The sequence below is a fragment of the Umezawaea sp. genome, assembly GCF_057122925.1.
In genome coordinates, this window is the sequence record NZ_DBNGPQ010000179.1 from 1 (window position 1) to 57,671 (window position 57,671).

The window sequence follows — 57,671 nt, forward strand, 5'->3', positions numbered from 1 at the left end:
CGGGCGACCGCCCGGCTGTGCGTCTGTTGTGGTTGTGCTGTTAGGCCTTGGTGGCTGCTCGGCGCCTGCGGGCTACTTCCGCCAGTACCACGCCCGCCGCCACCGAGGCGTTGAGGGACTCGACTCCTGCCGCCATGGGGATCGAGACCGTTTGGTCGCAGGTCTCCTTGACCAGGCGGGAGAGGCCTCGGCCCTCTGAGCCGACGACCACCACCAGCGGGCCCGTTGCCAGTTCCAGGCCGTCCACGTCCACGTCGCCGTCCGCGTCGAGGCCGACGATCATGAAGCCCTCGTCCGCCCAGTCGCGGAGGGTGCGGGTCAGGTTCGTCGCCATGGCGATCGGCACCTTGGCCGCCGTGCCCGCGCTGGAGCGCCAGGCGACCGCGGTGATGCTGGCCGAGCGCCGTTGCGGCAGCAGGACGCCCTGTGCGCCGAAGGCCGCCGCGGAGCGGACGACCGCGCCCAGGTTGCGGGGGTCCGTGACGCCGTCCAAGGCGACCAGCAGCGGCTGGTCGCGGGTTTGGCGGGTGAACTCCAGCAGGTCGTCCGGGTGGGCGTAGCTGAACGGCGGGACCTGGAGGCCCAGGCCCTGGTGGAGGGCGCCGCCGGTGATGCGGTCCAGTTCACCGCGGGTCACCTCCAGCACGGAGATGCCGCGGTCCGCCGCCAGGGCGACCGACTCGGCCACGCGGTCGTCGGAGTCGATGCCGATGGCGACGTACAGCGCCGTCGCGGGGATGCCCGCGCGCAGGCACTCCACGACCGGGTTGCGGCCCGCGACGGTTTCGGCCTGGCCCTCGTTCTTGCGGCGGGCCCTGGCCTTTTCGGTGTTCGCCGCCTTGGCCGCGTTCGTCGCCCGGCGGTAGGCCGGGTGGTTCGGGCGCTCTACGGCCTTCGGGGTCGGGCCACGACCCTGGAGGCCCTTGGACTTCTGCCCGCCGGAGCCGACGACGGCACCCTTCTTCGAACCGGGGTTGCGCATCGCGCCCTTGCGCTTGGAGTTACCAGCCACGAGCTCAGTCGTCCCTCAATGTCCACTGCGAACCGTCGGGGTTGTCCTCGACGGCGATCCCTGCGGCCTTCAAGCGGTCGCGCAACGCGTCCGCCCTGGCGAAGTCCCGGTCCTTGCGGGCCTGCAGGCGTTCTTCCAAGACGTGCGCCACCAGCGCCACGAGGGCCTGGCGGGCACCGGTGTCCGTGCTGGTGGCCTCGTTCCACTTGGGGGACAACGGGTCCAGCCCCAGGAGGTCGGCCATTCCGCGCACGCAGCCCGCGGCTTCCCGCGCGGCCTCGTCGTCACCCGCGTCCAGCGCCGAGTTGCCCTCGCGGACCTTGTTGTGCAGCGCGCCGACCGCGAGCGGGGTGCCGAGGTCGGAGTCCATCGCGGTGACGAACTCCGGGCACAGCTCCCCGCTGAGCGAGACGACGCCGGTCCGCTGGACGACGCGGCGCAGGAACGACTCGATGCGGCGGTACGCCGACACCGACTCCTCCAGCGCGCCCTCGGAGTACTCGATGGTCGACCGGTAGTGCGGCGTCACGAGGTAGTAGCGCAGCTCGGGCGCGCGCACCCGGTTCAGCATCTCCGGGATCGACACCACGTTGCCGAGAGACTTGGACATCTTCTCGCCGCTCATGGTGACCCAGGCGTTGTGCATCCAGTACCGGGCGAAGCCGTCGCCGACCGCCCGCGACTGCGCCTGCTCGTTCTCGTGGTGCGGGAAGACCAGGTCGATGCCGCCGCCGTGGATGTCGAACTCGCTGCCGAGGTACTCCGTCGCCATCGCCGAGCACTCGAGGTGCCAGCCGGGACGGCCCGCGCCCCACGGCGTCGGCCACGACGGCTCGCCGGGCTTCGCGCCCTTCCACAGGGTGAAGTCGCGGGGGTCGCGCTTGCCGCGCACCTCGCCCTCGCCCTGGAACACCTCGTCGAGCTTCTGCCCCGACAGCGCCCCGTACTCGGGGAACGAGCGCACCGCGAAGTAGACGTCGCCGCCCGCCGCGTACGCGTGCCCCCCGTCGATGAGCCGCCGCATCAGGTCGACCATCTGCGTCACGTGGCCGGTCGCGCGCGGCGCGTACGACGGCGGCAGGCAGCCGAGCGCGTCGTAGGCGTCCTCGAACGCGCGCTCGTGCGTGAGCGCCCACTCCCACCACGGCCTGCCGTGCTCGGCTGCCTTGGCGAGGATCTTGTCGTCGATGTCCGTGACGTTGCGCACCAGCCGCACGTCGGCGCCGCCGCGCGCGAGCCAGCGGCGCAGCACGTCGAAGTTCAGACCGCTGCGCACGTGGCCGATGTGGGGTACGCCCTGCACGGTCGCCCCACACACGTAGATCGACGCCGTACCGTTGACCAGCGGGTGGAACTCCCGCATGGACCGGGTCGCGGTGTCGTACAGGTGGAGGCTCACATCACGAATGGTACGGGCGAAGGCGTGAGCGGGGTGAATCGACCGCTCAAACGGGGATAATGCCGTGCTTCCGCAGCGAGTCGACCAGCGCGGTAGGCCGCTCGGCCGTCCGCAGCGGCTCGACGATCGCCACCCTGCTCCCCACCGCGGCGGCCCCGCCGTCGGCCTCCTCGCTGTCGCCGACCATCAGCACCTCGGACGGGTCGACCCGCAGCCGCTCGCACGCCAGCAGGAAGATCTTCGGGTCCGGTTTGATCAGCCCCTCCTCGTAGGAGAGGACGACCTCGTCGACCAGGTGGCTGACCCCGAAGCGGTCCAGCACGGCCCGGACGTTCCAGCCCGTGTTGCTCACCACGGCCACCCGCAGGCCTGCCTCGGACACCGTGCGCAGCGCCTCGACGGTGTCCGGGTACGCCCGCCAGTAGGCCGCGCTGACCAGCCGCTCGTAGAACGCGAGCGCCGCGCCCGGCTCGGTCAGCCCGGCGGCCCGGAGCGCGACGACGTGGACGTCCCGGTGCACCTCGGCGTCGAGGTCGCGCCGCAGCCAGAGCTCCTCCATCTCCGGCGTCAGCCCCTCGGCCACGCCGACCGGCGCGGTGAGCGCGCGCATCAGGTCGCCGTGCTCCTCCAGCGCGTCGTGTTCGAGGCGGAAGAGCGTGCCGGAGAAGTCGAAGAGCACCGCGCGGAGGGCCATGCCCCTCAACCTATGTTGGTCTGGACCATGTTGGGGAGCGTTTGTGACGGCTTCGGCAGGGCGACCTACGCGACGTGGCCGGTGACCTTCGTGGGCGTCAGGCGGAGGACGACGCGGACGTGGCCCTCGGGGGCCGGCTCGTGGTCCTGACCGGTGTACTTCCGGGACAGGGCGTGGCCGACGACCAGGCCCTCGTCCTCGGTGATGGTGACCGTGCCGCGGACCTCGGCGTACACCTCGGGGTCGGCGAGGTCGAAGACGCTGACGCTGGCCCTGGGGTCGCGGCGGAGGTTCCGCTCCTTGCGGCGGTCCTCGAGGGTGGAGAACAGCAGGTCGTCACCGTCGCGGATGACCCAGATCACGGACGACTGCGGGCTGCCGTCGGGGTTCGTGGTGCAGAGCACGGCGTAGTTCCGGGCGTCCAGGAGGGCGCGGACGGCGTCGTTGAGGATCACGCGACCACGACCAGCGCGGTCGCGATGGCGGCGATGCCCTCGCCGCGACCGGTGAGACCGAGGCCGTCGGTCGTGGTGCCGGACACCGAGACCGGGCCGCCGACGGCCTCCGAGAGGGTCGACTCGGCCTCGGCGCGCCGCTTGCCGATCTTCGGGTTGTTGCCGATGACCTGCACGGCGGCGTTGCCGACGCGGTAGCCGGACTCCTCGACGAGCCTGCGGACCTCCTTGAGGAGCGTCACACCGCGCGCGCCGGACCAGCGGGGGTCGCTGGTGCCGAACACGGCGCCCAGGTCGCCCAGCCCCGCGGCGGACAGGAGCGCGTCGCACAGGGCGTGCGCGGCCACGTCGCCGTCGGAGTGGCCCTCGCAGCCGTCGACGCCCTCCCAGAGCAGCCCCGCGACCCAGCAGTCGCGACCCGCCTCGACGGGGTGCACGTCGGTGCCGATGCCGACCCTCAAGTGGTTCCTCCGGTGAGCAGCGCCTCGGCGACAGCGAGGTCGAACGGTGTGGTGATCTTCATGGCGTTCGGGTGCCCCGCGACGGTGGTGACCGCCACACCGAGGCGTTCCACGAGGCCGGCGTCATCGGTGGCCCGCACGCCCGACGCGTGGGCGCGCAGCAGCACGTCGGCGGTGAAGCCCTGGGGGGTCTGCACGATCCGCAGCGCCGAGCGGTCCGGGGTGGCGACGACCACGCCGCCCGCGTCGACCTGCTTGACGGTGTCGGCCATCGGCAGCACCGGGATGACGGCGGGACGACCCGCCTCGACGGCCTCGACGACCCGCCGGACGACCTCGCCGGGCGTGAACGCGCGGGCGGCGTCGTGGACGAGCACGATCCGGGTGTCGGGGATCTCACGGAGTGCGTACTCCAACGCGAGACGAACGGAGTCGGTGCGCTCGGCACCCCCCGCAAGCACGTGCACCGCCCCGCCGGCCGAAGCCAGCGAGGCGGTCACGGTGCACATCGTGTCCACATCGGACGGTGGGGCAGCGACTACCACGTGTTGCACGCACCCCGCGTCGAGCAGGCCGCGCACGGCACGAACCAGAAGCGGAACCCCGTTGACCGGCACGAGCGCCTTGGCCATGCCGTAGCCGAGACGCTCACCCCGACCGGCCGCGGGCACGAGCGCGACAACACTCACGTCCGCGGTCCGAGTGGAGTTCGTGCGATCAGGACGCGGTAGCGAGGACCTCGTCGAGGAGGACCTCAGCCTTGTCCTCGTCGGTGCCCTCGGCCAGCGCCAGTTCGCTAACCAGTATCTGCCGAGCCTTCGCCAGCATCCGCTTCTCGCCCGCGGACAGACCGCGATCCTTCTCGCGCCGCCAGAGATCACGCACCACTTCGGCCACCTTGTTCACGTCGCCGGAGGCGAGCTTCTCAAGGTTTGCCTTGTACCGCCGCGACCAGTTGGTCGGCTCCTCGGTGTGGGGAGCACGCAAGACCTCGAAGACTTTGTCGAGACCCTCTTGGCCGACAACGTCGCGCACGCCTACGATCTCGGCGTTGTCAGCGGGCACGCGAACCGTGAGGTCGCCTTGTGCGACCTTCAGGACGAGGTACTTCTTCTCCTCGCCCTTGATCACACGGGTCTCGATCGCTTCGATGAGAGCGGCACCGTGGTGCGGGTAGACGACGGTCTCTCCGACCTTGAAAACCATGTGTCCTCTGCCCCTTTCGCTACCCCCATCCTAACACGCCGGGCAATCCCCTCACCGGCCTCCGGAGTTGGGTAATGGCTGGTCAGGGCCATGCGGGGGGTTGACAAACCACCTGTTGACGTGCCACACCTATGGTCGGACGCTCTCCGCTCACGTCCCAGGTGGGGCCGAACGCGCCCTCCGGGGCACCACGTTCGGCCCGTCCGACGCCACCCCGTTAGGCTCCTGCACCGGTGGTCGGCCCGGTTTCCAGGGCGGACCCTCTCGCCGTACACCAGGAAGGATCCTGCAGCCGTGGGTCGCGCAGAGCAGAAGTCCCGTCTCGCCGTCGTGGTCGCGCTCGCAACGGGCCTCGGGCTCGCGCTCGCCGGGTGCAGCGCGGGGCAGGTCACGCAGACCGACACCCAGGTCGCCACGGTCGACGGCGCCTCGGGCAACGTCGGCTCCATCGCGGTGCGCGACGCGCAGTTCGCCTTCCCGGTCTCGGGCCACGACTACCAGGCGGGCGACGAGGCCCCCGTCGTCGTGACGATCGTGAACAACGGCACCGACGCGGACAAGCTCCTCTCCGTCTCCGGCGAGGTCGGCACGGCCGAGCTGAGCGGCGACGTCGACCTGGAGCCGCAGACCTCCGTCGCGTCCCTGTTCGCCGACCTCGACCGCAGCGGCAGCGCCCACTCCACGCCCTCGGTGACCGCGACCTCCGCCCCCTCGGGCAGCTCGTCGGCTCCGTCCTCCTCGGCTCCGTCCTCCTCGTCCGACTCCTCGTCGACGACCGGGGCGCCGTCGACCACCGGATCGCCGTCCTCCGCCACCTCGTCGGTCACGGGCAGCAGCTCCCCGACCAGCGGCGTGTCGACCCCGGCCTCCAACCGGCCGACCTCCTCCGCCGAGCCCACGGTGCTCGGCAAGGTCCAGATCGTGGTCAAGCTGACCAAGGAACTCCGCCCCGGCCACACCGCGAAGGTGACGCTGCTGTTCGAGAAGGCCGGTCCGATCACCCTCGACCTGCCCATCGGCGCCGACCCCAAGCCCCGGCCCGAGGGCAAGACCGAGCACTGAGACTTGGCCGCGACTACGTCGCGGCGGCTCGGCCGCCATCAGTCGGCACGTCGGCCCCGATCTTTTTCGAGCAGGGCAGAGACTTCGTCCCTGCCCTGCTCGAAAAAAATGGGAACCGACCTACCGACGCGGCCTCGCGCTGGAGGGCCCCGTCCTCGTGGGCGGGGTTTTCGTGTCGGTGGGGTGTTCTACCGTCTCGGGTGTGCCAAACAAGGTTCGTGCCGCGCGTCCGCAGTACCGGTGTGCCGAGTGCGGGTTCGAGTTCGCCAAGTGGGTCGGTCGGTGCTCCGAGTGCCAGGCCTGGGGGAGCGTCGAGGAGCGCGGGTCGGCCACACCGCTGGCCCGGATCGTGGCCGGGGCGCCCACGTCCAGGGCGCGGCCCATCGGTGAGGTCGACATCGAGTCGGCGCGGGCCACGAAGACCGGCGTGGACGAGCTGGACCGGGTGCTCGGCGGGGGCATCGTGCCCGGCGCCGTCGTGCTCATGGCGGGCGAGCCGGGCGTCGGCAAGTCGACGCTGCTGCTGGAGGTCGCCTACCAGTGGTCGTCGAAGGTCGGCCGGAGCCTCTACCTGACCGGTGAGGAGTCCGCGGGCCAGGTGCGGCTGCGGGCCGAGCGGACCGGCAACCTGCACGGCGAGATGTACCTGGCCGCCGAGAGCGACCTGTCCGCCGTCCTCGGGCAGGTCGACGAGGTCAAACCCAGCCTGCTGATCATCGACTCGGTGCAGACCATGTCGTCGATGAACGTCGACGGCGTCGCGGGCGGCGTCAGCCAGGTGCGGACGGTGGCCGCGGGCCTGATCGCGCTCGCCAAGGAGCGCAACCTGCCGGTCGTGCTGGTCGGCCACGTCACCAAGGACGGCTCCGTGGCCGGGCCGAGGGTGCTGGAGCACCTGGTCGACGTGGTCCTCCAGTTCGAGGGCGACCGGCACTCCACGCTGCGGCTGCTGCGGGGCATCAAGAACCGCTACGGCGCGGCCGACGAGGTCGGCTGCTTCGAGCTGCGCGACGACGGCATCGTGGGCGTCCCCGACCCGTCAGGGCTGTTCCTGAGCCGCCGCGACCAGGCCGTGGAGGGCACGGCCGTGACGGTCATCGTGGAGGGCAAGCGGCCCATGCTCGGCGAGGTGCAGGCCCTCGTGGCGAAGACGAACCTCCCCGCGCCCCGCCGCGCGGTCAGCGGCCTGGACTCCGCCCGGATCGCGATGGCGCTGGCCGTGCTGGAGAAGCGCGGCAAGGTCAACCTGTTCCAGAAGGACGTGTTCACCGCGACCGTGGGCGGCATGAAGCTCACCGAACCCGCGGCCGACCTGGCCGTGGTCCTCGCCGTGGCGTCCGCGGAACGCGAGATCGCCCTGCCCGCCGACCTGGTGGTGCTGGGGGAGGTCGGCCTGGCGGGTGAGATCCGCCGCGTCAACGGCGTCGGCAAGCGGCTAGCGGAGGCGCTCAGGCTGGGCTTCACCAAGGCGCTGGTGCCGCCGGACGCCGGACCGCTGCCGGACGGGGTCCGGGCACTGGTGGCGCACGACCTCTTCACGGCGCTGGACGTGCTGGGGCTGAACAAGGGGAAGTGAGGCGGCCTACCGGCTGCTGGTGGCGTCCGGGCGGCCCTTGGGGGTCGTCGAGCGGCCCGTGGAGCGGCCCGTGGCCGAGCGGGAGGAGCGGCGGGCGCGGGTGGGGCGGAGCTGGTGGCCGTGGCGGTCGTCGTCCATCGCTGGTCCTCGCTTGCTCTCCGGCGTCGGGGTGGGCACCTCCCACACGGACCGGCGTCGAGAACGGTTCAACGGAAACGCCGAAGGCCCCCACGGCGTCGCCGTGAGGGCCTTCGGGACGAGCGGGTCCTACTCCGCCGACAGCAGCTGGGCGCAGCGGATCAGGCCCAGGTGGCTGTACGCCTGCGGGTGGTTGCCCAGCGAGCGCTCGGCGACCGGGTCGTACTCCTCGGGCAGCAGACCGGTGGGGCCCGCCGCGTCGACCATCTGCGCGAACAGCTCCTCGGCCTCAGTGCGCCTGCCGGTGAGCAGGTAGGCCTCGATCATCCAGGCCGCGCACAGGTGGAAGCCGCCCTCGTCGCCGGGGAGGCCGTCGTCGCGCCGGTAGCGGTAGACGGTCGAGCCGCTGCGCAGCTCGGCCTCGATCGCCGTCACGGTGGACTGGAAGCGCTCGTCCGCCGGGTCGATCAGACCCGACAGACCCACGTGCAACGACGCCGCGTCGAGGTCGTAGTCGTCGTACGCGGTGGTGAAGGACTGGGCCTCGTCCTTCCACCCGTTCTTCAGCACGTCGGTGGAGATCGTGTCCCGCAGGACCGGCCACGACGGGTCGACCGTGCGGCCGTAGGCCTCCGCCAGCTTCACCGCGCGGTCGATCGTGACCCAGCACATGACCTTGGAGTACACGTGGTGGCGCGGCGCGTGCCGCTCCTCCCAGATGCCGTGGTCGGGCTCGTGCCAGCGGCGGGCGACGGCCTCGGCCATGGCCTGCACCATCAGCCAGTCCTGGTCGGTCACCGAGCCGCGCGCCTCCGCCAGCGCCACGACGAGGTCGACCACGGGGCCGAACACGTCGAGCTGGACCTGCTGGTTCGCGAGGTTGCCCACGCGGACCGGGCGGGACCCGGCGTAGCCGGGGAGGGTGTCGATCACGGCTTCGGCACCGAGCATCGTGCCCTGCAACGTGTACAGCGGGTGCAGCCGCTCCGGACCGGGGAGCGTGGCGAGGACGCCGTGCACCCAGCCCAGGAACGCCTCGGCCTCGACCGTGGAGCCCACCGACACCAGCGCCTGGGCGGTCAGCGCCGCGTCCCGCAGCCAGCAGTAGCGGTAGTCCCAGTTGCGGATGCCGCCCAGCTCCTCGGGCAGCGACGTCGTCGCGGCCGCCATGATGGCGCCGGTGTCGGCGTGCACGAGGCCCTTGAGCGTCAGCGCCGAGCGCGACACCAGTTCGGTCTGCAACGGCGGGAGCTTGAGCGTCGCCGCCCAGTCCGACCAGTACGCGCCCGCGCGCTCCCGGCGGTCGGCCTCGCTGAGCGTGGCGTCGGACAGGTCGTCCGTGCCGCAGCGCAGTTCGAGGAGGACCGGGGCGCCCTCGCGCGGCCGGACGACCGCGCGAGCGGTCTCCTGGAGGCCGTCCGAGGTGATCTCCCAGTCGACGCCGGGGGACCGCAGCACCATCGGGTCGGACGTGCCGACCACGCGCAGGCCGTCGCGCTCGCGCAGCAGCCGCACGGGCACCTGGCCGAACTCCGGCCGCGGCGCGAACGTGATCACCGCGTTGGTGGAGCCGCTGATCCGCCGGACCAGGTCCGTGCGGTGCGAGGCGCTGAAGTGGTCCAGGTAGTCCGACACGAGCAGTCGGGACCACCGGGTCTCCACGATCATGGTTCCGGGCACGTAGCGCTGGCCCAGGGGCAGCGAGCCGTGCTCGGGCTTGATCGAGAAGTGGCCTGCCTCGGGGCCGCCGAGCAGGTCCGCGAAGACCGCGGCCGAGTCCGGCTCCGGGTGGCACAGCCAGTTGATCCGCGCGTCGGGCGTGACCAGCGCGACGGACCGCTCGTTGGCGAGCATCGTCAGCCGCTCGATCGGCACGGCCTGGTCGCCGTGCAGCCAGTTCCGCCGCTCCTCCAGGAGGAACGCCAGCACCGTGGCGACGTCGGTCGTGTCGTCGATCGTGTACTCGGCCAGGGACTCGCCCTCGCCGACCTTGATGCCGACGTCCGGCCCGGACAGCCGGGCGAACGCCTTCTCGTCGGTCACGTCGTCGCCGACGAAGACCGCGGCGGTCGCGCCGACCCGGTGGCGCAGCACGTCGAGGGCGTGGCCCTTGTCGGTCTGCACGACGGCCAGCTCGACGACGGCCTTGCCCTCGGTGACGTGGACGCCGTCCCACGTGCACGGCCCGGAGCGGACCGCGTCGAGCACGGACTGGCCGATCGAGGCCTCGGCGCGGCGGACGTGCACGGCGATGCTGGCGGGCTTGACCTCCAGGCCCACGCCCTCGTTGCCCGCTACCAGCTGCTCCAGCTCCGCTTCGAGCCTGCGGTGCAGCGCCTTGGCGTCGGCGTCGAGCGCGTGCACGAAGCCGACGTCGAACTCGGAGCCGTGGGATCCGACCAGGTGCACCTCGGACGGGAGCCGCGAGAGCGTCGCGAGGTCCCGCAGGGCGCGGCCGGAGATGACTGTCGTGGTGGTCTCGTGGAGCCCGGCCAGCGAGCGCAGCGCACCCACGGACTCGGGCAGCGGGCGGGCCTGTTCGGGATCGGCGACGATCGGTGCAAGTGTCCCGTCGTAGTCGCACGCCACCAGCAGTCGTGGGGTGCGAGCCAACTGCACGATCGCTCGGCGCAGGTCCGCGGGGAGGGCCTCGGCGGTCAACGCCCCTCCTCAGTCTCTTCGATGGGACAGGTCATGTGGTCTGAAGTGGTTCAGATCGCGGTCTGCGTGCCTAGAGCTTCGAGGAACGACCGCGCCCAACGGTCGACGTCATGGGTCAGAACTTGGCGTCGCAGGGCGCGCATCCTACGGCGGCCTTCGGCGGGGTCGATGGTGAGGGCGGACTCCAGGGCGTTCTTGACCCCGTCCAGGTCGTGGGGGTTGACCAGGTACGCGCTCGTCAGTTCCGCGGCTGCTCCGGCGAACTCGCTGAGCACCAGTGAACCACCGAGGTCGTACCTCGTCGCCACGTACTCCTTGCAGACGAGGTTCATGCCGTCGCGCACCGGGGTCACCACCATGACGTCGGCCGCGCTGAAGAACGCGGCCAGCTCCTCGCGGTCGACCGACTGGTGCAGGTAGTGCACGACCGGCCTCCCCACCCTGGCGAACTCCCCGTTGATCCTGCCCACGATCTGCTCGATGTCGCCCCGCATCTGCTTGTAGTGCTCGACGCGCTCGCGGCTCGGGGTGGCGAGCTGCACCATCGCCACGTCCTCCGGGTCGATCCGGCCGTTCTCCAGCAGCTCGTGCAGCGCCCGCAGCCGGACGTCGATGCCCTTGGTGTAGTCGAGGCGGTCCACCCCGAGCAAGATCTTCTTCGGGTTCCCGAGGTCGGACCGGATCTGCTTGGCCCTCGCCTGCACGTCCTTGCGGCGCGCCAGCGAGTCCAGCCCGGCCGAGTCGATCGAGATCGGGAACGCGCCCACCCGCACCGTGCGGTCGCCGACCTGCACGACACCGGGCCGGGTGCGCACGCCGACCGCGCCGCGGCTGGGCTCCAGGCCGACGAGGCGGCGGGCCAGCCAGAGGAAGTTCTGCGCGCCGCCGGGCCGGTGGAAGCCGACCAGGTCCGCGCCGAGGAGCCCGCGGATGATCTCCGTGCGCCACGGGAGCTGCATGAACAGCTCGACCGGGGGGAACGGGATGTGCAGGAAGAAGCCGATCTTCAGGTCGGGTCGCTGCTCGCGCAGCATCGCCGGGACGAGTTGCAGCTGGTAGTCCTGCACCCACACCGTCGCGCCCTGGGCGGCGACCTTCGCGGTCGCGTCGGCGAAGCGCTGGTTGACCCGCGTGTAGGCGTTCCACCAGTGCCGGTGGAACGCCGGGGGCGCGACCACGTCGTGGTAGAGGGGCCAGAGGGTGCCGTTGGAGAAACCCTCGTAGTAGTCCTGGACCTCGTCGGCGCTCAACCGCACCGGGTGGAGCTGGAGGCCTGCCTCCTCGAACGCCTCGACCTCGGCGTCCGCGACACCGGGCCAGCCGATCCACGCGCCGCTGTGCGTGCGCAGGAACGGTTCCAGCGCGCTGACCAGTCCGCCGGGGCTGTGCTTCCACCGCTCGGTGCCGTCGGGAAGCCGTTCGAGGTCGACCGGGAGGCGGTTCGCCACTACCAGGAAATCCGCCCCGTTCTCGCCAATGCCGCTCACCGGAAACGCGCCTCCTGTGCTCGATTCGCCCAGCCCGAGGGTAGAGGGCCGGTACCTCGGGGAATGCCCTCCCGTCGCGGCCGTCACACCGAGTTCACCCGACTCGACGCGGTGCGCGTCGTCACGAACCGCCGTTCGAGCAGGCTCAGCCCGCTGCGCACGGGCCGGGCGAGGTGCTCGCCGAGCACGACGCCACCCGCCAGGGCCAGTGCGACGCCGGTCGCCAGCACGAGCGTCGACAGGCCTTCGGAGTCACCTTCGGCCGTGAGCTGGTACAGCCCCCGGTAGACCGTCCAGCCGGGCAGCAGCGGCGTTATCCCCGCGACCGAGACGACCAGCGTCGGGATCCTCAGCCGCCGCGACAGGACCGCGCCGCCGAACCCGACGAGCGTGGCCGCGACCGCCGAGCTGGTGATCGCGTTGGTCCCCGTCACCGCCAGCAGGCCGAACGACGTCGTGCCCACCGCGCCCGCGACGGCCGCCACCAGCAGCGCCCTCGGCTGGGCGTAGCTCGCCATCGCGAAGAAGAACGACGTCGCCGAGCCCGCCGCGAACTGCACCGGCACGTCGGTGATCAGCGCGGGCAGCGGTTCGGCGATCGAGGTCCGCACGCCGAACTGGACGCCCGCCCGCAGCGCGAGCGCGACCCCGGAGATCAGGCCCGCGGTGAGCAGGACGATCTCCATCGTCCGGCCTGCCGCGGTGACGTTGTAGCCGCTGATCGCGTCCTGCACGGTGCTGACCAGCGACAGGCCGGACAGCAGCACCACGATGCCCACCGCCACCAGCAACGACGGCCGCACGGTCGGCAGCAGGTCCGTCGCGTACATCACCAGCGCCACCGCGGTCGCCAGCCCGCCGCCGACCACCTGCTGGAAGAAGAACGGCAGGTTCCGCCGGTTCAGCAGCCGCCCGACCCGGTCGATCACCGCGGTCACGACCGCGGCCAGCAGCGCCAGCAGCAGCCCGCCGCCCACGAGCACCGCGACCGCCGCCGCCATGCCCGCCCACGCCGCCGTGGCGACCCAGCGCGGGTACGGGTGCGGCGCGGTCGTGATCCGGTCAAGCTCGGCGTAGGCGTCGCGGGCCGTCGCCGAGCCCGCCTTCATCCGGCCGATCAGGTGCTCCAGCTCCGCGAGCCGGGTGAAGTCCAGGCTCCGCGAGCGCACCACCCGCAGGGTGGTGATCGGCGCGGCCTCGGTGCCCCGGTGGCAGCACACCGTGATCGCGGTGAAGGTCACATCCACCTCGGTGTGGGGAAGGCCATACGCGCCGGTCACGTCGATGATGGTGGCCGTGACGTCCGCCGCTCCGACGCCACTGGCCAGCTGCGCCTCACCGACCCGCAGCGCCAGGTCCAGCACCAGGTGCACCGTCGCCTCGTCCAACGGCTCGGGGCCGAACACCGCCGTGCGCTGTTCGTGCTGGTCAGTGCCGATTTTCCGAGTTCGGCGCAGCCAGGCGGGGCGTGCACTGCCGAGGCCCACCCGGAGCCACCTCCTCTGATTCGTCCCGTGGGGGATCGAGTCGCCACGCCCGACCGTTGCACATTTCGGTCTGTGTCGTCGGACACCCCTGAACGGATTACCCAGGCAGGGGGATCCGGTCACGCAGAGTTGATCATGGAGTGGTAGTGGTCAGGGGGTCTGTGCAGGGATTTCACGTTCTTCGGGAGACCTCCGAACGTGGCCCGTGACTCCATTCGGAGCAGTCGACACGCACCTGGTCCACGACGTTCGCCGCAGGTGACAGCCCCTGTGGGCGCTTAGGATGTCCCAGGCCTCATGGCCGCGCCGGTGTAGCTCAATTGGCAGAGCACTCGCCTTGTAAGCGAAAGGTTAGGGGTTCAAGTCCCCTCACCGGCTCCACCCCTGGCCAGCGTCCTCCGCGGGCCGTCCCGGACCGACGACCGGATCGGCCCCCTCCCACGCGGCCTGCGGCACGCGGGGCTTCGCGGGGGTGGTCGAACGCCTGGTCGTGGAGCCCGACGAGTCACGACCGCGGCCCTGCGCCGTGCCGGTGGACCGTCCGGGTGCGGGCAACCCCGCCCGGTCGCGAACCGCCTGGGCCGTCCCTCCCGCACGTCCCGCGGAGGAGCGGCACGTCCGCGTCAGCCCGAGGACTGCTCGTCCGCGGTGGACGTGACATCGTGGACGCATGGCCTACCTCCCGGAAGAGTCGCGCTACGACCGCATGTCCTACCGCAGGTCCGGACGCAGCGGACTGAAGCTGCCCGCCATCTCGCTCGGCCTGTGGCACAACTTCGGCGACGACCGGCCGTACGAGTCGGGGCGGGCGATCGTGCGGCGGGCGTTCGACCTCGGCATCACGCACTTCGACCTGGCGAACAACTACGGCCCGCCGTACGGGTCGGCCGAGACGAACTTCGGCAGGCTGCTGGTCGACGACCTGCGGCCCTACCGGGACGAGCTGGTGGTGTCCACGAAGGCCGGCTACGACATGTGGCCCGGTCCGTACGGCGACTTCGGCTCGCGGAAGTACCTGCTGTCCTCCCTGGACCAGTCGCTGGGGCGGATGGGGCTCGACCACGTCGACATCTTCTACTCGCACCGGTTCGACCCGGAGACGCCGCTGGAGGAGACCGTCGGCGCGCTGGTGAGCGCCGTCCAGCAGGGCAAGGCGCTCTACGTCGGCATCTCGTCCTACTCGGCGACGAAGACCCGCGAAGCCGCTGAACTGCTGCGGCAGGCCGGTGTGCCGCTGCTGATCCACCAGCCGTCGTACTCGATGCTGAACCGCTGGATCGAGCCGGAGCTGCTGGACGCGCTGGAGGAGATCGGCGCGGGCTGCATCGCGTTCTCGCCGCTCGGCCAGGGGATGCTGACCGACAAGTACCTCGGCGGCGTGCCGGAGGGGTCGCGGGCCACGCAGGGCAAGTCGCTGTCGACGGACCTGCTGTCGGACGAGAACCTGGCGCGGGTGCGGGCGCTGAACGAGATCGCGGCAGGCCGCGGGCAGTCGCTGGCTCAGCTCGCGCTCACGTGGGCGCTGCGGGACCAGCGGGTCACCTCGGCGCTGATCGGCGCCAGCTCGGTGGAGCAGCTGGAGGCCAACGTCGCGGCGCTGGACGCGCCGCCGCTGACCGACGACGAGATCACGGCGATCGACGAGCACGCCGTCGAGTCCGGGATCGACCTCTGGGCGCCCTCACACGCCGTCTAGTCGCACGGTGAACGCGGTGCGGCCGGGCTCGCCGCTCAGCTCGACGGTGCCGCCGTGCGCGGCGACCAGGGAGTGCACGACGGCGAGCCCGAGCCCGCTGCCGCCGCGCTGGCGGGTCCGGGAGTCGTCGACGCGGTAGAAGCGGTCGAAGATGCGGGACTGGTCGGCCTCGGGGATGCCGGGGCCGGAGTCGGCCACGACCACGCCGGTCCGGAACACCGCCAGCGACACGGCGGTGCCCGGCGGCGTGTGCACGGCGGCGTTGGTGAGCAGGTTGTCGAGCACCTGCCGCAGCCGCATCGGGTCGGCCCTCAGCCGGACCCGACCGGTGCCGAGGTCCGTGCTCAGCGGGTGGTCGGGGTACGCGGCGGTGAACGCGCTCGCGGCGTCCGACGCCAGCTCGGCCAGGTCCACGTCCTGGAGCCGCAGCGGCGTCTCGACCTCGGCGGAGTCCAGGCGCGCGAGCAGCAGCAGGTCGTCCAGCAGCAGGCTCATCCTGGACGCCTCGCCGCGCATCCTCTCCAGGTGCGCCTCGCGTTCCGCGGGCTCGTTGGCGGCGGCGTAGCGGAACAGGTCGGCGTAGCCGCGCAGCGACGTCAGCGGGGTGCGCAGCTCGTGCGAGGCGTCCGCGACGAACCGGCGCAGCCGCTGCTCGGCGGCCGTGCGGGCGGCCAGCGACGAGTCGATGTGGTCGAGCATCGTGTTGAACGCGGTCCGCAGCTCCTCGACCTCGACGCCGCCGCCCTCGCCGGAGGCGCGCACCGGCAGCCGCCCGGAGTCGGTGAGGTCGCGGGTCGAGATGGTGTGCGCGGTGTCGGCCATGTCGCTCAACGGCCGCAGCCCGCGCCGCAGCACGCCCCGACCGATCAGCACGAACGCGACCAGCGCCGCCAGGAAGACCACGGCCTCCAGGCTGATCAGCTCCCGCAGGATGCTGTCGCGGTCGCCGGTCGGCGCGGCGCTGACCAGCACCACGCCGTCGACGACCCCGCACGCCCGCACCCGGTACGTGCCTTCGCCGTAGAGGTGGACGGTGCGGTACACGTCGCCGCCCCTGGCCTCCTTGGCGACCTCGGTCAGCTCGTCGAGGTCGTTCGGCCGGTCACCGCTCTTGGGCTCGGCCTTCCCGTCCTGGACGGTGTAGACGATCGAGTACCAGCCCTGCGGGACCTTCTTCACCGTGCCGTAGTTCTTCACCGTCTCGGTCTCGGCGATCTGCGCGAGCCGCATCTGCTCGTCGAGCTTGCCGTCGAGGTAGCTCCGCATGCTGGTCCACATGACCGTGCCCACGGCCGCGAACACGACCAGGGCCAGCGCGCCGAGGCTCAGCACCAGCCGCGTGCCCAGGGTGAGCTTGCGCGGCCGGAGCCCCTTCCTCACGGAGACGCCTGTCGCAGCACGTAGCCGACGCCGCGGACGGTGTGGATCAACGGCTCCTCGCCGTCGTCGAGCTTGCGCCGCAGGTGCGACACGACCAGCTCGACCACGTTGGAGCGCCCGCCGAAGTCGTACTCCCACACGTGGTCGAGGATCTGGGCCTTGGTCAGCACGGCGGGGGAGCGGCGCATCAGGTAGCGCAGCAGCTCGTACTCGGTGGGGGTGAGCGTGACGACCCGGCCGCCGCGCCGCACCTCGCGGGTGTCCTCGTCCAGCGCCAGGTCCGCCACCTTCAGCACCGACCGCTGCCACGCCGGACCGGTGCTGCGGCGCAGGACGGCTCGCAGCCGCGCCATCAGCTCCTCGACGGAGAACGGCTTCACGAGGTAGTCGTCGCCACCCCTGGTGAGCCCCGCGACGCGGTCGGCCGTGCCGTCCCGCGCGGTGAGGAACACCACGGGCACCATCGTGCCGGACGCGCGCAGCCGGTCCAGGACGGAGAACCCGTCGATGTCCGGGAGCATCAGGTCGAGCACCACGATGTCGGGGTGGAAGTCCACGGCCCCCTTGACCGCCGCCTCGCCGCTACCCGCGGTGACGGCCTGCCAGCCCTCGTAGCGGGCCACCGTGGCGACCAGGTCTGCGATGTGCGGCTCGTCGTCGACGACGAGCAATCGAACCGAATCGGCCTTGTCCACGTGCACATGGTGAGGCACCGCCCTTCCGGGGGCGAGGCGATCGGACCCCTCCAGGCCGATCAACAGCTAGTCGACAGCATCCGCTCAGTCGGCGCTTAGCTGGGCCGACCAAGCTGCGAGGAGACAACGGCCAAGAGGAGCACGCCCGTGACCACCGTTCAGACACCGCCAGGCGCGACGCAGGTCCAGGCGGGCGGCACCACCAGCCCCGCGACCGTGGCCAGGACCGGCCTGTACGCACTGATGGGCGCCAACGTCGTCGCCGTGACCTACTTCTTCGCCCAGAGCGGGTTCGGCACGAACGCGCTCCTCCTGCTCGGCCGCGTCACGGGCCTGTACGCCGCGCTGACGATGGCGTTCCAGTTCCTGCTGATCGCCAGGCTGCCGTGGTTCGACCGCAGGATCGGGATGGACCGGCTGACGACGTGGCACCGCTGGACCGGCTTCACGCTGCTGTGGACGCTGGTCGCGCACGCCGTGTTCATCACCCTCGGCCTGGCCCAGCAGTCCGAGCTGTCGCCGGTCGACCAGTTCGTCGACCTGGCGACCACGGTCGAGGGCGTGCTGCGGGCCGTCGTCGCGCTGGTGCTGATCATCGTGATCGGCGGCGCGTCCGCCCGGTTCGCCCGGCGCCGGATGGCCTACGAGACCTGGCACTTCATCCACTTCTACGCCTACGTGGCCGTGGTGCTGGCGTTCACCCACCAGGTCGCGATCGGCTCGACGTTCATCTCGTCGCCCGCCGCCACGGCCTACTGGTGGGGGCTGTGGGCGTTCGCGCTGGGCTCCGTCGTGGTCGGCCGGTTCGGGCTGCCGCTGTGGCGCAACCTGCGCCACCGGCTGCGGGTCGCCGCCGTCGTGCCGGAGGCCCACAACGTGGTGTCGATCTACATCACGGGCAAGGACCTGGACAAGATCCCGGCCAGGGCGGGCCAGTTCTTCCTGTGGCGCTTCCTGACCCCCGACCGCTGGTACAAGGCCAACCCGTTCTCGCTGTCCGCCGCGCCGGACGGCCGTTCGCTGCGGCTCACGGCCAAGGCGCTCGGCGAGGGCAGCGCGAGCCTGCGCGGCATCCGGGTCGGCACCCGCGTGTTCGCCGAGGGCCCGTACGGCGCGTTCACGTCGATGCACCGCACGCGGCCGAACACCGTGCTCGTCGCGGGCGGCGTCGGGATCACCCCGATCCGGGCGCTGCTGGAGGAGATCCGCGGCCACGTGGTCGTGCTGTACCGGGTGAGCAACCCGAACGACGCCGTGCTGATGAACGAGCTGCGCAGCCTCGCCCACGCCCGCGGCGCGATCCTGCACCTGCTCACCGGGCCGTCCAGCGCGCCGACGCCCCGCGGTCCGATGCTCGGCCCGCACAGCCTGGTCGGGATGGTCCCCGACATCCGCGACCGCGACGTGTTCGTCTGCGGCCCGCCCGCGATGACCCGCGCGGTGGTGGACAGCCTCCGCGAGCTGAAGGTCCCCAAGCAGCAGGTGCACGCCGAACGCTTCAGCATGGCCGGTTGAGAGAGGACGACATGAAGATCCACAGGGCAATCCCCGTCGCCGTGCTGTCGGTGGCCGGACTCGTGCCGCTCTGGCAGTACGAGGCGCACACCGCGAGCACCACCGAGGTCGCCGCCGAGGCGGGTGTCGTGCCGGAGGCGCAGACCTCGTCCGAGGCGCCCTCGGCCACCGCGCCGGACGGCTCGGGCTACGGCACCGGGACGCCGCCCGCGACCACCACGACCAAGCCGCCCGCCACGGCCGCCGCGAAGACGGTCAACGGCAAGCTGGTCAAGACCGTCCACGGCGACGTCCAGGTGCAGGTCACCTTCACCGGCAACAAGATCACCGCGGTCAAGCTGCTCAAGCAGCCCAACACCGGACCGACGAAGTCGGCCGTCCCGACGCTGATCGAGGAGACCCTCCAGGCCGGGACCGCGGACGTCGACAGCGTGTCGGGCGCGACCCAGACCAGCGAGGCGTACGTCCAGTCCCTCCAGTCCGCCATCGACGCCAGGGGGAACTAGCCGTGCTGGCGGGGGTGCGCAGGGTCGAGCACATCATGGGGTTCCCCATCTCGGTGGACCTGCGCGACGGCGACGAGCGGTCGCACGACGCGGTGGAGGGGGCGTTCGCCTGGCTGCGCGAGGTGGACGCCCGCTTCAGCCCGTTCCGCGAGGACAGCGAGGTCGCCCGCCTCAGCCGGGCCGAGCTGGAGCCCGCCGACCTCAGCGACGAGCTGGCGCACGTGATCGACCTGTGCGACTTCTACGAGGAGAGCACCGGCGGCGCGTTCACGTCGTGGCTGCCCGGCCGGGGGTTCGACCCGTGCGCCATCGTCAAGGGCTGGGCGGTGCAGGGCGCGGCCGAGATGCTGCACGACGCGGGCGCGCGCCGGTTCTGCGTGAACGCGGGCGGCGACGTCGTCACGTTCGGCGAGTCCGAGCCCGGCGTGCCGTGGCGGGTCGGCGTTCGGCACCCGGAGCGCGCGGACCAGCTGTGCGTCGTGCTGGAGCTGCGCGACGGGGCCGCGGCCACGTCCGCGTCCTACGAGCGCGGCGACCACATCATCGACGGCCGGACCGGCGAGCCTGCCCGCGGCCTGCTCAGCATCACCGTCGTGGCGAAGGACCTGACCACGGCCGACGCGGCGGCCACGGCCGCGTACGCGATGGGCGTGGAGGGCATCGCCTGGGCGGCGGCCCAGCCGGGCTGCGAGGTGTTCGCGGTGGACTCGCAGCGCCGGGTGTTCCGCACGCCGGGCCTGCCGGTGGCGGCCTAGGCGCGGGGGCGCAGGCCGTCGAGCAGCAGGTCGAGCATCCGGCCCGCCTGCTCGCGCTGCTCCGGCTCGCCCGCCGCGAGCGACACCCCGCTCAGGCTGAGCAGCACGTCGCCCGCGTTCACCCCCGGCTTGGTCACACCCGCGGCCGCGGTGGCGGCGAGCAGCGTCGCGAGCGCGTCGTGGAGGCGCCGCCTGCTGTGCGCGAACGGGTTGCCGCCGGAGGAGATCACCGCGTGCAGGGCGTCCTTGAGCCCCCGCTTCGTGCTGATGTAGTCGAGGAACCGGTCCATCCACGTCCGGAGCGCCTCCTCGGGGGAGACCGTCGCCACGAGTTCCGCCGCCGCGTCGCACACCTCGTCCAACCGGGAGCGGTAGGCGGCCTCGATGAGCGCCTCCCTGGTCGGGAAGTGCCGGTAGAGCGTGCCCATCCCGACGCCCGCGTCCTTGGCGATCGTGTCGACGGTGGCGTCGAGCCCCTGCTCCACGAACAGGCGGAACGCGGACGCCACCAGCCGGTCGCGGTTGCGCTGGGCGTCCGCGCGCAGCGGTTTCGCCTCGCTGTCCGGCACGTCGCCTCCTCGGGCCGCTCGACGGAGTTCGCTCCGCTTCCAGCCTACCGGCGGCTAGCCCGCGAACCGGGACGGCCGGAGCCCGGACAGCATCAGCCGGAGGCCGTGCTCGAACCGCTCCTCCGGGTCGGTGTCCAGTTCCGCACGGGCCCGAGCGGTGAGGGGGAAGCGGTCGTCGGCGTCCGGTGTGGACCGGTCGGTCTGCTCCGCCTGCACCTCGACGGTGAAACCCTGGGCGCAGGAGTGGACGGACGTGATGCCGCGGGCCGCGTCCCGGACGGTGAAGCCCGCGTCGCACGGGGTCCGCAGCGCGAGTTCCACCGGACGGCCCAGCACGGCGTTGCTCAGGTGCGTGCCGGACGGGACGCGGGCGCCGTCGCGGTAGGCGGGCATCGTCGTGCTGAGGCCGCGCGCGGTCCCCGCGGTCCACTCCACCCACGACCCGCCCCGGCGCGGAGTCTCCAAACCGGACAGTGCGTCGGCGAAGATCGTCGCCGCCATGTCGTCGAGCGGCTCGCGCTCGTTCTTCACGTGCCAGTGGGGCGCGGGCGCCCGGACGTCCAGATCCGCGGCGATCCGGCGCGGCGTCAGGTCGTCCAGGCCGACCTCGTTGAGCTGCTCCAGCGCGGTCCTCACGCTCACCGTCCGGTCCAGGCGCATCGCCACACCATAAGCGCGCCAACGGGAATCGGACCGCGGGACGTGTCGGAGCGTCGACCGGGGGTGACGGTACGCACAGGGCTCTGCTATCTTGCTGTGCAAGGGAGTTCTGCTCCCGCTCCACGGATGTTGATCAAGAGCAAGTCGGGTTTCGCGCTCGGGGCGAGACCCGAACTGCTGTGGACCAACCCGTGGAAGGGCGGCCCGGCGCACTCGTCTTCGGGAGCTTGTGCGCCGGGGCCGTCCACCCCTCCGCCGCGGTCAGACGTACCGCGACTCGTCGAACTCCTCGCCCGACGCGGACCTGCCGAGGTCGCGGCCGAGTTCGGTCAGCTCGTCCACGAGCTCCAGCCCGACGAGCCAATCCCTTGGCAGGGCAGCGGTTCCGTGCAGCGCGCCGAGGATGTTGCCGGTGAGCGCCGCCGTCGCGTCGCTGCCGCCCGAGTGGTTCGCCGCCGCGCGGAGCGCGTCCACGAACTCCGACTTCCTCGGGTACACGAGGACGGTGTGGACGGCTATCGCCAACGCCTCCGGCCCGGTCCACCCGCTGCCCAACCGGTCGACGCGCACCGAGTCCAACCCGAGTTCGCGGTGCTCCTCGGCGAACACGACGGCCCGGTTCAACGCGTTCGCGGTGTACGGGTCGTCCCGCAGCACCCGGCCGATCACCTGGTCCACCGCCTCGCGCACCGGCCGCCCGCGCACCGCGAGCAGGTGCACCAGCAGCGCCAGCGCCCCACCCGACACCCAGCCGCCCGTACCGCCGTGCGTGAGCGCGGCGAACCGGCAGCCGAGGTCGTACGCGATGGCCGCGCTCGGGGCGAACCCGGCGGGCGCGGTGCGGGTGACGCCGTTGCAGCCCGACGACTCGTTGTGCGGGGCCTCCGGCGTCGGCGGCACGTCCGCCGCCAGCGCGCGCAGGCACGTGAGCCCCGGCGACCGGCTGGAGTACAGCCGCTCGTTCGCCAGCAGACCCGTCGCGCCCGGCTCGGGAGCGGCGATCTGCTGCGTGACCAGCCACCGCCGGTAGCTGTGCCAAACCGTTTCGATCGGCTCCCAGCCACCCGTCTTGCGGCCGTGCACGTAGGCCCGCAGGTACCCGTCCGCCGTGAAGAGGGTGAGCTGCGTGTCGTCCGTGATCAGCGCGGGCCGCGGGGGCGCCACCACCCCTTCGGGGCCGTGGTCGCGCTGGATGTCGGCCCAGCCCAGGTACTGCACCGGTGCGCCCAACGCGTCGCCGAGCGCCCCTCCGAGCAGGCACGCGGCTCCACGGTCGACCACCGCCAAAGGGTCGCGCGGCACATGCCCTCCTGCTCTGCCGGTCGTGAGCCCAGAACCCTAGTCGTCCCGTCCACGTCCGGTCACCGGAGTCGTGCGTTACCGAACCAAGTTGGTGTGGCAGGTATCTGACACGGGTCTTGCCACACCTGAACCAATGACTGTTTCGAACACCGAGGGCGGGGGTGGGCATGGCGGAGGGGGAGCACGGCGGTCGCAGCGGTACCGGACTGGAGTTCGGGGTGCTCGGGCCGCTCCAGGTGCTCGTCGACGGCCGTGCGCTGGTGCTCGGGCGCAAGGGGATGCGCGGGCTGCTCGCCATGCTGGTGCTGGAGGCGAACCGGGTCGTGCCGATCGACGAGATCGTCGACCGGATCTGGGCGGACGACCCGCCCGCCACCGCCAGGACCATCGTGCACGGGTACGTGTCGAAGCTCCGCAAGATGCTGGAGGAGGCCGACCCGTCCGGGTCGGCGGCCATCCTGACCAGCCCGCCCGGCTACCAGCTGTCGGTCGACCCGTGGCGGCTGGACCTGCACCGGGCCCGCCAGCTGATCTCGTCGGCGCGCGGGAAGCCCGCGCCGACGAGGGCCGGGCTGCTGCGCGAGGCCCTGGGGCTGTGGCGGGGCCAGGTGCTGGCCGACGTGCCGGGCAACCCGATCACCACCGACCTGGACGAACTGCGGATGTCGGCCGTCGAGGACCGCATCGACGCCGAGCTGGAGCTGGGCCGCCACCTCGAACTCGTCGGGGAACTGCGGCAGCTCGTCACCGAGCACCCGTTCCGCGAACGGCTCGTCGCGCACTCGATGCGCGCCCTCTACCGCTCCGGCCAGCGGGCCGACGCGCTGGAGGCCTACCAGCGGTTCCACCGGCGCGCCGTGGAGGAGCTGGGCATCGACCCCGGCCCCGACCTGCGGCAGCTGCACGAGCAGGTGCTGCGCGACGACCCGGTGCTCAGCGACCCCGGCGGCACCGACCGGCGGGTCGTGGAACCGCGGCCGGGCGTGGTCGTGCCGCAGCAGCTGCCCGCCGCCGCGGGCGGGTTCGTCGGCCGCGCCGCCGAACTCGGCTGGCTCGACCGGCTGTGCGCCCAGCGCGACCCGTCCGCCACCACGATCGCGGTGGTCGACGGCGCCGCGGGCATCGGCAAGACCGAGCTGGCCGTGACCTGGGGCCACCGCAACGCCGAGCTGTTCCCCGGCGGGGCGCTGTTCGTGCCGATGCACGGCTTCGAGGGCGACCGCAGGCCGGTCGAGCCCTCCGAGGTGCTGGCCCGGTTCCTGCACGCCCTCGGCGTGCCGCCGGACGCCGTGCCCGACGACCTGCCCGACCGCGTCGGCCTCTACCGCTCGCTGCTGGCCCGCCGCCGCGTGCTGGTCGTGCTGGACGACGCGTGGGACCCCGACCACGTCCGGCTGCTGCTGCCGCCCGGCGCGGGCTCCCTCGTGCTGATCACCTGCCGCCGCAGGCTCGAAGGCCTCGTGGTCAGCAACAGCGCCCGGATGCTGACGGTGGGGGCGCTCAGCGCCGCCGAGTCGATCAGGCTGGTCGACGAGGTCGTCGGCGAGCCCGTGTCGGAACGGGACCCGGCGGCGGCGCGCAAGCTCGTGGAGCTGTGCGGGTACCTGCCGCTGGCGCTGCGCATCGCGGCGGCCAGGCTGGCGCTGAGTCCGGAGTGGACGCTCGAGGAGCTGGTCGCCCAGCTCTCCGACGACGACAACCGGCTGAGCCTGCTCGACCTGCCCGACGCGGGCGTGGGCGTCCGGCGCGCCCTGGAGGTCTCCTACCGCACCCTGGCACCGGAGCTGACGGACGCGCTGCGGGCGGCGGGACTGGTACCGGGCCGCTGGGTGAGCCCGCACGCCGTCGCCGCGATCTGCGACGTCGACGTGCGGACCGCCGGGTCGCGGCTGGCCGACCTCGCTTCCGCGCACCTGCTGGAGGAGCGGTGGCCGGGCGGGTTCGTGCTGCACGACCTGGTCCGGCTGTTCGTCCGCGAGGTCGCGGGCGACCCGGCGTCGCGGACCGCCGCGCTGAGAGCGCTCATGCGGCACTACCTGGCGGCGTGCGACCACGCCCGCAGGCTCATCCGGCCCAGCAAGGACGGGCTGGCCTTCGCCACCGACTCCGCGCGCGACGGGCCCGGCACGTCCGCCGAGGCCCTGGCCTGGTTCGACCGCGAGTGGCCGAACGTCGTGGCGCTGGTGCACGCCGGGTCGGAAGCCGGACTGCACCAGCAGGTCTGGCAGCTCGTCCGGCTGGTCCACACCTACTGCCTGGCCAGGACCGTCGTGCGCGAGTGGGTCGCGCTCGTCGGCTTCGGGCTGGCCTCCGCACGGGTCAGCGGCGACGAACTGGGCGAGATGCTGCTGCTGCACGCCGTCAACGCCACCAGCGCCCGGCTCGGGATGCTGGCGTCGTCGTTACCCGAGGCCCGGCGCGCGCACCGGATCGCCGTCGCCCTCGGCGACCCCCGCTACCAGGTGCTCACCCTGGGCCAGCTCGCCAACGCGCTCGCCGCCGTCGGCGAGCACGAGGAAGCCCTGCTGCACCACTGGGCGTCGATCGACCTCGCCAAGCGCGAGGACGACGTGCTCGGCCAGGCGACCGGGCTCAACAACGTGGCCCAGGTCGAGCAGTCGCTCGGCCGCCGCGAGGTCGCCGCCGCCCACCAGTTCCAGGCGATGGAGATCTACCACCGCGCCGGTGACGAGCGCGCCTACGTGCTGGCCGTGAACAACCTCGCGGAGCTGTACGTCGAGCTGGGACGGCTCCGCGAGGCCGAGGAGTACGCCCGGCAGGGCGTCGAACTCGCCCACTCGGGCGCCATGCCGTTCGAGGAGGCGTTCGGGCGGCAGGTGCTCGGCGCGGTCCTCGCCAGGCGGGCCGAACGGGTCGCCGCGCAGGCCGAGCTGACCGAGTCGCTCCGGCTCTTCGAGCAGGTGGGCTCACCGCGTGCGGTGTCGGTCAGGACGGCACTGGAGCTCTTGACCTCCGAGGTTTAGCGGCTGTTTAGCCCTCGGGGGGCCTGATCTGGCAATTTGGTCGTGGGCGCTGATCAAGCATCGGCTGCTCAGCGCCTGGGTGGCACTTGAGGGGGGAACTCAAGGGGGGCGCCACCCAACCGGTCGGCCGGCATTCGGGGGAGAGTGCCGGCCGACCGGTGCCGCATCCAGCCGACTCCGGTGGTCCCGCGGCGGTTCGTGCCGCGCGTGACGACCACCCGCCCGCCTCCACCGCGTGAACGGCCCGACCGGGCCGCTCGGCCCGGCGGTCCGGGTGGTCCGGTGGGTGTTCTCCTCGGTCCTGGCTCGCTTGGCCCGCTTGGCCCGGTGGTCCGTTCGGTGTCCCCGGTCGCTCCTGGTCCGGTCGGCCTCGGTGGTCCGGTCGGTGTCCCGGTCAGGCCTGGCCCGCTCGGCCCGGTGATCCGCTCCTGGTGACCCGCGGCGGGTCTGGTGGCCAGCTCAGCCGCACCACCCGGATCCAGTCGCGTCCAGGCCGCCCCCTGCGCCAGCCGCCCCACCCGGCCGCCGCGGTTCGGAACAGCCGGTCGTCGCGCGAAATCGGGGGTCCCCCTGCGTGCGAGGCCCCCGACATCGAACGCTACAACGCGGTACCGACACAGAATTTGAATCGATCTTGGAATTTCCTAGTCCGCGCACACCGGGAGCAACTCGGGGCGTTTCGGGGCCAGGCCGTCGCCGGCGGACTCGCCCCTGACGAGCCTGCCCACGAACGGCACGACGTGTTCGCGCGCCCATTTCAGGTCGCGGCGGCGCTGCGTCATCCAGCGGGACTCCTCCGAAGGCGGCCACGGTGTGTCCCACGCCTCTTCGGTCTTGTAGCCGAGCACTTCGGCGGTGCGCAACGCCACACGGCGGTGGCCCTCCGGGGACAGGTGGAGGCGGTCCTCGCTCCACGCCCTCGGGTCGTGCAGGACGGACATCGCCCACAGGTCGACGACGTGGCAGTGGTAGCGGTCCGCGACCGACCACAGGTGGGTGTTGTAGATGGCGATCTTGCCGCGCAGCGAGCGCAGCAGCGGGGTGGTCTTGGTGTCGAAGCCGGTGAAGACGATGACCTCGCTGCCCGCGGCGCGCAGGTCGGCGACGGCGATCTCGTAGACCTCGGCCAGCGCGTCCGGGTCCGTGCCGGGGGTGAGGATGTCGTTGCCACCCGCGCAGAACGCGACGAGGTTCGGCTTCAACGCCGTGGCCAGCGGCAACTGCTCCTCGACGATCTCGTGCAGCGTCTTGCCGCGGATGGCGAGGTTGGCGTAGCGCAAACCGCTGTGGTGGGTGGAGATCAGCGCCGCGAACCGGTCGGCCCACCCCATGAAGTGACCGTCGGGGCCGGGGTCGTCCATGCCCTCGGTGAAGCTGTCCCCGAGCGCGACGAAGCTGCTCAATTCCTGCACCTGCGATCCCTCCCTCTGCGCGACCGGCCCAGATCCCCTCCAAGGTCGCGCGAACAGCATGCCCCCGGCCCGTGCGACCGCGCTACCGAGGTGATGGAACCGTAGTTCGCGATCCGCGCAAAGGTAAACCCAATTGGTCGGGAATGGATTCCCGCGCACCCGAGTTCGTGGTGCGGTCGTGTCCCTTGATCACTCTTTCGAGGGAGGGATGCGCGCATTGGGCGGTTTATCGCAATTCACACCCTAGGATTTGCCGTTCCGCACACCGATCGCGCCTGGAGAGGTCTTGCCTGTTCGTCCACCCCTGCCCGTCATCTCCGTCGGGGCCGTCGCCGTGTTCACGGGGCTCGCGTTCGGCCTGTGGCTCGGAGCGTCCGCGGAGCACCCCCGCGGCGAGAGCGGCGGCGCGGACCCGAGCAGCAGCGGCGACCCCGAGGTCCGCCAGAGCGGCGGCGACCTGCCCCCGATGGACTTCGAGGGCCGGGTGCAGACCACGACCCCGCGCCCGTCGAAGGCGTCCACGACGGCCCGGCCGTCAGCGGTGGCGGAGTCGTCGGCCGTCGAGTCGTCCTCGGCCGAGCCCACCCCCGCGGCGAGCAGCGCGGTCGGGGTCACGCCCACGCCGGAACCGCCCACCCTGCCGTCGATCCCGGAGGTCGCGGCCAGCTCGATCGTCGGGCCGCCGTCGTCCTCGGTGTCGATCGGCACCTGAAAGGCCCGGTGCGGAGGAGCGCCGCCGCCGATCAACTCCTCCGCACCGGGGTCTGGGCCGGCGCGGGGGAGCGCCGCCGCCGATCATCTCCCCCGCGCCGGTGTTCTGGGGGCCGGTGCCCCGGCCGGGATCAGCCGCCCGCCACGGCGTCGAGCGCCGGTTCGACGGGCAGGTCGGCGTACGCCGAGCGCAGCCGCAGCTCGGCGGCCGGGCTCGTGCCGATGGCGTCGAGGCCCAGCAGCGCGGCTCCCACGACCGGCGGCAGGTCGACCACGCGGATGCGGGCCAGCGGCGCCGACCGGGCCAGGCGCTCGCGCACCGCGCCGACGACGACGTCACCCGTGCCGGTCAGCACACCGCCGCCGAGCACGACGTCCACCGGCTCGGCCAGCAGGTCGAGCCGCCGCAGGGACACCTCGGCGAGCACGCTGACCTCCTCGACCAGCCGCTCCACGACCTCCTGCGCCACCCGGTCACCGGAGGCGGCCACGTCGAACAGCACCTGGCACAGCGCGTGCTCGTCCGCCTCCGCCTCGCCGAAGTGGATCCGCTCCACGGCCTCCGCGGCGGTCGTCGTGCCGAAGTGCGCGACCACGGCGGGCAGCAGCGCGGTGGACGCCCCCCTGCCGTCCTCCGCCCGCACGGCCAGCCACAGCGCCTCGCTGCCGATGTGGCCGCCACCGCCCCAGTCGCCGGAGATCCGGCCCAGCGCGGGGAAGCGGTGCGTGCGACCGTCCTCGGCGACGCCGACGCAGTTGATGCCCGCGCCGCACACCACGGCGACGCCGATGCCGTCGGTGGTGCCCGCCCGCAGCAGCGCGAACGTGTCGTTGCCGACGACCGACGTCTCCGACCAGCCGTGCCGCTCGACCTCCGCCGTCAGCTCCTGCTCCTCGCGCGGCAGGTCGGCCCCGGCGAGGTAGGCCGCGGTGTGCCTCGCCACCCGTTCGTCCGGGGACAGCCCTGCCTGCCGGGCCGCCTCGCGGACGAGCCCGTCGAACACCTCCAGGCTGCGCCGCAGGCCGACGTTCTGCGGAGAGGCACCCGGCCCGCGCACCTGCGCGAGCACCTGCCCGTCCGCGTCGACCAGCAACACGGCTGTCTTGCTGTTCCCGCCGTCGATGGCGAGCACCCGGTCGGTCATGCGTTCTGGCTCCTCGTACACCTGTGGTCGATCAAGGGCGGTCGGCTCCGGTCAGGAGGAGTTCCTCGCCCACGGCAGGAAGTCCTGGTTCTGCGCGACCAACTCGTCGGCCAGCCGTTCCGCGGTGGCGTACTGCCCGATCAGCGGGTGGGCGAGCAGCGCGTTCGCCACCCGCTCCCGACCGCCGTGGACGGCCGCCTCCAGCGCCAGGTACTCGTACCCCGTCACGTTCGCGATCAACCCGGAGAACAGCGGTTCCACCGGCTCCACCGGCAGCGGCACCGCACCGTCCGAGGTGACCGCGGCGGGCACCTCCACCACGGCGTCGTCCGGCAGGAACGGCAGCGTGCCGTCGTTGCGCACGTTCACCACGTGCCGCTCCGCGCCGGTGCCCCCGGTGAGGGAGTGCACGAGCTGCACCGCCGCCTCCGAGTAGAAGGCACCGCCGCGCTGGGCGAGCTGCTCGGGCTTGGTCACCACCGCGGGGTCCGCGTAGATGTCCATCAGCTCCTCCTCCACCGCCGCCACGGTGTCCGCGCGCGGCACCTCCACCCGCTGCTTCTCCACGACCTCGTCGTGGTTGTAGAAGTAGTTGAGGTAGTACGACGGCACGGCGCCGATGCGCCGCATCAGCGGCAGCGGCAGCCGCATGTGCTCCGCCAGCGCGTCGCCGTGCTCGCCCAGCAGCTCCGGCAGCCGGTCGACGCCGTCGACGACCACGCTCCGCTCCCACGTCAGGTGGTTGAGCCCGACGTGGCCCAGCTCCACGGCGTCCGCCTCGACCCCCAGCACCGAGGCGGCCCACCGCTGGAACCCGATGGCCACGTTGCACAGCCCCACGGCCCGGTGGCCCGCCTGCTGGAGCGCCCGCGTCACGATGCCGACGGGGTTGGTGAAGTTGACGATCCACGTGTCCGGCCCGGCGACGGCCCGCACCCGGTCCGCGATGTCCAGCACCACCGGCACGGTCCGCAACGCCTTCGCGAGCCCGCCTGCCCCGGTGGTCTCCTGGCCGACGCAGCCGCAGGTCAGCGGGAACGTCTCGTCGGTCCGCCGCGCCGCCTGGCCGCCGACGCGCAGTTGCAGCAGCACGGCGGCGGCACCGTCGACACCCTCCTCCAGGTTCGCGGTGGTGGTGATCCTGGCCGGGTGGCCCGCGTGCGCCAGCAGCCGCTGGGCGAACGGGCCGATGACCGACAGGCGGTGCGCGTCCGGGTCGACCAGGACGATCTCGTCCACGTCCAGGCTGGTGCGGCGGCCTGCGATGCCGTCGATCAGCTCCGGCGTGTAGGTCGAACCGCCTCCGACAACGGTGAGCTTCATCCTTTGACTCCTGTGAAGGTGATTCCCCGCACGAACGACTTCTGCGCGAAGAGGAACAGCACCAGGACCGGGACCAGGACCAGGACGGTCGCGGCCATCGTGAGGTTCCACTGGGTCGTCCGGTGCATGCCGCGGAACGACGCGAGCGCGATGGACAGCGGCCAGCTGTCCTGGCGCTCGCCGACGTAGAGCAGCGGGCCGAAGTAGTCGTTCCACGTGTAGAGGAACGTGAACAGCGACGCGGCGGCGATGCCCGGCCTGGTCATGGGCAGCAGGACGCGGTAGAGGATCTGGAACTCGTTGCAGCCGTCGATCCTGGCGGCGTCGAGGTAGTCCTCCGGGATGGTCAGGAAGAACTGGCGCAGCAGGAAGATGCTGAACGCGTCGCCGACCAGGTAGGGCACGATCAGCGGCCACAGCGTGCCGGTCAGGCCCACGCCCGCCCACATGCTGTACAGCGGGACGGCGACGACCTGCGGCGGCAGCATCATGGCGGCGATCAGGAGCATGAACGCGGCGCCGCTGCCGCGGAACCTGAAGCGCGCCATGGCGTACGCCGCCGGGATGCTGGAGACCAGCATCCCGAGCGTCGCGACCCCCGAGTACACCAGCGAGTTGCCGAGGTAGCTCAGCATCGGCGCCCGCTCGAACACCGACGCGAAGTTGTCGAAGTGCCACTCGGTCGGCCACGTGTTCGCCGTGAGGGCCTGCTGGTCGGACATCACCGACGTGAGGAACACGAACAGCAGCGGCACGGTGAAGACCACGCCCATGACGAGCGCGATGCTGTGCACCGCGATCCAGTTCAGGACCTGGACCTTGTTCCTGCGCCGCTTGGGTACCCGCGGCGCGGGCGCGACCTCGCGGGGTTCGCTGAGCAGAGCGGTCATCAGCTCCTCGCCTCCTCGGAGTTCGCGGCGCGCAGCTGGCGGATGAGGATCGCGGTGAAGGCGAAGGACACGATGAACAGCACCACGGCCATCGCCGACGCGTAACCCATGTGGTAGGCCCGGAAGCCCTGCTGGTAGAGCCAGATCGGGAACGTCAGCGTCGAGTTGTTGGGGTACCCCATGACCTGGCTGTTGCCGACCATGCCCGCCGAACCCGACGCCACCGACCCGGCGACGACGGCCTGGGTGAAGTACTGGAGGGCGAAGATCACCGAGTTGACCACCCCGAACAGCAGCACGGGCGCGATCGTCGGCAGGGTGATCTTGCGGAACCGCATGACCGGGCCCGCGCCGTCGAGCTGCGCGGCCTCGTACAGCTCCTTGGGCACGTCCAGGATCGCGGCCAGGATGATGATCATGATCTCACCCGAGCCCCACAGCGTGAGCAGCGTCAGCGCGGGCTTCGACGTGGCCGGGTCGTTGAACCACAGCGGACCGTCGACGCCGAACCAGCCGAGCACGGTGTTCACCGGGCCGGTGCCGGGGTTGAACACGAAGACGAACGTCAGCGTGGCCGCGACCGGCGGGACCAGCGACGGCAGGTAGCAGAGGGTGCGGAGCAGGCTGTTGCCGGTGGTGACGCGCGCCAGGATCGACGCGACGCCGAGCCCGAACGCCACCCGCAGCGTCGTGATCACCACGACGAGCCACAGCGTGTTCGCCGCCGCTGTCTTGACCACCGGGTCGCCGGTGAACAGGTAGACGAAGTTGCGGAAGCCGACGAAGTCGGCCGTGTCGAGCCCGTTGTAGTTGGTCAGCGAGAAGTAGGCGGTGGCCAGCAGCGGGTAGATGAAGAACACCGAGACGCCGATGGCCCACGGCGCCAGGAAGAGGATCACCCACTTGCGGTTGCGGGCGCGGACCCCCGCCCGCCCCCGAGCGGGGGCGGGACGGGAGGTCGCGGGCTCCGCCGTCCGGCCGGGCAGGGTCGCGGTCACGGTGCCGACCTCACTTGCCGAGTGCCTTGGCGTCGTCGATCTGCTTGTCCAGCGTCGTCAGGCCCGCACCGAGGTCGGGGACCGAGCCGGACTGCCAGGACTCGCTGAAGTCCGACACGATCTTGAGGTACTGGTCGCCGATGGTGCTGGCGGGGTTGGACGTCAGGTTCTCGTTCTGGAAGGCGTCCAGGAACGGCTTGAACGTCTCGCCCAGCTTCAGGTCCGGGCTGCTCAGCGACGTCTTGGTGCTCGGCACGTTGTGCAGGCCGTTGGCCAGGCCGACCAGCGCGTCGGTGTCCGAGGTCAGGAACTTGACCAGGTCCCACGCGGCACCGGGGTTCTTGGCGCCCTTCGGGATGCCGATGATCGTGCCGGTCGTGTAGCCGCCGCCGTGGTTCTCGGGCTTCGACGTCGGGATCGTCGCCGTGCCGTAGTTCAGCGCGGGGGTCTGGTCCGCGATGAACGCCGTGCGGTACTCGCCGTCGATCGCCATCGCGACCTTGCCCGCGTGGAAGCCGTTGTCGGCGCTGTACTCCTGGCCGAGGCCGGCGGTGAACTTCTGGAGGTTCTCCCAGCCGTAGAAGTCGATGAGCTCCTTCTGCCAGGTGAACATGTCCTTCCAGCCCTGGTCCTGGCCGAGGATGGACCTGCCGTCCTTGTCGATCCACTTCGCGTCGAACATGGTCGCCACGATCTGCGGCTTGAACGCGTAGAAACCCATCTGCGGCAGGAAACCCGCGACCGCGATGGAGCCGTCGGGGTTCTTGACGGTCGTCCTCTTCGCGTAGTCCAGCAGCTCGGCCGTGGTCTTCGGCGGGGCCGTCAGACCGGCCGCGGCGAGCAGGTCCTTGTTGTAGTACAGGCCGTAGACGTCGGCCAGCATCGGCAGCGCGACGCGCTTCCCGTCGTACTCGGTGTAGTCGCGCACCGCCTGCGGGATGTCGTCCAGGTCGTACTCGTCGCGCTCGATGTAGGGCTTGAGGTCCTGCCACGCGCCGCTGGACGCGAACTGGCCGATGTTGTCCGTGGTGAACGAGATCGCCACGTCCGGCGGGTTGCCGCTGCGGATCGACTGGGTGATCTTGTCGTCGTCCTGGCTGCCCTGGTTCTCGATGGTGATGTTCGTGTGCTTGCCGTGGTACTTGTCCAGCGCTTCCTTGAGGATCCCCAGCTCGCGGTCGGAGAAGTTGCTCCAGACCTGGACCGTCACCGCCTGGTCCGCGCCGGGTGCCTCGGCGGGACCGGAAGCGGCGCCGCCGCCCGCGGTGCACGCGGCGGCCACGGCGCCTGCCGCGGCGACGGCAAGAGCTGACCGGAAGCGGAGCCGCGAACGGCCTGGCTTGGTGCGCATTGGCCCTCCTGGGGAGATCAACGGTGGGTGGGGTGGGCGAAGTCCACGGCGGCGGCGGCGCCGTGGTGCTGTCCTCGGAAGGGTTCGGTCGTGGCGGCGGGTAGGCCGAACACCTGTTCCCTGGCGACCGAGAGAGCCGTGTGCAGTGCGCCGGAGCGCACCGGCTTCCCGGTGACCAGCGCGAGCTGGACGGGGGTGCGGGGCACCACCAGTCGGCGGATCTCCGCCGAGACGAGGTCGACGAGGGTCGTGCCGCCCGCCTGGGCGACGTCGCCGGAGAGGAGGACGAGTTCGGGGTCCAGGACGCTGATCACGCCCGCGACGCCGGTGGCGATGCGGCGGGCCAGGTCGACCAGGAACTCGCGGCCCGCGGGGCCTGAGCTGAGGGCCTTGCGGACCGCGCCCTCGCCGGTGCGGGCCGCCACGCCGTGGGCGCGGGCCAGGCGGACCAGCGCGCCGTTGTCCATGAGTTCGCCGAAGGTGCCGCCGGAGCGGTCCGTGCCGGTCTCCGCCACGGCCCGGTCGGGGATCTGGAGGCCGTCGATCTCGCCCGCGCCGCCCGTGGCGCCGCGCAGCAGGACGCCGTTGACGACGACCGCGGCACCCACCGCGTCGGCGGGCCAGATGAGGACGAAGTCGCGGACCTCGGTGGCCCGGCCCGCGATCATCTCCTCCACGGCCACGAGGTTGACGTCGTTCTCGACGGTCACCGTGGTGCCCAGCAGGGCGTGCAGCTCGGCCGGCAGGTCGAACCCGCCCCAGCCCGGCATGTGCGGCGCGTAGGCGAGCTTGCCGGTGGCCGGGTCCACCGCGCCGGGGCTGCCCACCACGACGTGGTGGAGCGCGTCCGGGGTGAGTCCCGCCTGGCCCGTGGCCTTGCTGATGGCGCTGTGGAAGGCCTCCAGCACCTCGGCCTTGCCCGCCTTCGGCATCGGCGCGCTGTGCTCGGTGAGCAGCGCGCCGGAGATGTCGGCGATGGCGACGTCGACGTCGTCCGGCGTCAGGTCCACCGCGGCCACGTGCGCCAGGGCGCCGTTGACCGACCAGAGCTGGGCCCTCGGACCCCGGCCGCCGCCGCGCAAACCGTTGCGCAGGACGGTGTTCGACTCCTCCAGCCGGGTCAGCAGCTGCGCGGTCGCGGGCTTGGAGAGCCCGATCAGCCCTTCCAGCTCGGCTCTGGTGAGGGGGCCGTTGCGGAGCAGCGCCTCGATGGCGGCGCGGTCGTTGATCTCGCGCAGCAGTCGTGGGCTTCCGGCTCGCATCGGTTCTCCTGTCTGTTAACTTTCCAGACGATTTCGGGCAACCGTAGTAAGGGGCGTCACATTCGTCAATGCTCTTGCCGAACGCTGATGCGGGTCCGTTACCTGGGTAAGGTTTGCCTAAGGCAAGCTGGAGCCATGACCGAGACCCGTCAGGAGTCGCTGGCCGAACTGCTCGGAGGCCGCGGCGGGGCGGTGGACGCCTCGCTCCCGCCCGTCGCCTTCGTGGTCGGTTGGCTGGTCGCCGGGCAGTCCGTGGTCGTCGGGGCCTGGGCCGCCGTGCTGTGCGGCGTGCTGGTGGGGGCCGTCCGGCTGGCTCGGGGCGAACGCCCCCGCGCCGCCGTCGTGAGCGTGCTGATGGTCGTGGTCGCCGCGCTGGTCGCGCTCTACACCGGTCGGGCCGAGGACTTCTTCCTCGTCCAACTGCTGTCCAACGTGGCGAGCGCCTTGCTGTGGGCCGCGAGCATCGTGGTGCGGTGGCCGCTGCTCGGCGTCGTCGTCGGGATCGTGGTCGGCCAGCGGACCCGGTGGCGGAAGGACCCCGACCTGCTGCGGGCCTACGGGATCGCCAGCTGGGCCTGGGTCGGGCAGTACGTGCTCCGCGTCGTCGTCTTCGGATCGCTGTGGCTGACCGGGCAGGTCGTGGCCCTCGGGATCGCCCGCGCCGCGCTGACCTGGCCGTTGCAGGCGGTGTGCCTGGCCGCGTCGTGGTGGCTGCTGCGCCGGGCGCTGCCGGAGGACCACCCAGGGCTGCGGCACCCCAGGGTCGAGGACTGACCGGTCAGACCGGCCTGGGCGCCGTCGGGCCCAGCAGGGCGACCGCGGCCAGCCACGCCGCGCCCGCCGCACCCTCGGTCGCGACCCGCACCGTCGCCCCCGACCGCGTCCTGAGCATGGCCCGCAGGCGGTCGCCGACCGGGCTCGACGGACCCACCAGGCTGCCCACCAGCACGATCGGCGTGGTCTCGCCGGGGTTCCTCGCGGCCATCGCGGTGTCCGCCAGGTGGCCCGCCGCCGCCTCCACGATCTCCCGCGCGTGCGGGTCGTGGTCGGCCGCCATGGCGCTGACCAGGGGCGCGTACCTCGCCAGGCCGATCGGCGGGGCGCCGTTCACCACGGTGATCAGCCTCGACCACATGCGGCGCCGGTCGGTGGTCTCCACCAGAGACATGCCCAGCACGGCCTCCGCCAGCGCCGACAGCGGCTCGTCGGTCTCCAGCTGGCCCAGCGTGTCCCGGACCGCCGAGCGGCCCATCCAGAACGCCGAGCCCTCGTCGCCCAGCAGCCAGCCGTAGCCGCCGCTGGTCCGCTCCATCCGGTGACCGACGATCCTGGCCGCGATCGAGCCGGTGCCCGCCACCAGCACCGTGCCGTCCGGGGAGGCCGAGCCCGCCGCGAACGCCGCCTCGCTGTCGCTCACCACGCGCATCGGGCACCGCAGGCCCGCGCCCGTCCACGCCTCCTCGAAGAGGGTGGCCACCGCCGGGTCCGTCAGCTTGCTGGAGCCCGCCATGCCCAGCACCCCGGACCTGACCTTGCGGACGTCCAGGCCGTCCAGCGCGGCGCGCAGCGCGTCGCGGACCTGGGTGGCGGCCCTCGCGGGCGGGTGGGAGTTGGGGTTCGCGCCGCCCGCCACACCCGCTCCGAGCCTCGTGCCGTCCAGGTCCAGCACGACCGCCCTGGTCGAGGTGCCGCCGGCGTCCAGTCCCACCACGAAGCCCATTCGACCGAGTATGCCCAGAACGGGACGGGCCCGGCACACCCAACCGGGTACGCCGGGCCCACGATCCGGAGTGGTCAGTCGCCGTCGGTGACCTTCAGCGGCCGGGCGCGCTCGCCGGTCGCGTTGTGGTGCTGGAGGACCAGCAGCGCGTCCGCCCCGTCGGCGGCCAGCGCGGCGGGGTCGCGGGTGACGGCCAGCGCGGTGCCGTCACCGACCTCGTAGGACAGCGCCGCGGCCCCGCTGCCCCGGAACCACAGGCCCGGCTTGAGCGGGTCGAACGACATCGGGGTGGCGATGCGGTCGACGAAACCGTCCTCGCTGTCCGGCGCGGGGTAGTCGCCGTCGGTGCCCACGGTGTAGCTGATGCGGTGCGACGCCCCGGCGGGGTCGATGCCCAGCGCGGTCAGCGCCACCGGCAGCACCACGACGTTCGAGTCCATGACGTTGGTGTCGACGTCGCCGTACTGGCCGTTGACCGGCTGTTCGTCCACAACGGTCCCGTCGGCGGACCGCGTGCGCGCCAGCCACACGTCCGCCGTGACGTTCCCGGCGGAGTCCTCGGGCTTGGCGACCGACGTGGTGAAGTCGGCCTCGCCGTCGCCGGTCGTGTCGATCGAGACCTCCGGGGTGTTGCCGCTGCCGAGCGTGGTCCAGTTCCCCCACGTGGCGACGCCGAACGCGAGCAGAGCGTCGGCGGACGTGCCCTGCTCCCTCGCCAGGGGCGCGGTGGAGGCGGCGCCCACGTAGCGGAGGTCACCGCCCCTGGCGGTCGCGTTGACGGCGCAGTCGGTCTTCCGGTCGGTCCCGCAGTCGGGCATCTGCTCGCTGGTGCCCTGGAGCTCGAAGGCGCTGAGCAGCGAGCGGTAGGCGAGGTCGGCCTCGCCCTGGTCGAGACCACGACCGCTGGTGGTCAGGACGCCCTGGTCACCGGTGAACGCGACCGCGTCGGTGAGGTCGGCCACGGGCTTGGGGGCCGCGTAGACCGGGACGCGCAGGGTCGTGGAGCTCGCGGCGGGGTCGACGAGCAGGACCCCGGACGCCTCCGCCAGGTACTGCCGGGCCTGGTCGGCCTGCTCCCTCACCAGGGTCGGGTCGGCGGTCCTGCGCAGCTCGGTCGGGTCGGCGACGCGCAGGGTCACCCCGACGCGGGCCACGTCGAGCGGCTTGAGCAGCACCAGCGGAGTCGAGACCTCGACGGCGACGCCGGGGACGGACGTCGTCGCCCGGTAGGAGATCCGCGCGGTGCGGGGCCGGGTGCTCTTGTTGACGACCTTCACCGTCTTGGTCAGCGCGACCGGGCCGCCCACCTCCACCGGGCCGAAGGACACGCCGACCGAGCCGGGGTCGTCCTCGACCATGGCCAGCACCTCGGTGTCGAGGGCCGCGCGGGCGTCGACCCGGCCCGCGCCGACCCGCATGGGGGCCTCGGTGGTGCCCGTCGTGTTGTCGTCGCCGGACGTCACGGTCGCGCCCGCGGTGTTCACCACCGCGGCCTTGACCTCCTCCGGCGACCAGTCCGGGTGGGCCTCGCGGACCATCGCCGCGATGCCCGAGACGTGCGGGGCCGACATGGAGGTGCCGCCCTTGCTCACCGCGCCCGAGCCGGTGCCGACGTCCGCCGACAGGATCGTGTCGCCGGGTGCCGCGACGTCCGGCTTGGCCGCCGTCGCCCCGCGCGAGCCCCTGGACGAGGTCGGGGTGATGGTGTCCGCGAGCTTCGGGGTGGTGGTGGGCACGTTGTCGCGCAGCGCGCCGGTCATCCGCACCCGCGGGGTGCCGTCCGCGAGCGCGGGCCGCACCGCGTCGGTCGCGGTGCTGGTCAGCTGGAAGACCGGGATCTCCTCGTTGCCCGCGATGCTCGCGACGAAGTTGTCGCGGCTGGAGGTCAGGACGACACCGGTCGCGCCCGCGGCGTGCGCGTTGTCGGTGCGCACCGCCGAGCCGCACTCGCGGGTCGACTCGTCGTCGTCCCACTCCAGCCAGGCGACCCTGCCCGCCACGACCGCCCTGTCGGCGTCGGAGAACGGGTCGCAGCCGTCGGTGTTGGCCGGGTCGGTCGGCGCGACGGTCTCGGCGGTCAGGTCGAGCGCGTCGTAGCCGGTGAAGTTCTGGCTGTACTGGCCGGGCCGGGTGGCACCGGCCACCTCGATCCCGTCGAAGACCGCGAAGGCGTCCCTCGTGTTCGCCACGGCCAGCGCTTCCGGGGTGTTGGCGGGCGAGCCGCCCACGTCGTAGAAGTCGCCGCCGTTGCCCGCCGAGGCGACGACCAGCACGCCCGCCTGGGTGACCTTGCGGACGAACAGGGAGTCCGGGTCGTCCTGGCTGGTGTAGTCGCTGCCGAGCGACATGTTGAGCACGTCGAGGTGGTCGGAGAAGTCGCCGTCGCCGTTCGGGTCGAGCGACCAGTCCATCGCCTCCGTGGTGAGGTTCGTGCTGCCCTCGCAGCCGAAGACCTTCAGCGCGTAGAGGGACGCCCTCGGTGCGGTGCCGGGCCCGATCTTCATCGTGGCGAGCGCGTCGGCGTCGAGCGCCGCGTAGTCGCCGGTGAACGTGGAGCCGTCGGCGTTCTCGCCGTAGCCCGCGGCCGTGCCCGCGACGTGGGTGCCGTGGCTGCCGCAGTCGAGCGGGTTGCCGTCCGGCTTCGGCGTGGACTTCTCCGGATCGCGGGCGTCGTAGTCGTCGCCCGCGAAGTCCTTGCCGCCCACCACCTTCGCGGTGGGGAAGACGCCGGGGACCACGGTCGTGCGGTCGACCGCGTCGTAGGCCTCGACGGTGCCGGGACCGCCGAAGTCGGCGTGCGTGTAGTCGATGCCGGTGTCGATCACGCCGATGCGCACGCCGTCGCCGAGGCGGCCGGTCCGCCGCCACACCTCCAGCGCCCCGGTGAGCTGGACGGCGGCGGAGTTCTGCACGACCTTCGGCACGGTCAGCCTGACGGACCTCACCTCGGGAAGGGCGACCAGCTCGCGGATCTCGGCGGCGTCGGCCGTGACGACCACGCCGGAGACGGCGTTGGACGTCCTGGCGACCCGCTTCGCCGCCGCGTCCCGGCCGCGGAGCACGTCGACGACACGGTCGGCGGCGGCGTCGCTGCGCCGCCTCGCCTCCTTCGCGGCGGTGCCCGCCTGCTCGCCGCTCTCACCCCTGGCCCTGGCGGCGTTGGAGGTGTCGACCGCCGGGGCCTCGGTCAGCTCGACGAACGCGGTCACGGTGCCCGTCGCGGTGGTCAGCGACCCGCCGACCTGCTCGGACGTGCCCCCCGGCCGGGGTTCGCCCGTGGCGGCGGGCACGGACACGGCCGTCGGGGCCGGTGGGGCGGCCGACGCGACCTGCGTGGTGTGCAGGAGGGCCGCCACCAGCAGCGCCGAGGTCGCGAGCGCTCCGGCGGACCGGGGGGTCCGGTGGTTGTTCATGACCTTCCTTCGTCAGGCGGCGGGGCGGACTGGAGGGCACCGCTCCGGCCTTCAGTCGCACGGTGTTCCTCCCAACGGGGGGTTGATGGGCCTCTGGTCCTGTGCAGGTGACCGTGCTGGAGGACCATTCATCGGACGACTTCGCCGCTCTGGTCTAGACGGGAACCGTCCCTGCGAGCTATACATCCGATGTATTGCGTCACGACGAGGAGGAACAGCCGTGCAGTTCTTGCGTCTCGGAGAACCGGGATCCGAACGTCCCGCGGTCCGCCACGACGGCAGCACGTACGACCTCGCGCCGCTCACCGCGGACGTCGACGGCCGGTTCCTCGAAGCGGGTGGCGTCGGCGCCACGAGGGCCGCGCTGGCGGCGGGTGAGCTGCCCGTGCTGGACGAGGCGGGCCTGCGCGTCGGGCCGCCGATCGCGGCCCCCGGCAAGGTGGTCTGCATCGGCCTCAACTACCGCGACCACGCGGAGGAGACCGGCGCGGCCATCCCCGCCGAACCCGTCGTGTTCCTCAAGACGGCCGACACGATCGTGGGCCCGTACGACGAGGTGCTCATCCCGCGCGGGTCGGTCAAGACCGACTGGGAGGTCGAGCTGGGCGTCGTGATCGGCCGGACCGCGCGGTACGTGGAGTCCGACGCCGACGCGCTGGCCTGCGTCGCCGGGTACGTGCTGTCGCACGACGTGTCCGAGCGGGAGTTCCAGATCGAGCGCGGCGGCACGTGGGACAAGGGCAAGAACTGCGAGACGTTCAACCCGCTCGGCCCCTTCCTCGTGCCCGCCGACGAGGTCGCCGACCCCCAGCGGCTGGACCTGCGGCTGTGGGTGAACGGCGAGCCGAGGCAGGACTCCTCCACCAAGAACATGATCTTCCCGGTGGCCGAGGTCGTGCGCTACCTGAGCCGGTTCATGGTCCTTCGACCGGGTGACCTCATCAACACCGGCACGCCCGCGGGCGTGGCGCTCGGCCAGCCGGACCCGAAGCCGTACCTGCGGGAGGGCGACGTGGTGGAGCTGGAGATCGAGGGACTGGGCAGGCAGAAGCAAACGTTCGGGCAGGCCTGAGCATGGCCGCCGTCGTCGGGCTCGACGTGCTCGACATCCGGTTCCCGACCTCCCGCGAGCTGGACGGCTCGGACGCGATGAACCCGGACCCGGACTACTCGGCCGCCTACGTGGTGCTGCGCACCGACGACGGCCCGGACGGCTACGGCCTCGCGTTCACGATCGGCCGGGGCAACGACGTGCAGGCCGCCGCGATCCGCGCGCTCGCCCCGCACGTCGTCGGCAGGCCCGTCCCCGAGGACGCCGCCGCGCTCGCCGCCCTGTCCGCCGAGCTGATCGGCGACTCGCAGCTGCGCTGGCTCGGCCCGGAGAAGGGCGTCGTGCACATGGCCGTCGGCGCGGTGGTCAACGCCGCGTGGGACCTGGCCTCGCGCCGGGCCGGACTGCCGCTGTGGCGGTTCCTGGCGGCGATGACGCCGGAGGAGGTCGTCGGGCTGGTCGACTTCCGCTACCTCTCCGACGCGCTCACGCCCGCCGAGGCGCTGGAGCTGCTCCGCGCCGGTCAGGAGGGGCGGGACGAGCGGATCGCGCTGCTGGAGCGCGACGGCTACCCGGCCTACACGACCTCGCCCGGCTGGCTCGGGTACTCCGACGACAAGCTGGCCGGGCTGGCCAGGCAGGCCGTCGCCGACGGCTTCTCGATGATCAAGCTCAAGGTCGGCGGCGACCTCGGCGACGACGTGCGGCGGATGAAGCTCGCCCGCGAGGTCGTCGGCCCGGACGTCCGCGTCGCGGTCGACGCCAACCAGCGCTGGGACGTCGGCACGGCCGTCGACTGGATGCGCGAGCTGGCGCCGTACGACCCGTACTGGATCGAGGAGCCGACCTCGCCGGACGACGTCCTCGGCCACCGGGCCGTCGCTCGGGCGGTCGCGCCGATCAAGGTCGCGACCGGCGAGCACGTGCAGAACCGCGTGGTGTTCAAGCAACTGCTCCAGGCCGGAGCGCTCGACGTGCTCCAGCTCGACGCGTGCCGGGTCGCGGGCGTGAACGAGAACGTCGCGATCCTGCTGCTGGCCAAGAAGTTCGGCGTCCCGGTGTGCCCGCACGCGGGCGGGGTCGGGCTGTGCGAACTGGTCAGGCACCTGTCGATGTTCGACTACGCGGCGGTGTCCGGGACGATGGACGACCGCGTGATCGAGTGGGTCGACCACCTGCACGACCACTTCCTGGACCCGGCCGTGGTGCGCGACGGCCGGTACCTCGCACCGACCCTGCCGGGGTTCTCCGCACGGCTCAAGGACGAGACGCTGGCCGCCTACCGCTACCCCGACGGTCCGGTGTGGACGGCCCTGGCAACGGAGGCGTCATGACCGACTTCACCGACCTGGTCGCCGTGGTGACCGGTGGCGCGTCCGGGATCGGCCTGGCGACCGCGACGCTGCTCGCCTCGCGCGGCGCGCGGGTGGCCTGCCTGGACCTCGACGCCGACGGCGTCGGGGCCCCGCTGCTCGGCCTCACCGCGGACGTGACCGACGACGAGGGCGTGCGGGCCGCCGTGGCCGCCGTCGTCGAGGAGTTCGGCCGCATCGACGTCGTGGTGAACAACGCGGGCATCGGCGCGCAGGGCGACGTGGCGGCGAACTCCGACGACGAGTGGCGCAGGGTGCTCGACGTGAACGTGCTCGGCATGGTCAGGGTGTCGCGGGCGGCGCTGCCGCACCTGCGCGAGTCGCCGTCCGCGGCGATCGTGAACACCTGCTCCGTCGCGGCGTGGGCCGGGCTGCCGCAGCGCGCGCTGTACTCGGCCAGCAAGGGCGCGGTGCACGCGTTGACGCTGGCCATGGCCGCGGACCACGTGCGCGAGGGCATCCGGGTCAACGCGGTCGCCCCCGGCACCGCCGACACCCCGTGGATCGGGCGGCTGCTCGACGCCGCGCCGGACCCGGACGCCGAGCGCGCCTCGCTGGAGGCCCGCCAGCCGCACGGTCGGCTCGTGTCGGCCGACGAGGTCGCCGGTGCCGTGGCGTACCTGGCCTCGCCGCTGTCGGGGTCGACGACGGGCACGATCCTCGCCGTCGACGGCGGCATGCACGGACTGCGGCTGAGGCCCACGCCCTGAAGGAGTTCACCGTGAAGGTTTCGTTGTCGCGCTTGGGGTTCGGTGCCGCACCGATCGGCAACCTGTACCGCGAGGTCTCCGACGACCAGGCGCACGCGGCCGTGGACGCGGCGTGGGACAGCGGGGTCCGGTACTTCGACACCGCCCCGCACTACGGGCTCGGGCTGTCCGAACGGCGGCTCGGCGAGGCCCTCGCCGGTCGGCCGCGGTCGGAGTACGTGGTCTCCACCAAGGTCGGGCGGCTGCTGGAGCCGTTCGACGGCGGCGGCGACGACCTGGCCGAGGGGTTCGCCGTGCCCGCGACGTCCCGGCGGGTGTGGGACTTCAGCGCGGACGGCGTGCGGCGGTCGCTGGAGTCGTCGCTGGAGCGGCTGGGCACCGACCACGTCGACGTCGTGTACCTGCACGACCCGGACGACCACTGGGAGCAGGCGTCCCGCGAGGGGGTGCCCGCGCTGGTCGAGCTGCGCGAGCAGGGTGTGGTCGGGGCGATCGGGGTCGGCATGAACCAGTGGCGGATGCCCGCCCGGTTCATCCGCGAGACCGACGTCGACGTGGTGATGCTGGCGGGCCGGTACACGCTGCTGGAGCAGACCGCGCTGCCGGAGTTCCTGCCGCTGTGCCTGGAGCGCGGGGTGCCCGTGGTGGCCGCGGGCGTCTTCAACTCCGGCCTGCTGTCGCGCCCCTCGGTGCCCGACGGCGCCAAGTACGACTACGCCGACGCGCCCGCCGAGGTGCTGGACCGGGCCCGGAGGATCGCCGCGGTGTGCGACGGGCACGGGGTCGCGCTGCCGCGGGTGGCGATCCGGTTCGCGCTCGGGCACTCGGCCGTCGCGAGCGTCGTGATCGGGGCGCGGACGGCGGAGCAGATGCGGTCGAACGCGGCGAGCTTCGCCGCGCCGATCCCGGCCGAGCTGTGGACGTCGTTGCGGGACGAGGGGCTGCTCGGCGCGGAGGTGCCGGTTCCGTGATCGTCGACGCGCACCACCACCTGTGGGACCTGGACGTGCGGGACCAGGGGTGGATCACCGATCCGCCGATGGGGGTCCTGCGCCGCAGCTTCGGCGTGGCCGACCTCGACGAGCGGGCGAAGGCCTCCGGCGTCACGCGGACGGTGCTGGTGCAGACCGTCACCGTGCCGGAGGAGACGCCGGAGCTCCTGGCCGTCGCCGAGGACTCCGAGCTGGTCGGCGCGGTGGTCGGCTGGACGGACCTGACCGCGCCGGACGTGGCGGACGCCCTCGCCGGGCTGGCGGAGGCGCGCGGCGGGTCGTGGCTGCGGGGCGTCCGGCACCAGGTGCAGGGCGAGCCGGACCCGGAGTGGTTGTGCCGCGGGGACGTCCGGCGCGGGCTGGCCGCCGTGGGCCGGGCCGGGTTGGTGTACGAGCTGCTGACGCTGCCGGGCCAGCTCACCGCGGCGCGGCGGACCGCCGCCGCGCTGCCGGACGTGCGGTTCGTGGTGGACCACTGCTCGAAGCCGCCGATCGCGTCCGGCGACCTGGAGGGCTGGATCGAGCCGATCAGGTCGCTCGCGGCGCACGACAACGTGACGTGCAAGGTGTCCGGGCTGGTCACGGAGGCCGACTGGGCCCGGTGGACGGTGGACGACCTGCGGCCGTGCTTCGAGGTCGTGCTGGACGCGTTCGGGCCGGAGCGGCTGATGTTCGGGTCGGACTGGCCGGTGTGCCTGCTGGCGGCGGAGTACGCCGACGTCGTGGCGGCGGCGCGGGAGCTGACCGGCGAGCTGTCGGGGGCCGAGCGCGCGATGGTCTTCGCGGGCACCGCGACCGGGGTCTACGGCTTGGCACCGCAGGACGGGACCGGCTGCCGGGGGGTGGGGGGGCGCCGGGACCGGCGCCCCACGGCTAGGCCAGGTCGGACAGCCACTGCTCCACTCCCGCGACGTGCACCGTGGTCCAGGAGCGGGCGAGTTCGGTTTCCCGCAGCGCCAGCGCGTCCACGATCGCCCGGTGCTCGGCGATGGTGCGCTCGGCCGCGCCCGCCTGCGCTATGCCGCGCCAGATCCGCACGCGGACGGTCGGGCCCGCGAGGGTGTCCAGCAGCTGGGCCAGGTAGGCGTTGCCGGAGCCGCGGGCGATGGCGCGGTGGAACTCCAGGTCGTGCTCGACCAGTTCCTCGACCGACTTCGCGTTCTCGCCCGCGTCGCACATCGCTCGGAGGACGGCGACCTCCTCCGGGGTGATCCGCTGGGCGGCGAGCGCGGACGCCGCCGGTTCGAGGATCCGCCGCACCTGGAGGACCTCCAGGACCGAGTCCTCGCCGCGGTGCAGGTCCAGCACGAACGACAGGGCTCCGAGGAGGTCGTCCGCGCGCAGGCTGGAGACGTACGTCCCGTCGCCCTGCCGCACGTCGAGCACTCGGACGAGTGACAGGGCCTTGACGGCCTCGCGGAGGGAGTTCCGCGACAGTCCCAGCCGCTCAGCCAGGTCCGCTTCGCGCGGAAGGCGGTCGCCCGGCTTCAGCTCCCCGCTCACGATCATCTCTTTGACACGCAGGATCGCGTCGTCCGTGACTGCCACGGCACCCTCGACTCGGTAGTAGACCTCGGATGTCTGGTGTCCAGTATGAGACATCGGTGTGGGGTCCGCGTGGTCCAGCCATGGCGATCTTTCACTCAGTGATGGTCTAATTGGTTATCTTTCGACCGAGCGTGACTAAACCAGTGCTTTGCCGCCATAATGGTCTGGACCATTTGAGGAGGGACCTTGGACACGGTTGTCGCAGCCCCGCGAGCACTACTCGGTCGCACCATCACCGGTCCCGCCTACGTGCGAATCCGGGCCGGGCGCATCGTCGAGGTGGTCGCCGGTGAACCGCCGGTGGGCGCCGAAGTGCTGGCCGACGGACTGCTCACGCCCGGTCTGGTGGACATCCAGATCAACGGGGCGGTCGGAGTCGACTTCGCCGAAGTGGACACCGCGAGCATGAGGGTCGTCGCCGAAGCGCTGCCGCAGACCGGGGTCACCCGGTTCCTGCCCACGCTGATCACGGCGCCCGTGCCGGTGGCCATCCGGCAGGCCCGCGCGGTGCTGGCCGCCTCCGCGGCCCTGCCCGAGGGCGTGGGAGCCCGGCCGCTCGGCGTGCACTTCGAGGGGCCTTTCCTGTCGCCCAAGAGGCCGGGGGTGCACGACCCGGCGCTGATGGTCGAACCCGGCGTCGAGGAGATCGACCAGCTCCTGGCCGACGAGACCCTGCGGCGGGCGTTGCGGATGGTGACGCTCGCGCCCGAGCAGCCCGGCGGGATGGAGGCCGTGCGACGGCTGTCCGAGGCCGGGGTCCTGGTCGCCGTCGGGCACAGCGACGCCACGGGGTCGCAGACCCGCGCGGCGGCCGACGCCGGTGCGCGGATGGTCACGCACCTGTTCAACGCGCAGCGCCCGCTGGGCCACCGCGAGCCGGGCGTGCCCGGCGTGGCGCTGGTGGACGAGCGCTTCACCCTGGGGTTGATCGCGGACCTGGCCCACGTGGGTCCCGACGTGTGCAGGCTGGTGTTCAACGCCGCCGGGCACCGGGTCGCCCTGGTCACGGACGCGGTCGCCGCGGCCGGGATGCCGCCGGGCCGCTACCAGCTCGGCGGGGCCGACGTGCTGCTCACCGAGGACGGCGTGCCCCGCTCGCCCGAGGGCACCATCGCGGGCAGCGCCCTGACGCTGGACCGGGCCGTGCGGAACATCGTGTCGGTCGGCGTGGACGTGGCCGACGCCCTGGCCTCCGCGACGATCATCCCGGCCGAGGCCATCGGTGAGTCGGGGCTCGGGCGGCTGGCGCCCGGCGCCGTGGCCGACCTGGTCTGGTGGGACGAGGACCTGAACCCCCGGAAGGTGTGGGTGGACGGGCGGGTGGTGTTCGACGCCGACGCGGGCGCCGTGGTGGCCGCGGCCGTGGGGTACGCGACCGCCGGTCAGTGAGCTCCGCCCTCACGGGGCCTGGTGACCTCGGGGTCGCCAGGCCCCCGTTTCGTCGCGGGCCTCCCGGCTCGAACGACGAGGGCGGGGCCTCCACCGGAGACCCCGCCCTCGTCGGTGCGCTCAGCGGGTGCGGGTGACCTTCTTCAGACCCCTCGGGCTGTCCGGGTCGCCGCCGCGGGCCAGCGCCAGGCCGTGGGCGAGGCTCTGGATCGGCAGGATCTCCAGGATCGGGGCCACCTCCTCGGCGGTCTCCGCCACCGGGATGCGCAGGGCCGCCGACACCTTGTCGGCCGCCGACCCCACGGCCAGCACGTCCGCGCCGCGCCCGTGGACCACGTCCAGGACCTCGTGCAGGGCGTCGCCTCCCTTGCCGGTGCTGGTCACCGCCAGGACGGCCGTCTCGCCGTCCACGGCGGCCACCGGACCGTGCAGGAGGTCCGCGCCCGAGTAGGCGCGGGCACCCAGGTAGCTGGTCTCCGCGAGCTTCAGCGCGGCCTCCAGCGCGGTCGGCAGCGAGAAGCCCCGGCCCGTGGTGAGCACGCGGTCCACGAAGCGGTAGCGGCGCACGGCCTCGGTCACCGCGTCGGTCGAGGCGTCGAGGGTGGACCGGGCGAGGTCGCCGAGGTTCGCCGCGTGCTTCCCGTCGCCGCCGCGGATGGCGTCGAAGAGCAGGTACAGGGCCAGGAGCGTCGCCGAGTAGGTCTTGGTCGCCGCCACCGCGTGCTCCACGCCCGCGCCGACGTCCACCGAGAGTTCCGCCGCGCCGTTGAGCGGGGAGTCCGAGGTGTTCGTGACGGCCACGGTCAGCGCGCCCTGCGCGCGGGCCGCCTGGGTGACCTCCAGGAGGTCCGGGGAGCCGCCGCTCTGGCTGACCGACACCACGAGCACGTCGCGCAGGTCGGGCTTGCCGCCGTAGAGCGTGGTGGTGGACGGGGAGACCAGGCCTGCCGGGAGTTGCAGCAGGACCTCGGTGAGGTACTTCGCGTAGAGGGCGGCGTGGTCGCTGGAGCCCCTGGCCGCGAAGAGGACGAACCGGGGTGCGCGCTCGCGGACCACCGCCGCGACCTCGGCGATCTCCGCGCGCCGCTCGATGAGGCCGGAGAAGATCGCCGGTTGCTGCGCGATCTCCGCTGCCATGTGCCTGCCGGGCTGCTGCTCGGTCATCCCAATAAACCCCTGTCAGGTGGTCGAGAGGCGGCTGGAGGCGATGCGCTCTGCCGCGGCGCGCAGGCACACCCGTGAACCGCCGTGGGTGTTCACGCGGGCGACTGTGCCCAGGTCGGGGCCGGGCACGCCGGTTTCGACGTGCACTAGGTCCAGACCAATTTTAAGCATGTCGGTGACCAGATCGCGAGCCCAGGCGTGGCGGTGGGCCTCCCGCGTCACCACGATCACGGTCCTGCCGTCGGCCACCCCGGCGATCTGCTCGGCGCTCGCCGAGGCCGTGGCCAGCACTTCCGTTCCGTCGAGGAGGTCGGTCAGGTACGGGCCGAGACCCCACGGCACCTCGCCGACGGCTTCGGACGGTGCCACGACCAGGTCGACCACCAGCACTGGACCGGTAATGACCAGTTCACCGGTCACCTCGACTGCCCTGCGGGCCGCCAGCAGCCCGATCTCGGCGTCGTGGCCCTCGACCTGCGCGGGCGGGGCGCCCAGCGCCGCGGTGCGGGCCGCGGCCTCCTCCAGGCGCTCGCGGGACAGCTCACCCGCCTCCACGGCGGCCACGATGCTGTCGACCAGCCGCTGGAGGCCGTCGTCGTCCAGCGGCTCGCCACCGAGGCAGAGGGCGTCCACACCCGCGGCCAGCGCCCGCACGGAGCCCTGGGCGAGGTCGCCGCCCACGGCCTTCATGTCCAGGCCGTCGGTGATGATCGCGCCGGTGAAGCCCAGCTCGTCGCGCAGGACCGCGACGGCCTTCGGGTTCAGGGTGGCCGGGGCCTCGCCCCACTCCGGGACGACCAGGTGGCCGGTCATGATCGAGCGGACACCGGCCGCGACGGCCGCGCGGAACGGCACCAGCTCCACCGCGTTCAGCTCCGCGACGGTCCTGGGCAGCACCGGCAGTTCCCGGTGCGAGTCGGCCGTGGAGGCGCCGTGGCCGGGGAAGTGCTTGGCGCACGCCGCCACGCCGTAGACCTGCTGGCCCTCCACGAACGCCGCCACGTGCTCGCCCGAGACGACCGGGTCCGAGCCGAACGCCCGGACGCCGATGATCGGGTCGTCCAGGGTGAGCACGAGGTCCGCCGAAGGCGCCAGGTTGACCGTGACGCCGCAGGCCGCCAGGCGGGCGCCGATGCTGGCCGCCACCTGCCTGGTCAGGTCCACGTCGCCGGTGGCGCCCAGCGCGTGGTTGCCCGGCACCTCCGAGCCCTTGCCCGCGTCCAGGCGGGTGACGTCCCCGCCCTCCTCGTCGATGCCGATGACCACGTCGCCGCGCGCCGCGCGCAGCTGCGCGTTCAACGCGGTGACCTGCTCGTCGTCCACGACGTTGCGGCCGAACAGCACGACGCCGCCCAACCCGCCGGTCACGCGCTCGAGCAACCAGTCCGGAGCGGTGGTCCCGTGGAAACCCGGTAGCAGTACGGCGGCCGCGAGCCGGTGCAGCGACATGCGCTCTCTATCCCTTCACGGCACCGGCGGTGACACCGGTGACCATCTTCCGCTGGACGATGAGGAAGAACACGAGCACGGGCACGGTGAACAGGGCGGACGCGGCCATCGCGCCGCCCCAGTCGGTGCCGAACGCGGACTGGAAGCCGCTCAGCCACACGGGCAGGGTCTCCTTGTCCTCGGCGCGGACCATGACCTTGGCGAACAGGAACTCGTTCCACGCCGTGATGAACGCGAACACCGACGTGGCCACGAGGCCGGGGCCGAGCAGCGGCAGCGTGACGCGCCGGAACGCGCCCCACCGGCCGCAGCCGTCGACCATCGCGGCCTCCTCCAGCTCGATCGGGATGCCGTTCACGAAACCGCGCAACGTCCACGCGCAGAACGGCAGCGTCACCGCGAAGTAGATGAGGACCAGCGACGACAGCTGCTCGTAGAGGCCGAGGTCGCGCATCATCAGGAACATCGGGATCAGCAGAGCCTCGAACGGCGCCATCTGGGCGACCAGCATGAGCATCACGAAGCCCTTGCGGCCGCGGAAGCGCATGCGGGACAGCGCGAGCGCGGCCAGCAGGCCGATCACCAGCGCCGCCACGACGGCGGACAGCGAGACGAGCAGGCTGTTGCCCAGCGACTGGAGGAAGCCCGGCTTGGTCCACGCGGTGACGAAGTTGCTGTTCGTCACCGACGACGGGATCAGGTCGAAGTCGCTGGAGAGCAGGTCCTTCTTCGGCTTGAGGGCCGTCGTGACCATCCAGTAGGTGGGGAAGGCGAAGAACGCGGCGATCAGCACCGCGACGACGTTCGCCGACACCTTCTTCGCGTTCACAGCTTGCCCTCCTGGGTCTGGAGCAGCTTCCGCAGGTAGGTCACCGTCAGCAGGGTCAGGATGACGACCATGAGCACGCTCACCGCCGCGGCCACGCCGAAGTGGCTCTGCGAGATGCCCTCCAGGTACTGGAGGACCGGCAGCGTCGTGGAACCGCCGCTCGGCCCGCCCTCCTTGAACACCCAGATCTGGGTGAAGACCTTGAAGTCCCAGAGCAGCGACAGGAACGTCACCATCATCAGCAGGGGCTTCAGCTCGGGCCACGTGACCGCGCGGAACGTCTGCCACGCCGTCGCGCCGTCGATGCCCGCCGCCTCGTAGAGGTCGGCGGGGACGCCGATGACGCCCGCGTACAGGGAGAAGGCGAGGAAGGGGATCGCCTGCCAGACGATGAGCAGCCCGATCACCGAGAGGGTCGCGGTGCCCGTGGAGAACCACGAGTACCCGGCGAAGTCGAAGCCGAGCTTCACCAGGATCTTGTTCAGGATCCCGTACTGCTGGTCGAAGATCCACTGGTAGACCGTGGTCGACGCGATGATCGGCATCGCCCACGCCAGCAGCATGCAGACCTGGAGCAGGATGCGGATCGGGGTGCTGAGCTGGCGCATCAGCAGCGCGATGGCGAGGCCCACGACCACGGACGCGGCCACCACGGCGGCCGTGAAGACCACCGTGCGGACGGTGATCTCCCAGAAGCGCGGGTCGGAGAGGACCTTGGTGTAGTTGTCCAGGCCGACCCAGACGATCTCGCCCCGGACGAGCTCACCCAGGTCGAGCTTGCGGAAACTGGTCACCACCACCGAGACGACCGGAAAACCGATCAGCCAGAGGATGCCGAGCACGGCGGGGGCCAGCAGCAGGTACGGCAGCAGCCGGTCGAAGGCGCTACCCCGGCGGCGCCTCGCGCCGCCCGCAACGGCACGCCGCGGTGCCGGTGAGGAGTTCCTCACCGGCACCGCGGCGTCGGTCGTTTCAACGGCCGTCATCGCTGGTCGTCAGCCGCCGAGCAACGCGTTGAGCGCGGTGTTGGCGTCAGCGGTCGCCTGGTCCAGGCTCTTCGCGCCGGTGAGGTACGCGGTGAGCATGTCCTTCAGCGGGTTCTGACCGGCCTCGACAGCGGCCCACTTCGGCGTGGCCGGGGTGACCTTGCCGTTGACCGAGGAGGCGGCGAGCGCCTTGCCGACCGGGTTGGCCGACAGCGAAGCGGTGTCCTTCGAGGTGCCGGGCACGGTGCCCGCGGCGCCGAGCTGGTCCTGGTACTTCTTGCTGCTGAGCAGCTTCAGGTAGCCCTTGGCCAGGTCCACGTTCTTGCTACCGGCCGGGATGGCCAGGTTCGAGCCGCCGAGGAACACGGGAGCGGTCTTGCCCGCGGTCTTGGACGGGACGGGGAACGCGGAGGTCTTCTTCTCCAGGTCCGGGTTGGCCTTGACGGCGCCGCCCAGCTCCCACGGCAGACCGATCATCATCGCCACGTTGCCCGTGCCGAAGACCTCCATCTGCTGCGGCTTGGCCTCGTCGGTGTCCTTCGGGGCCTTGGTGCCGGAGGCGTCGACGAGCTTCTTGTAGAAGTCCACGCCCGCCTTGGCCTGGGCGCTGTCCAGCGTGCCGACGAACTTGTCGCCGTCCTTCTTCGCGACGTCGCCGCCCTCGTCCCAGATGAACGACAGCAGGGAGTACCAGGACTGACCCGGCAGGTAGAGCGCCTGGAAGTCCGGGTTGGACGCGTTGGCGGTCTTCAGCTTCTCGATCGCGGCCAGCCACTCGTCGCGCGAGGTGGGGGGCGCGGTGATGCCCGCGGCCTCGAACAGGTCCGTCCGGTAGATGACGGTGCGGTTCGACGCGTAGAACGGCAGGCCGTACTGCTTGTCCTCCCACGTCAGGGAGTCCTTGAGGCCGCCGAGCCACTCGCCGCCGTTGAGGTTGGCGGCGTCACCGGTCAGGTCGAGCAGCGTGCCCTCGGACGCGAACTTCGGCGTCTGGGTGTTGCCGAGCTCGATGACGTCCGGCGGGGTGTTGCTGGTCAGCGCGGTGGTCAGCTTCTCCTGGATGCCGCCCCACTTCTGGACCTCGTACTTGACCGTGACGTCCTTGTTCGAGTCCTGGAACTCCTTGTGCAAGGCGTCGGTCAGCGTGGTCGGCGCGGAGCCGTCCATCAGCCAGACCGTCAGGGTCTTCGGGCCGCTCGACTCAGCGGCCGTCGTACCCGACGGGCTCGTGCCACATCCGGCCACGGTTACCGCCAGTGCGGCGGCACCAACGGCAAGTCCTCTCCAGCCCTTCACGTTTGCGCCCTTTCAGAAGCCCGGTCAACCGTCGACCGGGACCAGCCAAGTGGTGTAGACCAATGCGGCCTAGAGTGTGCCGCGCCACAGCCCCTGTCAAGGACGTTGCCGAGACGTTGCAAAGTCATCCGACGAATTTCCTATGGCTTGTCGGGGGTTCGAACGCACGATCCGGCGCGGACAAGGCATCCTGTGGGTGGAGCCGCGATGCTGTACGAGGAGGAAGGCCATGCTGGAGACGACGCCTGGAGCAGGCGTGGACGCCAGGTCTCGTGCGCAACGCGAGCCGAAGTACTGGGGACTCAAGCGGCACCTGCTGGACCTGTTGCGCGCGCTGCCGCCGGGATCCCCCATTCCGACCGAACGGTCCCTGGCCGCTGACTTCGACGTTTCCCGCACCACGGTGCGCCAAGCGCTTGCGGAGCTGACCGTCGAAGGACGGCTGCTCAGGGTGCAGGGCAAGGGAACCTTCGCGGCGGAGCCCAAGGTCGCGCAGCGCCTCCAGCTGTCTTCGTACACAGAGGACATGCGGGCGCAGGGCCGCAAGCCGTCGTCACGCCTGATCGAGGCGTCCGAGCTGCCCGCGGAGGCGGAGCTGGCCAGGTTCCTCGGCGTCCGGGCGGGCGCCAAGGTGCTCAGGCTGCACCGCCTGCGGCTGGCCGACGACGAGCCGATGGCCATCGAGACGACCCACCTCGCGCTCGGCCGCTTCCGCGGCCTCCGCCGCTACCTCGCCCCTGGAACCTCGCTCTACCAGGTGCTTCGCGAGCGGTTCGGCGTCGAGATGGGTCACGCCGAGGAGACGATCGAGACCGCGCTGGCCAGTCCCGAGGAGGCCGAGCTCCTCGGCGCGGACATCGGCCTGCCGATGCTGCTGCTGTCGCGGCACTCGTTCGACACCGAGGGCAATCCCGTGGAGTGGGTGCGAAGCGTGTACCGGGGGGACCGGTACAAGTTCGTGGCCACGCTGAACAGGCCCGCGGGCTGATTTCCGGTTTTACCGGAGAGCCGCCCCGCTCACGAGCGGGGCGGCTTTTCCCCGCGCCGGGCGGCCATTCGGTGGAATGGTAATAACCAGTGTCGACGCTGGTCAGATCGATCCGGTTGACGCGGTGCCGCGACCTTTCGGGCAATGTGACACAAATTCGCCTATCCGGTTTGACGATGGACTTCGAAACCGTCGGACCTTCCCGGTGCCGTCGAATCAGGAGACCTTCCCGGTCGGGTGCGCCCCGATTCCGACCGGGGTCGCCCGCCGGTTTCGGCTCGTCCGGGACACGTCGACGCACCACGTCCGGCTGGGGCTTCGGCTCCCGACGAACTGGCCGCCAGTCCTCCGAGGCGTCTCAAAGGGTGAAAAACACGCGACCGATCCCCGTCGACCCATAGGGATTCCGAATACCGGGGACGTCGTCCCGGCGCAGCCCGAGCGGCCGAACGGGGTCACAATGACGCCGTGGGGACCACCGAAGTGATCGTCTGGGGCACGCCGAGGGCCAGGGCCGTGCTGGCGACCACCATCGTCGGCTCGGGCATGGCGATGCTGGACAGCACGATCGTCAACGTCGCCCTGCCGAAGATCGGCGAGGAGCTGGACGCGTCGGTCGCGGGCCTCCAGTGGATCCTCAACGGGTACCTGCTGTCGCTCGCGGCGCTGATCCTGGTCGCCGGGTCGCTCGGCGACCGGTACGGCCGCCGCCGGGTCTTCACCTTCGGCGTCCTGTGGTTCGGCGCGGCGTCGCTGCTGTGCGGCCTCGCGCCCACGACGGAGCTGCTGGTCGCCGCCCGGATCCTCCAGGGCGTCGGCGGCGCGCTGCTGACGCCGGGCTCGCTCGCGATCCTCCAGTCGACGTTCGCCCGCCAGGACCGGTCGCGAGCCATCGGGGCGTGGTCTGGCCTGGGCGGCATCGCGGCGGCCGTCGGCCCGCTCGCGGGCGGGCTGCTCGTGCAGGCCGGGTCGTGGCGGCTGGCGTTCCTGATCAACGTGCCGATCGCGCTGGTGTGCGTGTGGATGGCCCGCCGGTACGTGCCGGAGTCGCGCGACGAGACCCTGACCGGCCACCCGAACGTCCTCGGCTCCGTCGTCGGAGCCCTCGGGCTCGCGGGCGTCACCGGCGCCCTCGTGGAAGCCCCGGCCCGCGGGGCCGGTGACCCCCTCGTGGTCGGCGCGGCCGTCGTCGGCATCGCGGGCCTGGTCGCCTTCGGCCTGCTCCAGGCCAGGGGCCGCACGCCGCTCGTGCCGCCGGAGCTCTTCGCGAACCGGACGTTCGTGCTGGCCAACGCGCTGACGTTCCTGATGTACGCCGCGCTCGGCGGCGTGATGGTGCTGATGATCCTCCAGCTCCAGGTGTCGCTGGACTACTCGCCGACCGCGGCCGGGCTGGCGGGCCTGCCGATCACGGTCGTCATGCTGCTCCTGTCCGCCCGCTCCGGCAGGCTCGCGCAGCGCGTCGGCCCCCGCGCCCAGCTCGTGGTCGGCCCGCTCCTGGTCGCCGCCGGGATGCTCCTGCTCCGCAACGCCGAGCCCGGCGCGACCTACCTCACCGGTGTCCTGCCCGGCATCGCCGTCTTCGGCCTCGGCCTGGCCACCGTCGTCGCCCCCGTGACGGCCACCGTCCTGGCCGCCGCCCCCGACCGCCACGCCGGCGTCGCGTCCGGCGTCAACAACGCCGTGGCCCGCACCGGCAGCCTCGTCGCCGTGGCCGCCCTGCCCGCTCTCTCGGGCCTCACCGGCACCGGCTACACCGACCCCGTCGCCATGACCGCGAGCTGGCAGAGGGCCCTGCTGATCTGCGCCGCCGCCGCGGCGCTCGGCGGCCTGCTCGCCCTCGGCACGGACAACTCGACGATGCGCGACACCCCGCGCCCCGACCCGGAGCGGCCGGGACCGGGCGACTGCCACTCCTGCGGCGTCGACGCGCCGCCCACCCACGTGCGGGCCTGACGGCGCTAGACCGCCAGCAGCTCGGCCAGCAGCGCCGGGTCGAGGTTGCCGCCGGACACGACGGCCACCGTCCTGCCCAGCGGCAGCTCGGCGCGGCGGTTCAGGTACGCGGCGACGGCCACGGCGCCGCTCGGCTCGGCGACCAGCCGCGACCGGTTGGCGAGCAGGGCCACGGCGGCGCGGATCTCGTCCTCGGTGACGGTGACGATCCCGTCGACCAGTTCGCGCATGTGCCCGAACGTCAGCTCGGACGGTTCGGCGCGCAGGCCGTCGGCGATCGTCCTGGCGCGCAGCGCGGGCGGCCAGGAGGCGGAGCGTCGGCCCGCGCGGAGGCTGTCGGCGGCGTCGGCGGCCAGCGCGGGCTCGACGCCGATGACGCGCGCGTCCGGGCAGAGGGCCTTGATCGCCACGGCCACGCCCGCGATCAGGCCGCCGCCGCTGACGGGCACCAGGACGGTCTCGACGTCGGGCAGGTCCTCGGCGACCTCCAGGCCCGCGGTGCCCTGCCCGGCGATGACGTCGACGTGGTCGAAGGGCGGGATGAGCGTCGATCCGCGCTGGTGGGCGAGGTAGCGGGCGCGGGACTCGCGCTCGGTCACCGGTACGACGTGGACCTCGGCGCCGTGCGACAGCGTGGCGTCGATCTTGACCTGCGGCGTGCCGTCGGGCACCACGATCGCCGCGGGCACGCCGAACAGCTTCGCGGCGTAGGCGACGGCCTGCGCGTGGTTGCCGCTGGAGTAGGCGACGACGCCGAGCGCTCGGACGTCTCGGGGGAGGCGGGCCAGGGCGTGGTAGGCGCCGCGGATCTTGAAGGCGCCGACGGGCTGGAGGTTCTCCGGTTTGAGCCACAGCGGGCGGTCGGGGTCGCCCCACGCGCACGGGAGCAGCGGGGTTCGCAGCACGGCGGGGGCCACGATCTCGGCCGCCGCCCGGATGTCGGAAATCGTGACCAGGCGCACGAGGAGATGATGCGTGGTCGTCCTCACGTTGGGCCAACCGGTTCGGCGGCCGACCCGTCCAGTGTTCGGACGAGCAGGAAACCGCCTATCTGTTGAGGATCATGAGCGAGGAGAACGAGAAGAAGACCGGTCTGGACCTCAAGCCCGCGCAGATCGCCGCGGGAGCGCTGGCCGCGGTGACCGCGGCCTTCTTGGGATCGCAGTTGAACGTCGCGGGCACGATCGCGGGCGCCGCCGTGGCGAGCGTCGTCAGCACGATCGGCGGCGCGCTGTACCAGAGCTCGATCGAACGGACCCGCGAGTCGGTGCGGCGGGTCGGCAGCAAGGCGTGGGTGGTCAAGCCCGTCGCGGGCGAGACGGCGTCGGAGAGCGAGGCCACCGACGCCGACGGGGGCACTCCCGAGACCGAAGTGGACACAGGGGACAAGACGTCACGAACCCGGCGCTGGCCCAAGGTCGCGGCCGGGGCGGTGCTGGTGTTCGTGCTGGGGATGCTGGCCGTCACGGGGATCGAGTGGGTGCGCGGCGCCCCGCTCTCCGGGGGCGATGAGGGCACGAGCCTGGGCGCGGTCGTGGGGCAGCCGACCGAGCGCCGGGACACCCCGCCCGCCCCCTCGGTGACGTCCACACCGGACGTTCCGGACCCCTCGGGCACCACGGCGCCGCCGAGCACGACGTCGACCGCGGAGCCGCCGCCGACGACGACCGGGCCGAGTTCGCCGAGCGGCACGACGCGGCCGTCCACGCCTGCGCCGTCGACCACCGGGCAGTCCGGTCCGGAGACGACCGAGCGGACGACGACCGCGCCTCCGTCGACCCCGGGAACAACCGGCTGATCACCGCAGTGATCAACTGGCAACATTCCCGATCCGGTGATCGTTTCATTACTTTGAGTAAGAGTTAACAGTCAAGGGCTACGCACCGGAGTTGAACGGTCGTGAGCTGTGACACACTTCGCCCTCAGATGGCCGCGACCGTCATAGGTCACAGGCTGATAACGTCGCTCGATCGGGTGATTACCGGTCAGTAGACGACCGGGAGGAGGGCTGTGCG

The 57,671-nt window shown here is 72.1% G+C and carries 49 protein-coding genes, 1 tRNA gene and 1 pseudogene; 19 read left to right on the forward strand and 32 right to left on the reverse strand.

Annotation, left to right across the window (positions count from 1 at the left end):
• Positions 1–40: 40 nt before the first annotated feature.
• The 7 genes from rlmB to AC156L_RS39920 form a co-directional block, all read right to left on the reverse strand.
• Positions 41–1,012 carry a 23S rRNA (guanosine(2251)-2'-O)-methyltransferase RlmB gene (gene rlmB / locus AC156L_RS39890; protein WP_330882513.1) on the reverse strand — a complete coding sequence of 324 codons (972 nt, stop codon included), beginning with the start codon at positions 1,010–1,012 and terminating at the stop codon, positions 41–43.
• A gap of 4 nt (positions 1,013–1,016) precedes the next feature.
• Positions 1,017–2,411, reverse strand: coding sequence for a cysteine--tRNA ligase (cysS, locus tag AC156L_RS39895; RefSeq protein WP_330882511.1), 1,395 nt, complete (start codon positions 2,409–2,411; stop codon positions 1,017–1,019).
• Positions 2,412–2,457: 46 nt separating this feature from the next.
• Entirely contained in the window at positions 2,458–3,105 is a 648-nt protein-coding gene (locus AC156L_RS39900; protein ID WP_330882509.1) for an HAD family hydrolase, read from the reverse strand.
• A gap of 65 nt (positions 3,106–3,170) precedes the next feature.
• Positions 3,171–3,557: a PPOX class F420-dependent oxidoreductase gene (locus AC156L_RS39905; protein WP_330882517.1), complete on the reverse strand. Its 387-nt coding sequence runs from the start codon at positions 3,555–3,557 to the stop codon at positions 3,171–3,173.
• Entirely contained in the window at positions 3,557–4,021 is a 465-nt protein-coding gene (gene ispF, locus AC156L_RS39910) for a 2-C-methyl-D-erythritol 2,4-cyclodiphosphate synthase (protein ID WP_330882507.1), read from the reverse strand. The genes AC156L_RS39905 and ispF overlap by 1 nt, the downstream gene beginning before the upstream one ends.
• On the reverse strand, positions 4,018–4,710 hold the full coding sequence (ispD, locus tag AC156L_RS39915; RefSeq protein ID WP_330882505.1) for a 2-C-methyl-D-erythritol 4-phosphate cytidylyltransferase: 693 nt from the start codon (positions 4,708–4,710) through the stop codon (positions 4,018–4,020). Before ispD ends, ispF begins: the two co-directional genes overlap by 4 nt.
• A 28-nt stretch (positions 4,711–4,738) precedes the next feature.
• On the reverse strand, positions 4,739–5,227 hold the full coding sequence (locus AC156L_RS39920) for a CarD family transcriptional regulator (protein ID WP_012782996.1): 489 nt from the start codon (positions 5,225–5,227) through the stop codon (positions 4,739–4,741).
• 294 nt (positions 5,228–5,521) lie between these two features.
• Between AC156L_RS39920 and AC156L_RS39925 the strand changes: the two genes are divergently transcribed.
• The gene (locus AC156L_RS39925; RefSeq protein ID WP_330882500.1) at positions 5,522–6,289 is read left to right on the forward strand and encodes a hypothetical protein; all 768 of its coding nucleotides are present in this window, start codon (positions 5,522–5,524) and stop codon (positions 6,287–6,289) included.
• A gap of 202 nt (positions 6,290–6,491) precedes the next feature.
• The gene (gene radA, locus AC156L_RS39930; protein ID WP_330882498.1) at positions 6,492–7,865 is read left to right on the forward strand and encodes a DNA repair protein RadA; all 1,374 of its coding nucleotides are present in this window, start codon (positions 6,492–6,494) and stop codon (positions 7,863–7,865) included.
• A gap of 6 nt (positions 7,866–7,871) precedes the next feature.
• Here radA and AC156L_RS39935 read toward each other — a convergent pair whose 3' ends face one another.
• From AC156L_RS39935 to AC156L_RS39950, 4 genes are all read right to left on the reverse strand, one after another.
• Positions 7,872–8,003, reverse strand: a complete 132-nt coding sequence (locus AC156L_RS39935; protein ID WP_330882496.1) for a hypothetical protein — start codon at positions 8,001–8,003, stop codon at positions 7,872–7,874.
• A 129-nt stretch (positions 8,004–8,132) separates the two neighbouring features.
• Positions 8,133–10,664, reverse strand: a complete 2,532-nt coding sequence (gene otsB, locus AC156L_RS39940; protein ID WP_330882494.1) for a trehalose-phosphatase — start codon at positions 10,662–10,664, stop codon at positions 8,133–8,135.
• 50 nt (positions 10,665–10,714) lie between these two features.
• The gene (locus AC156L_RS39945) at positions 10,715–12,151 is read right to left on the reverse strand and encodes an alpha,alpha-trehalose-phosphate synthase (UDP-forming) (RefSeq protein ID WP_330882492.1); all 1,437 of its coding nucleotides are present in this window, start codon (positions 12,149–12,151) and stop codon (positions 10,715–10,717) included.
• 83 nt (positions 12,152–12,234) lie between these two features.
• Positions 12,235–13,557 carry a threonine/serine exporter family protein gene (locus AC156L_RS39950; RefSeq protein ID WP_330882490.1) on the reverse strand — a complete coding sequence of 441 codons (1,323 nt, stop codon included), beginning with the start codon at positions 13,555–13,557 and terminating at the stop codon, positions 12,235–12,237.
• Between the two features lie 386 nt (positions 13,558–13,943).
• Here AC156L_RS39950 and AC156L_RS39955 point away from each other — a divergent pair.
• Positions 13,944–14,019: transfer RNA gene (locus AC156L_RS39955), tRNA-Thr, on the forward strand.
• A gap of 289 nt (positions 14,020–14,308) precedes the next feature.
• Entirely contained in the window at positions 14,309–15,334 is a 1,026-nt protein-coding gene (gene mgrA / locus AC156L_RS39960) for an L-glyceraldehyde 3-phosphate reductase (protein ID WP_330882488.1), read from the forward strand.
• On the opposite strand, the gene AC156L_RS39965 is transcribed toward mgrA, so the two are convergent.
• Positions 15,320–16,714, reverse strand: a complete 1,395-nt coding sequence (locus AC156L_RS39965) for a sensor histidine kinase (RefSeq protein WP_330882486.1) — start codon at positions 16,712–16,714, stop codon at positions 15,320–15,322. The genes mgrA and AC156L_RS39965 overlap by 15 nt on opposite strands.
• Positions 16,711–17,409: a response regulator transcription factor gene (locus tag AC156L_RS39970; RefSeq protein WP_330882484.1), complete on the reverse strand. Its 699-nt coding sequence runs from the start codon at positions 17,407–17,409 to the stop codon at positions 16,711–16,713. The genes AC156L_RS39965 and AC156L_RS39970 overlap by 4 nt, the downstream gene beginning before the upstream one ends.
• Positions 17,410–17,556: 147 nt before the next feature.
• Between AC156L_RS39970 and AC156L_RS39975 the strand changes: the two genes are divergently transcribed.
• From AC156L_RS39975 to AC156L_RS39985, 3 genes are read left to right on the forward strand one after another with little or no spacing between them, the layout of a single operon-like run.
• Complete coding sequence (locus AC156L_RS39975; protein ID WP_414720109.1) at positions 17,557–18,924, forward strand: ferredoxin reductase family protein; 1,368 nt, start codon at positions 17,557–17,559, stop codon at positions 18,922–18,924.
• Positions 18,925–18,935: 11 nt separating this feature from the next.
• A complete protein-coding gene (locus AC156L_RS39980; protein ID WP_330882482.1) occupies positions 18,936–19,430 on the forward strand; it encodes an FMN-binding protein in 495 nt (164 codons plus the stop codon).
• A 2-nt stretch (positions 19,431–19,432) separates the two neighbouring features.
• On the forward strand, positions 19,433–20,185 hold the full coding sequence (locus tag AC156L_RS39985) for an FAD:protein FMN transferase (RefSeq protein ID WP_330882479.1): 753 nt from the start codon (positions 19,433–19,435) through the stop codon (positions 20,183–20,185).
• On the opposite strand, the gene AC156L_RS39990 is transcribed toward AC156L_RS39985, so the two are convergent.
• From AC156L_RS39990 to AC156L_RS40000, 3 genes are all read right to left on the reverse strand, one after another.
• Positions 20,182–20,754, reverse strand: coding sequence for a TetR/AcrR family transcriptional regulator (locus AC156L_RS39990; RefSeq protein WP_330882477.1), 573 nt, complete (start codon positions 20,752–20,754; stop codon positions 20,182–20,184). The genes AC156L_RS39985 and AC156L_RS39990 overlap by 4 nt on opposite strands.
• 54 nt (positions 20,755–20,808) lie before the next feature.
• Entirely contained in the window at positions 20,809–21,414 is a 606-nt protein-coding gene (locus AC156L_RS39995) for a TetR/AcrR family transcriptional regulator C-terminal domain-containing protein (RefSeq protein WP_330882475.1), read from the reverse strand.
• Between the two features lie 261 nt (positions 21,415–21,675).
• Positions 21,676–22,695 (reverse strand): ADP-ribosylglycohydrolase family protein, encoded by a 1,020-nt coding sequence (locus AC156L_RS40000; protein ID WP_330882473.1) that lies wholly within the window; start codon positions 22,693–22,695, stop codon positions 21,676–21,678.
• A 188-nt stretch (positions 22,696–22,883) separates the two neighbouring features.
• On the opposite strand from AC156L_RS40000, the gene AC156L_RS40005 reads away from it, so the two are divergent.
• Positions 22,884–25,700 (forward strand): AfsR/SARP family transcriptional regulator, encoded by a 2,817-nt coding sequence (locus AC156L_RS40005; protein ID WP_330882471.1) that lies wholly within the window; start codon positions 22,884–22,886, stop codon positions 25,698–25,700.
• Positions 25,701–26,344: 644 nt separating this feature from the next.
• Here the strand turns inward: AC156L_RS40005 and AC156L_RS40010 are convergent.
• Positions 26,345–27,112 (reverse strand): SGNH/GDSL hydrolase family protein, encoded by a 768-nt coding sequence (locus AC156L_RS40010; RefSeq protein WP_330882469.1) that lies wholly within the window; start codon positions 27,110–27,112, stop codon positions 26,345–26,347.
• A gap of 286 nt (positions 27,113–27,398) precedes the next feature.
• Here AC156L_RS40010 and AC156L_RS40015 point away from each other — a divergent pair, with 286 nt between their 5' ends.
• On the forward strand, positions 27,399–27,824 hold the full coding sequence (locus AC156L_RS40015; RefSeq protein WP_330882467.1) for a hypothetical protein: 426 nt from the start codon (positions 27,399–27,401) through the stop codon (positions 27,822–27,824).
• Positions 27,825–27,954: 130 nt separating this feature from the next.
• Here AC156L_RS40015 and AC156L_RS40020 read toward each other — a convergent pair whose 3' ends face one another.
• Genes AC156L_RS40020 through AC156L_RS40045 form a run of 6 tightly spaced genes read right to left on the reverse strand, consistent with a single transcriptional unit; the run spans position 27,955 to position 34,792 of the window.
• The gene (locus tag AC156L_RS40020) at positions 27,955–28,968 is read right to left on the reverse strand and encodes an N-acetylglucosamine kinase (protein WP_330882465.1); all 1,014 of its coding nucleotides are present in this window, start codon (positions 28,966–28,968) and stop codon (positions 27,955–27,957) included.
• Between the two features lie 51 nt (positions 28,969–29,019).
• Positions 29,020–30,291 carry a 6-phospho-beta-glucosidase gene (locus AC156L_RS40025; protein ID WP_330882463.1) on the reverse strand — a complete coding sequence of 424 codons (1,272 nt, stop codon included), beginning with the start codon at positions 30,289–30,291 and terminating at the stop codon, positions 29,020–29,022.
• Complete coding sequence (locus AC156L_RS40030) at positions 30,288–31,181, reverse strand: carbohydrate ABC transporter permease (protein ID WP_330882461.1); 894 nt, start codon at positions 31,179–31,181, stop codon at positions 30,288–30,290. The genes AC156L_RS40025 and AC156L_RS40030 overlap by 4 nt, the downstream gene beginning before the upstream one ends.
• Positions 31,181–32,179 carry a carbohydrate ABC transporter permease gene (locus tag AC156L_RS40035; protein WP_330882458.1) on the reverse strand — a complete coding sequence of 333 codons (999 nt, stop codon included), beginning with the start codon at positions 32,177–32,179 and terminating at the stop codon, positions 31,181–31,183. The genes AC156L_RS40030 and AC156L_RS40035 overlap by 1 nt, the downstream gene beginning before the upstream one ends.
• 10 nt (positions 32,180–32,189) lie before the next feature.
• Positions 32,190–33,530, reverse strand: a complete 1,341-nt coding sequence (locus AC156L_RS40040; protein WP_330882456.1) for an ABC transporter substrate-binding protein — start codon at positions 33,528–33,530, stop codon at positions 32,190–32,192.
• Between the two features lie 17 nt (positions 33,531–33,547).
• Positions 33,548–34,792: an ROK family transcriptional regulator gene (locus tag AC156L_RS40045; protein WP_330882454.1), complete on the reverse strand. Its 1,245-nt coding sequence runs from the start codon at positions 34,790–34,792 to the stop codon at positions 33,548–33,550.
• 135 nt (positions 34,793–34,927) lie between these two features.
• On the opposite strand from AC156L_RS40045, the gene AC156L_RS40050 reads away from it, so the two are divergent.
• Positions 34,928–35,566: a DUF3159 domain-containing protein gene (locus AC156L_RS40050; RefSeq protein WP_330882452.1), complete on the forward strand. Its 639-nt coding sequence runs from the start codon at positions 34,928–34,930 to the stop codon at positions 35,564–35,566.
• Positions 35,567–35,570: 4 nt separating this feature from the next.
• Here the strand turns inward: AC156L_RS40050 and AC156L_RS40055 are convergent, their stop codons facing one another.
• Complete coding sequence (locus AC156L_RS40055; protein ID WP_484407783.1) at positions 35,571–36,512, reverse strand: N-acetylglucosamine kinase; 942 nt, start codon at positions 36,510–36,512, stop codon at positions 35,571–35,573.
• Between the two features lie 74 nt (positions 36,513–36,586).
• Positions 36,587–39,925 (reverse strand): S8 family peptidase, encoded by a 3,339-nt coding sequence (locus AC156L_RS40060; RefSeq protein WP_330882448.1) that lies wholly within the window; start codon positions 39,923–39,925, stop codon positions 36,587–36,589.
• A 220-nt stretch (positions 39,926–40,145) separates the two neighbouring features.
• Here AC156L_RS40060 and AC156L_RS40065 point away from each other — a divergent pair, with 220 nt between their 5' ends.
• The 5 genes and pseudogenes from AC156L_RS40065 to AC156L_RS40085 form a co-directional block, all read left to right on the forward strand.
• A complete protein-coding gene (locus tag AC156L_RS40065) occupies positions 40,146–40,997 on the forward strand; it encodes a fumarylacetoacetate hydrolase family protein (RefSeq protein ID WP_330882446.1) in 852 nt (283 codons plus the stop codon).
• A gap of 2 nt (positions 40,998–40,999) precedes the next feature.
• Positions 41,000–42,310 (forward strand): enolase C-terminal domain-like protein, encoded by a 1,311-nt coding sequence (locus AC156L_RS40070; protein ID WP_330882444.1) that lies wholly within the window; start codon positions 41,000–41,002, stop codon positions 42,308–42,310.
• The gene (locus AC156L_RS40075) at positions 42,307–43,059 is read left to right on the forward strand and encodes an SDR family NAD(P)-dependent oxidoreductase (protein WP_330882442.1); all 753 of its coding nucleotides are present in this window, start codon (positions 42,307–42,309) and stop codon (positions 43,057–43,059) included. Before AC156L_RS40070 ends, AC156L_RS40075 begins: the two co-directional genes overlap by 4 nt.
• Positions 43,060–43,070: 11 nt before the next feature.
• Positions 43,071–44,030: an aldo/keto reductase gene (locus AC156L_RS40080; RefSeq protein ID WP_484407785.1), complete on the forward strand. Its 960-nt coding sequence runs from the start codon at positions 43,071–43,073 to the stop codon at positions 44,028–44,030.
• Positions 44,027–44,851: pseudogene (locus AC156L_RS40085) on the forward strand (amidohydrolase family protein); the annotation flags it as partial. The gene AC156L_RS40080 and the pseudogene AC156L_RS40085, both read left to right, overlap by 4 nt.
• A 73-nt stretch (positions 44,852–44,924) precedes the next feature.
• Here the strand turns inward: AC156L_RS40085 and AC156L_RS40090 are convergent.
• A complete protein-coding gene (locus AC156L_RS40090) occupies positions 44,925–45,599 on the reverse strand; it encodes a FadR/GntR family transcriptional regulator (RefSeq protein WP_330878243.1) in 675 nt (224 codons plus the stop codon).
• Positions 45,600–45,785: 186 nt separating this feature from the next.
• On the opposite strand from AC156L_RS40090, the gene nagA reads away from it, so the two are divergent.
• The gene (nagA, locus tag AC156L_RS40095) at positions 45,786–46,988 is read left to right on the forward strand and encodes an N-acetylglucosamine-6-phosphate deacetylase (protein WP_330878242.1); all 1,203 of its coding nucleotides are present in this window, start codon (positions 45,786–45,788) and stop codon (positions 46,986–46,988) included.
• Between the two features lie 120 nt (positions 46,989–47,108).
• Here the strand turns inward: nagA and AC156L_RS40100 are convergent, their stop codons facing one another.
• Genes AC156L_RS40100 through AC156L_RS40120 form a run of 5 tightly spaced genes read right to left on the reverse strand, consistent with a single transcriptional unit; the run spans position 47,109 to position 52,712 of the window.
• Complete coding sequence (locus AC156L_RS40100) at positions 47,109–48,152, reverse strand: SIS domain-containing protein (protein ID WP_330878241.1); 1,044 nt, start codon at positions 48,150–48,152, stop codon at positions 47,109–47,111.
• A gap of 15 nt (positions 48,153–48,167) precedes the next feature.
• Positions 48,168–49,601 carry a glycoside hydrolase family 3 protein gene (locus tag AC156L_RS40105; protein ID WP_330878240.1) on the reverse strand — a complete coding sequence of 478 codons (1,434 nt, stop codon included), beginning with the start codon at positions 49,599–49,601 and terminating at the stop codon, positions 48,168–48,170.
• 7 nt (positions 49,602–49,608) lie between these two features.
• The gene (locus AC156L_RS40110; RefSeq protein WP_259624355.1) at positions 49,609–50,430 is read right to left on the reverse strand and encodes a carbohydrate ABC transporter permease; all 822 of its coding nucleotides are present in this window, start codon (positions 50,428–50,430) and stop codon (positions 49,609–49,611) included.
• Positions 50,427–51,416 carry a carbohydrate ABC transporter permease gene (locus AC156L_RS40115; protein ID WP_330878239.1) on the reverse strand — a complete coding sequence of 330 codons (990 nt, stop codon included), beginning with the start codon at positions 51,414–51,416 and terminating at the stop codon, positions 50,427–50,429. The genes AC156L_RS40110 and AC156L_RS40115 overlap by 4 nt, the downstream gene beginning before the upstream one ends.
• 9 nt (positions 51,417–51,425) lie before the next feature.
• Entirely contained in the window at positions 51,426–52,712 is a 1,287-nt protein-coding gene (locus AC156L_RS40120; protein ID WP_330878238.1) for a sugar ABC transporter substrate-binding protein, read from the reverse strand.
• A gap of 229 nt (positions 52,713–52,941) precedes the next feature.
• Here AC156L_RS40120 and AC156L_RS40125 point away from each other — a divergent pair, with 229 nt between their 5' ends.
• Positions 52,942–53,700, forward strand: coding sequence for a GntR family transcriptional regulator (locus AC156L_RS40125; protein ID WP_106185379.1), 759 nt, complete (start codon positions 52,942–52,944; stop codon positions 53,698–53,700).
• Between the two features lie 468 nt (positions 53,701–54,168).
• Positions 54,169–55,656, forward strand: coding sequence for an MFS transporter (locus AC156L_RS40130; RefSeq protein ID WP_484407787.1), 1,488 nt, complete (start codon positions 54,169–54,171; stop codon positions 55,654–55,656).
• Between the two features lie 5 nt (positions 55,657–55,661).
• On the opposite strand, the gene AC156L_RS40135 is transcribed toward AC156L_RS40130, so the two are convergent.
• Complete coding sequence (locus AC156L_RS40135) at positions 55,662–56,618, reverse strand: threonine ammonia-lyase (RefSeq protein ID WP_330878236.1); 957 nt, start codon at positions 56,616–56,618, stop codon at positions 55,662–55,664.
• Positions 56,619–56,719: 101 nt separating this feature from the next.
• On the opposite strand from AC156L_RS40135, the gene AC156L_RS40140 reads away from it, so the two are divergent.
• A complete protein-coding gene (locus AC156L_RS40140) occupies positions 56,720–57,454 on the forward strand; it encodes a hypothetical protein (RefSeq protein ID WP_330878235.1) in 735 nt (244 codons plus the stop codon).
• The last annotated feature ends 217 nt before the right edge of the window (positions 57,455–57,671 follow it).

Coding starts and splice junctions, on each gene's coding strand:
- AC156L_RS39900 (WP_330882509.1), bottom strand. CDS start 3,105: ATGGCCCTCCGCGCGGTGCTCTTCGACTTCTCCGGCACGCTCTTCCGC.
- AC156L_RS39920 (WP_012782996.1), bottom strand. CDS start 5,227: ATGGTTTTCAAGGTCGGAGAGACCGTCGTCTACCCGCACCACGGTGCC.
- AC156L_RS39935 (WP_330882496.1), bottom strand. CDS start 8,003: ATGGACGACGACCGCCACGGCCACCAGCTCCGCCCCACCCGCGCCCGC.
- mgrA (WP_330882488.1), top strand. CDS start 14,309: ATGGCCTACCTCCCGGAAGAGTCGCGCTACGACCGCATGTCCTACCGC.
- AC156L_RS39980 (WP_330882482.1), top strand. CDS start 18,936: ATGAAGATCCACAGGGCAATCCCCGTCGCCGTGCTGTCGGTGGCCGGA.
- AC156L_RS39995 (WP_330882475.1), bottom strand. CDS start 21,414: ATGCGCCTGGACCGGACGGTGAGCGTGAGGACCGCGCTGGAGCAGCTC.
- AC156L_RS40005 (WP_330882471.1), top strand. CDS start 22,884: ATGGCGGAGGGGGAGCACGGCGGTCGCAGCGGTACCGGACTGGAGTTC.
- AC156L_RS40020 (WP_330882465.1), bottom strand. CDS start 28,968: ATGACCGACCGGGTGCTCGCCATCGACGGCGGGAACAGCAAGACAGCC.
- AC156L_RS40025 (WP_330882463.1), bottom strand. CDS start 30,291: ATGAAGCTCACCGTTGTCGGAGGCGGTTCGACCTACACGCCGGAGCTG.
- AC156L_RS40030 (WP_330882461.1), bottom strand. CDS start 31,181: ATGACCGCTCTGCTCAGCGAACCCCGCGAGGTCGCGCCCGCGCCGCGG.
- AC156L_RS40040 (WP_330882456.1), bottom strand. CDS start 33,530: ATGCGCACCAAGCCAGGCCGTTCGCGGCTCCGCTTCCGGTCAGCTCTT.
- AC156L_RS40045 (WP_330882454.1), bottom strand. CDS start 34,792: ATGCGAGCCGGAAGCCCACGACTGCTGCGCGAGATCAACGACCGCGCC.
- AC156L_RS40050 (WP_330882452.1), top strand. CDS start 34,928: ATGACCGAGACCCGTCAGGAGTCGCTGGCCGAACTGCTCGGAGGCCGC.
- AC156L_RS40055 (WP_484407783.1), bottom strand. CDS start 36,512: ATGGGCTTCGTGGTGGGACTGGACGCCGGCGGCACCTCGACCAGGGCG.
- AC156L_RS40060 (WP_330882448.1), bottom strand. CDS start 39,925: ATGAACAACCACCGGACCCCCCGGTCCGCCGGAGCGCTCGCGACCTCG.
- AC156L_RS40070 (WP_330882444.1), top strand. CDS start 41,000: ATGGCCGCCGTCGTCGGGCTCGACGTGCTCGACATCCGGTTCCCGACC.
- AC156L_RS40075 (WP_330882442.1), top strand. CDS start 42,307: ATGACCGACTTCACCGACCTGGTCGCCGTGGTGACCGGTGGCGCGTCC.
- AC156L_RS40100 (WP_330878241.1), bottom strand. CDS start 48,152: ATGACCGAGCAGCAGCCCGGCAGGCACATGGCAGCGGAGATCGCGCAG.
- AC156L_RS40105 (WP_330878240.1), bottom strand. CDS start 49,601: ATGTCGCTGCACCGGCTCGCGGCCGCCGTACTGCTACCGGGTTTCCAC.
- AC156L_RS40115 (WP_330878239.1), bottom strand. CDS start 51,416: ATGACGGCCGTTGAAACGACCGACGCCGCGGTGCCGGTGAGGAACTCC.
- AC156L_RS40125 (WP_106185379.1), top strand. CDS start 52,942: ATGCTGGAGACGACGCCTGGAGCAGGCGTGGACGCCAGGTCTCGTGCG.
- AC156L_RS40140 (WP_330878235.1), top strand. CDS start 56,720: ATGAGCGAGGAGAACGAGAAGAAGACCGGTCTGGACCTCAAGCCCGCG.